This is a genomic window from Ruixingdingia sedimenti (genome assembly GCF_031432425.1).
Classification (GTDB): domain Bacteria; phylum Pseudomonadota; class Alphaproteobacteria; order Rhodobacterales; family Rhodobacteraceae; genus Ruixingdingia; species Ruixingdingia sedimenti.
In genome coordinates, this window is record NZ_JAVKPH010000018.1 from 1 (window position 1) to 55,309 (window position 55,309).

58 protein-coding genes and 2 pseudogenes (1 of these 60 cut by a window edge) are annotated in these 55,309 nt (G+C 64.7%); 41 read left to right on the forward strand and 19 right to left on the reverse strand.

Annotated features, from left to right (window positions below; all coding sequences use genetic code 11):
- Positions 1 to 68: 68 nt before the first annotated feature.
- Positions 69 to 589, reverse strand: a pseudogene (locus RGD00_RS14605) (transposase); the annotation flags it as partial.
- Positions 590 to 703: 114 nt separating this feature from the next.
- On the opposite strand from RGD00_RS14605, the gene RGD00_RS14610 reads away from it, so the two are divergent.
- Complete coding sequence (locus RGD00_RS14610; RefSeq protein ID WP_310458081.1) at positions 704 to 1,450, forward strand: SbcC/MukB-like Walker B domain-containing protein; 747 nt, start codon at positions 704 to 706, stop codon at positions 1,448 to 1,450.
- A gap of 599 nt (positions 1,451 to 2,049) precedes the next feature.
- On the opposite strand, the pseudogene RGD00_RS14615 reads toward RGD00_RS14610, so the two are convergent.
- From RGD00_RS14615 to RGD00_RS14640, 6 genes and pseudogenes are all read right to left on the reverse strand, one after another.
- Positions 2,050 to 2,190 (reverse strand): annotated as a pseudogene (locus RGD00_RS14615) (IS5/IS1182 family transposase); the annotation flags it as partial.
- Positions 2,191 to 2,343: 153 nt separating this feature from the next.
- A complete protein-coding gene (locus RGD00_RS14620; RefSeq protein WP_229825873.1) occupies positions 2,344 to 3,225 on the reverse strand; it encodes a helix-turn-helix domain-containing protein in 882 nt (293 codons plus the stop codon).
- A 53-nt stretch (positions 3,226 to 3,278) separates the two neighbouring features.
- Entirely contained in the window at positions 3,279 to 4,481 is a 1,203-nt protein-coding gene (locus RGD00_RS14625; RefSeq protein ID WP_161763809.1) for a CaiB/BaiF CoA transferase family protein, read from the reverse strand.
- Positions 4,481 to 5,635: an iron-containing alcohol dehydrogenase gene (locus RGD00_RS14630; RefSeq protein ID WP_161763808.1), complete on the reverse strand. Its 1,155-nt coding sequence runs from the start codon at positions 5,633 to 5,635 to the stop codon at positions 4,481 to 4,483. The genes RGD00_RS14625 and RGD00_RS14630 overlap by 1 nt, the downstream gene beginning before the upstream one ends.
- A gap of 17 nt (positions 5,636 to 5,652) precedes the next feature.
- Positions 5,653 to 6,816, reverse strand: coding sequence for an acyl-CoA dehydrogenase family protein (locus RGD00_RS14635; RefSeq protein WP_161763807.1), 1,164 nt, complete (start codon positions 6,814 to 6,816; stop codon positions 5,653 to 5,655).
- A gap of 14 nt (positions 6,817 to 6,830) precedes the next feature.
- Positions 6,831 to 7,622, reverse strand: coding sequence for an IclR family transcriptional regulator (locus tag RGD00_RS14640; protein WP_161763806.1), 792 nt, complete (start codon positions 7,620 to 7,622; stop codon positions 6,831 to 6,833).
- Positions 7,623 to 7,755: 133 nt separating this feature from the next.
- Here RGD00_RS14640 and RGD00_RS14645 point away from each other — a divergent pair, with 133 nt between their 5' ends.
- The 9 genes from RGD00_RS14645 to RGD00_RS14685 all read left to right on the forward strand — a co-directional run bounded on the left by RGD00_RS14645 (position 7,756) and on the right by RGD00_RS14685 (position 18,280).
- Positions 7,756 to 9,252, forward strand: coding sequence for an NAD-dependent succinate-semialdehyde dehydrogenase (locus tag RGD00_RS14645; RefSeq protein ID WP_232489265.1), 1,497 nt, complete (start codon positions 7,756 to 7,758; stop codon positions 9,250 to 9,252).
- A gap of 8 nt (positions 9,253 to 9,260) precedes the next feature.
- On the forward strand, positions 9,261 to 11,336 hold the full coding sequence (locus RGD00_RS14650) for a 3-hydroxyacyl-CoA dehydrogenase NAD-binding domain-containing protein (RefSeq protein WP_161763805.1): 2,076 nt from the start codon (positions 9,261 to 9,263) through the stop codon (positions 11,334 to 11,336).
- A gap of 207 nt (positions 11,337 to 11,543) precedes the next feature.
- Complete coding sequence (locus RGD00_RS14655; RefSeq protein ID WP_161763804.1) at positions 11,544 to 12,446, forward strand: alpha/beta hydrolase; 903 nt, start codon at positions 11,544 to 11,546, stop codon at positions 12,444 to 12,446.
- 114 nt (positions 12,447 to 12,560) lie between these two features.
- Positions 12,561 to 14,198 (forward strand): flavin-containing monooxygenase, encoded by a 1,638-nt coding sequence (locus RGD00_RS14660; protein ID WP_310458082.1) that lies wholly within the window; start codon positions 12,561 to 12,563, stop codon positions 14,196 to 14,198.
- Between the two features lie 87 nt (positions 14,199 to 14,285).
- A complete protein-coding gene (locus tag RGD00_RS14665; protein ID WP_161763802.1) occupies positions 14,286 to 15,041 on the forward strand; it encodes an SDR family NAD(P)-dependent oxidoreductase in 756 nt (251 codons plus the stop codon).
- 68 nt (positions 15,042 to 15,109) lie between these two features.
- The gene (locus tag RGD00_RS14670; protein WP_161763801.1) at positions 15,110 to 15,871 is read left to right on the forward strand and encodes an electron transfer flavoprotein subunit beta/FixA family protein; all 762 of its coding nucleotides are present in this window, start codon (positions 15,110 to 15,112) and stop codon (positions 15,869 to 15,871) included.
- 1 nt (position 15,872) lies between these two features.
- Positions 15,873 to 16,799 carry an electron transfer flavoprotein subunit alpha/FixB family protein gene (locus RGD00_RS14675; protein WP_161763800.1) on the forward strand — a complete coding sequence of 309 codons (927 nt, stop codon included), beginning with the start codon at positions 15,873 to 15,875 and terminating at the stop codon, positions 16,797 to 16,799.
- A 23-nt stretch (positions 16,800 to 16,822) separates the two neighbouring features.
- Positions 16,823 to 18,022, forward strand: coding sequence for a 3-oxoadipyl-CoA thiolase (gene pcaF / locus RGD00_RS14680; RefSeq protein WP_161763799.1), 1,200 nt, complete (start codon positions 16,823 to 16,825; stop codon positions 18,020 to 18,022).
- A 111-nt stretch (positions 18,023 to 18,133) separates the two neighbouring features.
- Positions 18,134 to 18,280 carry a hypothetical protein gene (locus RGD00_RS14685; protein WP_310458083.1) on the forward strand — a complete coding sequence of 49 codons (147 nt, stop codon included), beginning with the start codon at positions 18,134 to 18,136 and terminating at the stop codon, positions 18,278 to 18,280.
- Between the two features lie 304 nt (positions 18,281 to 18,584).
- Here RGD00_RS14685 and RGD00_RS14690 read toward each other — a convergent pair whose 3' ends face one another.
- Positions 18,585 to 19,577: a helix-turn-helix transcriptional regulator gene (locus tag RGD00_RS14690; protein ID WP_310458084.1), complete on the reverse strand. Its 993-nt coding sequence runs from the start codon at positions 19,575 to 19,577 to the stop codon at positions 18,585 to 18,587.
- Between the two features lie 237 nt (positions 19,578 to 19,814).
- Here RGD00_RS14690 and RGD00_RS14695 point away from each other — a divergent pair, with 237 nt between their 5' ends.
- Entirely contained in the window at positions 19,815 to 20,411 is a 597-nt protein-coding gene (locus RGD00_RS14695) for a hypothetical protein (protein ID WP_310458085.1), read from the forward strand.
- A gap of 15 nt (positions 20,412 to 20,426) precedes the next feature.
- Here RGD00_RS14695 and RGD00_RS14700 read toward each other — a convergent pair whose 3' ends face one another.
- Positions 20,427 to 21,692 (reverse strand): tyrosine-type recombinase/integrase, encoded by a 1,266-nt coding sequence (locus RGD00_RS14700; RefSeq protein ID WP_310458141.1) that lies wholly within the window; start codon positions 21,690 to 21,692, stop codon positions 20,427 to 20,429.
- Positions 21,693 to 22,340: 648 nt separating this feature from the next.
- Here RGD00_RS14700 and RGD00_RS14705 point away from each other — a divergent pair.
- The 9 genes from RGD00_RS14705 (at position 22,341) to RGD00_RS14745 (ending at position 30,507) form a co-directional block, all read left to right on the forward strand.
- Positions 22,341 to 22,541, forward strand: a complete 201-nt coding sequence (locus RGD00_RS14705; protein ID WP_310458086.1) for a helix-turn-helix domain-containing protein — start codon at positions 22,341 to 22,343, stop codon at positions 22,539 to 22,541.
- Positions 22,538 to 22,807, forward strand: coding sequence for a hypothetical protein (locus tag RGD00_RS14710; protein WP_310458087.1), 270 nt, complete (start codon positions 22,538 to 22,540; stop codon positions 22,805 to 22,807). Before RGD00_RS14705 ends, RGD00_RS14710 begins: the two co-directional genes overlap by 4 nt.
- Positions 22,804 to 23,199: a VRR-NUC domain-containing protein gene (locus RGD00_RS14715; protein ID WP_310458088.1), complete on the forward strand. Its 396-nt coding sequence runs from the start codon at positions 22,804 to 22,806 to the stop codon at positions 23,197 to 23,199. The genes RGD00_RS14710 and RGD00_RS14715 overlap by 4 nt, the downstream gene beginning before the upstream one ends.
- Positions 23,196 to 24,206: a helix-turn-helix domain-containing protein gene (locus RGD00_RS14720; RefSeq protein WP_310458089.1), complete on the forward strand. Its 1,011-nt coding sequence runs from the start codon at positions 23,196 to 23,198 to the stop codon at positions 24,204 to 24,206. Before RGD00_RS14715 ends, RGD00_RS14720 begins: the two co-directional genes overlap by 4 nt.
- 62 nt (positions 24,207 to 24,268) lie before the next feature.
- Positions 24,269 to 24,874, forward strand: a complete 606-nt coding sequence (locus RGD00_RS14725) for a hypothetical protein (RefSeq protein WP_310458090.1) — start codon at positions 24,269 to 24,271, stop codon at positions 24,872 to 24,874.
- 126 nt (positions 24,875 to 25,000) lie between these two features.
- Positions 25,001 to 27,088 carry an RNA-directed DNA polymerase gene (locus RGD00_RS14730; protein WP_310458091.1) on the forward strand — a complete coding sequence of 696 codons (2,088 nt, stop codon included), beginning with the start codon at positions 25,001 to 25,003 and terminating at the stop codon, positions 27,086 to 27,088.
- A 571-nt stretch (positions 27,089 to 27,659) separates the two neighbouring features.
- Positions 27,660 to 28,922: a site-specific DNA-methyltransferase gene (locus tag RGD00_RS14735; protein ID WP_310458092.1), complete on the forward strand. Its 1,263-nt coding sequence runs from the start codon at positions 27,660 to 27,662 to the stop codon at positions 28,920 to 28,922.
- Complete coding sequence (locus RGD00_RS14740) at positions 28,919 to 30,295, forward strand: site-specific DNA-methyltransferase (RefSeq protein WP_310458093.1); 1,377 nt, start codon at positions 28,919 to 28,921, stop codon at positions 30,293 to 30,295. Before RGD00_RS14735 ends, RGD00_RS14740 begins: the two co-directional genes overlap by 4 nt.
- Positions 30,292 to 30,507, forward strand: coding sequence for a DUF7220 family protein (locus RGD00_RS14745; protein ID WP_310458094.1), 216 nt, complete (start codon positions 30,292 to 30,294; stop codon positions 30,505 to 30,507). The genes RGD00_RS14740 and RGD00_RS14745 overlap by 4 nt, the downstream gene beginning before the upstream one ends.
- A gap of 50 nt (positions 30,508 to 30,557) precedes the next feature.
- Here RGD00_RS14745 and RGD00_RS14750 read toward each other — a convergent pair whose 3' ends face one another.
- The 9 genes from RGD00_RS14750 to RGD00_RS14790 form a co-directional block, all read right to left on the reverse strand.
- Complete coding sequence (locus RGD00_RS14750; RefSeq protein WP_036706857.1) at positions 30,558 to 31,079, reverse strand: TetR/AcrR family transcriptional regulator; 522 nt, start codon at positions 31,077 to 31,079, stop codon at positions 30,558 to 30,560.
- A gap of 10 nt (positions 31,080 to 31,089) precedes the next feature.
- Positions 31,090 to 32,595 carry an MFS transporter gene (locus tag RGD00_RS14755; protein ID WP_036706855.1) on the reverse strand — a complete coding sequence of 502 codons (1,506 nt, stop codon included), beginning with the start codon at positions 32,593 to 32,595 and terminating at the stop codon, positions 31,090 to 31,092.
- A gap of 139 nt (positions 32,596 to 32,734) precedes the next feature.
- Positions 32,735 to 33,301: a DUF3489 domain-containing protein gene (locus tag RGD00_RS14760; RefSeq protein ID WP_310458095.1), complete on the reverse strand. Its 567-nt coding sequence runs from the start codon at positions 33,299 to 33,301 to the stop codon at positions 32,735 to 32,737.
- A 90-nt stretch (positions 33,302 to 33,391) separates the two neighbouring features.
- Positions 33,392 to 33,643, reverse strand: a complete 252-nt coding sequence (locus RGD00_RS14765; RefSeq protein ID WP_310458096.1) for a hypothetical protein — start codon at positions 33,641 to 33,643, stop codon at positions 33,392 to 33,394.
- Positions 33,644 to 33,733: 90 nt separating this feature from the next.
- The gene (locus RGD00_RS14770) at positions 33,734 to 34,096 is read right to left on the reverse strand and encodes a hypothetical protein (protein ID WP_310458097.1); all 363 of its coding nucleotides are present in this window, start codon (positions 34,094 to 34,096) and stop codon (positions 33,734 to 33,736) included.
- The gene (locus RGD00_RS14775) at positions 34,093 to 34,398 is read right to left on the reverse strand and encodes a hypothetical protein (RefSeq protein WP_310458098.1); all 306 of its coding nucleotides are present in this window, start codon (positions 34,396 to 34,398) and stop codon (positions 34,093 to 34,095) included. Before RGD00_RS14775 ends, RGD00_RS14770 begins: the two co-directional genes overlap by 4 nt.
- 12 nt (positions 34,399 to 34,410) lie before the next feature.
- The gene (locus RGD00_RS14780) at positions 34,411 to 34,629 is read right to left on the reverse strand and encodes a hypothetical protein (protein WP_036708761.1); all 219 of its coding nucleotides are present in this window, start codon (positions 34,627 to 34,629) and stop codon (positions 34,411 to 34,413) included.
- A gap of 12 nt (positions 34,630 to 34,641) precedes the next feature.
- Positions 34,642 to 34,857, reverse strand: coding sequence for a DUF6900 domain-containing protein (locus RGD00_RS14785; RefSeq protein ID WP_310458099.1), 216 nt, complete (start codon positions 34,855 to 34,857; stop codon positions 34,642 to 34,644).
- A 2-nt stretch (positions 34,858 to 34,859) separates the two neighbouring features.
- Positions 34,860 to 35,045 (reverse strand): hypothetical protein, encoded by a 186-nt coding sequence (locus RGD00_RS14790; protein ID WP_310458100.1) that lies wholly within the window; start codon positions 35,043 to 35,045, stop codon positions 34,860 to 34,862.
- 172 nt (positions 35,046 to 35,217) lie between these two features.
- Here RGD00_RS14790 and RGD00_RS14795 point away from each other — a divergent pair, with 172 nt between their 5' ends.
- From RGD00_RS14795 to RGD00_RS14835, 9 genes are all read left to right on the forward strand, one after another.
- A complete protein-coding gene (locus RGD00_RS14795; RefSeq protein ID WP_310458101.1) occupies positions 35,218 to 35,760 on the forward strand; it encodes a hypothetical protein in 543 nt (180 codons plus the stop codon).
- Positions 35,708 to 37,762 (forward strand): phage terminase large subunit family protein, encoded by a 2,055-nt coding sequence (locus tag RGD00_RS14800; protein WP_310458102.1) that lies wholly within the window; start codon positions 35,708 to 35,710, stop codon positions 37,760 to 37,762. Before RGD00_RS14795 ends, RGD00_RS14800 begins: the two co-directional genes overlap by 53 nt.
- A 3-nt stretch (positions 37,763 to 37,765) precedes the next feature.
- On the forward strand, positions 37,766 to 37,975 hold the full coding sequence (locus RGD00_RS14805; RefSeq protein WP_310458103.1) for a phage head-tail joining protein: 210 nt from the start codon (positions 37,766 to 37,768) through the stop codon (positions 37,973 to 37,975).
- A gap of 11 nt (positions 37,976 to 37,986) precedes the next feature.
- Positions 37,987 to 39,483: a phage portal protein gene (locus RGD00_RS14810; RefSeq protein ID WP_310458142.1), complete on the forward strand. Its 1,497-nt coding sequence runs from the start codon at positions 37,987 to 37,989 to the stop codon at positions 39,481 to 39,483.
- On the forward strand, positions 39,483 to 40,916 hold the full coding sequence (locus RGD00_RS14815; protein ID WP_310458104.1) for a S49 family peptidase: 1,434 nt from the start codon (positions 39,483 to 39,485) through the stop codon (positions 40,914 to 40,916). The genes RGD00_RS14810 and RGD00_RS14815 overlap by 1 nt, the downstream gene beginning before the upstream one ends.
- 108 nt (positions 40,917 to 41,024) lie before the next feature.
- A complete protein-coding gene (locus RGD00_RS14820) occupies positions 41,025 to 41,405 on the forward strand; it encodes a head decoration protein (RefSeq protein ID WP_310458105.1) in 381 nt (126 codons plus the stop codon).
- 82 nt (positions 41,406 to 41,487) lie between these two features.
- Positions 41,488 to 42,510, forward strand: a complete 1,023-nt coding sequence (locus tag RGD00_RS14825) for a major capsid protein (RefSeq protein WP_310458106.1) — start codon at positions 41,488 to 41,490, stop codon at positions 42,508 to 42,510.
- 11 nt (positions 42,511 to 42,521) lie between these two features.
- Positions 42,522 to 42,833, forward strand: coding sequence for a head-tail joining protein (locus RGD00_RS14830; protein WP_310458107.1), 312 nt, complete (start codon positions 42,522 to 42,524; stop codon positions 42,831 to 42,833).
- Positions 42,830 to 43,462 (forward strand): DUF6441 family protein, encoded by a 633-nt coding sequence (locus tag RGD00_RS14835; RefSeq protein ID WP_310458108.1) that lies wholly within the window; start codon positions 42,830 to 42,832, stop codon positions 43,460 to 43,462. The genes RGD00_RS14830 and RGD00_RS14835 overlap by 4 nt, the downstream gene beginning before the upstream one ends.
- 71 nt (positions 43,463 to 43,533) lie before the next feature.
- Here the strand turns inward: RGD00_RS14835 and RGD00_RS14840 are convergent, their stop codons facing one another.
- Positions 43,534 to 43,920, reverse strand: coding sequence for a hypothetical protein (locus RGD00_RS14840; RefSeq protein WP_310458109.1), 387 nt, complete (start codon positions 43,918 to 43,920; stop codon positions 43,534 to 43,536).
- Between the two features lie 97 nt (positions 43,921 to 44,017).
- Here RGD00_RS14840 and RGD00_RS14845 point away from each other — a divergent pair, with 97 nt between their 5' ends.
- The 12 genes from RGD00_RS14845 to RGD00_RS14900 form a co-directional block, all read left to right on the forward strand.
- A complete protein-coding gene (locus RGD00_RS14845; protein ID WP_310458110.1) occupies positions 44,018 to 44,440 on the forward strand; it encodes an acyl-CoA transferase in 423 nt (140 codons plus the stop codon).
- A gap of 28 nt (positions 44,441 to 44,468) precedes the next feature.
- A complete protein-coding gene (locus RGD00_RS14850) occupies positions 44,469 to 45,410 on the forward strand; it encodes a phage tail tube protein (protein ID WP_310458111.1) in 942 nt (313 codons plus the stop codon).
- Positions 45,411 to 45,413: 3 nt separating this feature from the next.
- Positions 45,414 to 45,851 carry a hypothetical protein gene (locus RGD00_RS14855; protein WP_310458112.1) on the forward strand — a complete coding sequence of 146 codons (438 nt, stop codon included), beginning with the start codon at positions 45,414 to 45,416 and terminating at the stop codon, positions 45,849 to 45,851.
- An 83-nt stretch (positions 45,852 to 45,934) separates the two neighbouring features.
- Positions 45,935 to 46,087, forward strand: a complete 153-nt coding sequence (locus RGD00_RS14860) for a DUF7697 family protein (protein WP_310458113.1) — start codon at positions 45,935 to 45,937, stop codon at positions 46,085 to 46,087.
- Positions 46,084 to 48,534 carry a phage tail tape measure protein gene (locus RGD00_RS14865; RefSeq protein WP_310458114.1) on the forward strand — a complete coding sequence of 817 codons (2,451 nt, stop codon included), beginning with the start codon at positions 46,084 to 46,086 and terminating at the stop codon, positions 48,532 to 48,534. Before RGD00_RS14860 ends, RGD00_RS14865 begins: the two co-directional genes overlap by 4 nt.
- A complete protein-coding gene (locus tag RGD00_RS14870) occupies positions 48,527 to 49,699 on the forward strand; it encodes a hypothetical protein (RefSeq protein ID WP_310458115.1) in 1,173 nt (390 codons plus the stop codon). Before RGD00_RS14865 ends, RGD00_RS14870 begins: the two co-directional genes overlap by 8 nt.
- A complete protein-coding gene (locus RGD00_RS14875; RefSeq protein WP_310458116.1) occupies positions 49,696 to 50,562 on the forward strand; it encodes a phage BR0599 family protein in 867 nt (288 codons plus the stop codon). The genes RGD00_RS14870 and RGD00_RS14875 overlap by 4 nt, the downstream gene beginning before the upstream one ends.
- Before the next feature lie 39 nt (positions 50,563 to 50,601).
- Positions 50,602 to 50,850, forward strand: coding sequence for a hypothetical protein (locus tag RGD00_RS14880; protein ID WP_015923055.1), 249 nt, complete (start codon positions 50,602 to 50,604; stop codon positions 50,848 to 50,850).
- Positions 50,847 to 51,050 carry a hypothetical protein gene (locus RGD00_RS14885; RefSeq protein ID WP_310458117.1) on the forward strand — a complete coding sequence of 68 codons (204 nt, stop codon included), beginning with the start codon at positions 50,847 to 50,849 and terminating at the stop codon, positions 51,048 to 51,050. The genes RGD00_RS14880 and RGD00_RS14885 overlap by 4 nt, the downstream gene beginning before the upstream one ends.
- On the forward strand, positions 51,040 to 54,168 hold the full coding sequence (locus RGD00_RS14890; protein ID WP_310458118.1) for a phage tail protein: 3,129 nt from the start codon (positions 51,040 to 51,042) through the stop codon (positions 54,166 to 54,168). The genes RGD00_RS14885 and RGD00_RS14890 overlap by 11 nt, the downstream gene beginning before the upstream one ends.
- A gap of 45 nt (positions 54,169 to 54,213) precedes the next feature.
- Positions 54,214 to 54,888: a DUF2793 domain-containing protein gene (locus RGD00_RS14895; RefSeq protein WP_310458119.1), complete on the forward strand. Its 675-nt coding sequence runs from the start codon at positions 54,214 to 54,216 to the stop codon at positions 54,886 to 54,888.
- Positions 54,885 to 55,309, forward strand: partial view of an SPRY domain-containing protein gene (locus RGD00_RS14900; protein ID WP_310458120.1) — the start only. It continues 445 nt past the right edge of the window; the window shows 425 of its 870 coding nt (coding positions 1-425); the start codon lies at positions 54,885 to 54,887; its stop codon lies off the right edge, out of view. Before RGD00_RS14895 ends, RGD00_RS14900 begins: the two co-directional genes overlap by 4 nt.

The window sequence follows — 55,309 nt, forward strand, 5'->3', positions numbered from 1 at the left end:
GGTCTTTGTCGATGCTCATACGTGGGTCTCCTCTGAGAGCAGTTACCACGTCAGCGCACAAAATTTAGGATAGTCCCGACCTTGAAGCCTTCCTGAACCAGCAGTCCCTGCAGCATTCGGCTGCCCGCGAACGGGAACTCCATGTGCAGCTTGTCGATCCGGTGCATCAGCTTCAGATCGGCGTCCGACACCGGGCGTGGCTTGTAGTAAACGGCTCCCCGGCTGATCCCCAGCACGATGGCCTGGCGGCTGACGCTCAGCTTCGCGACAGGATCGATCATCTTCTTGCGCTCGCCAACAGACCCGCCTTGCCGAGCGCGCCGGACAAAAAATCGTTCTCCAGCGTCAGCTCTCCGATCTTCGCATGCAGGGTCTTCACATCGATGGTCGGCTCAGGCTCGGCTTTCGGGGCCTCGCCGAACACCCCCGTCGCCCCCTCAAGCAGCTGATCGCGCCACTGTTTGATCTGGTTCGGATGGACGTCGAACTCCTGCGCCAGCTCGATCATGGTCTTCTCGCCCTTGATCGCCGCCACCGCCACTTTCGCCTTGAATGCCGGGCTGTGGTTCCGGCGTGGTCGTCTTGCCATGGTCTTCTCCTCGCTTGCAGCATCATGCCGCCATTGCTCGGAAAATCCACTTATCCCGGCTGTTCAGATTGCCGGAACCACCTCTGAGATCACCTTCGCGGACTTGACGATGCCTTGATCGCCGCACGCGCCGCCTTGACCCAACGCCGGCAAGACCTCTTCGATCTTCAGCAGGATCTCCCCGAGATGCCAGTCGATGACCTGCGTAAAGGGATCGATGCACTGGATGCGGCGATTACACTGCGCCAGCAGCGTCAGGGCGCCATTGAAAACCAGATCACCGTGGATGCCGCAAACCGCCAGAAACTGGCCGGGTTGGAGGCCGAGATCGCGAAGGCGCGGGCTCAACTTGACGTTTGGCAAGCGGTCAACGCTGCGATCGGCTCTAGGAATGGCGATCGTTTCGCCCGCTTCGCGCAATCCATCACCTTGGATGTGCTAGCCGACAACGCAAACCGCCATCTTGCCGACCTGAACCCACGCTACCGCCTGCGTCGCGCGGCTGACCTTGCGCTGCAAGTTGAAGATATCGACATGGGCGGTGAGGCAAGGGCGACCCGCAGCTTGTCAGGCGGGGAGCGCTTCCTTGTGTCATTGGCCCTCGCACTGGCCCTGTCCCGGATGGGCGGCAAAGCCGGTTTGGCCGCAACTTTGTTCATCGACGAAGGCTTCGGCTCTCTTGACGCTGCGAGCCTCGATATGGCGATCGACGCGCTGGAAGGTCTTCAGTCCCAGGGCAGACAAGTGGGCGTAATCAGCCACGTGGAGGCCATGAAAGACCGGATCCCGGTCCGTATCATGGTGACCAAGCAAGGCGGAGGGAAAAGCACCGTCAGGATTTCTGCGGACGGATCCAAGTGATGATATTAGGATCCTTGTTGGAAGCGTCAGCATTTTCAGCCACGTCAAATCGCCGACGCATTTGCTGCGCGTCCTGCTTACAGAACAATCGAAAGCTGCAGGGCAATCCCAGAAAACACTCGCAACTGCTCGACGTTTCAAAGGCATGTCGGTTTTCGCTGTGTTTCTAAGGACTTCGGCCCCTCTTGCTTCCACAGTGCTTCCACGGGTGGTGCAAACGCAAACGCCGCCCCGGAGGGCGGCGCATAAGCGTTTGATAACGCGAAAGATCTTGGTTGCGGGGGCAGGATTTGAACCTGCGGCCTTCAGGTTATGAGCCCATTCACGAGCGATTCCAATAACTTAGTCTTTTCAAGCACATAGCCGACAAGCCTTTGATTTCACGAATTTTCCACCCTGAAGCTGGCTGACATTCGCATGCATCTGCCGAAATAGACCGTCGAAAACTGACGTACGCTCGTTGACATGGCGTTGACATGGAAAATCGGCAGCGCAGGGTAACATGATCGCTTTCGGCCCTTAGCAGCCCTTCGTGCGGATCACAGCCAACGGCGGCTATGTGGAAAACGTGATCCCCGGTGCCTCCAGATCGATCCAAATGCTGGGCCATACTCCCGACGCGTATCACACCAGAGCACACCATTGCGATTTATGAAGGCGCGGGGGTTGCCATAGCCTTTTGGAAAGAAAGGTTGAAACCGCGCCATCTGTGCGTCTGTCAGCCAGAAAAGGTTGCTTATCGGTCAGTCTCCTCACGGAGTCCGAGTGACGCAGCGAGCGAATGATCAATTGGTCCTGACTTGGTGGAGGGGGCAAGTCAGAGCCCAACAGAGGTCCGCCATCGTTTGTGCTCGCAGAAGGTCAAGACCTGCAAATGATACTCGCGGCGAAAGTCATGCTCTGTTCTGGTACTGGGCTGGCGTCACACCTACTATCTTGCGAAATGTACGGCAAAGGTGGCTTTGGTCGGAGAAACCGCAGTCCAGCGCGACCGACTTAAGTGGAAGGCGCCCGCGTCGGAGCATCTCCTGTGCCTTGCTGACACGTTTCTGGATTACAAAGGCGTATGGGGCGATCCCGAAGTCGGCCTTGAACTGGCGGGAAAAGTGAAACGGGCTGAGGCCGACGGCAGCGGCGAGATCGTCAAGGCTGATGTTTTCGCTGAGCTGGTCTTCGATGAGGTCTATGATGCGTTTGCGTTGAGTCGGGCTGAAGGCGGAGCCGCTTTCATCGGCAAGCCGGATCCGGGCATAGCGTCGCAGCATATGCACCGCGATCTGGTTGCGCAGCGCGTCAATCATCAGGCGCTGCCCCATGCCACCGTTGCGCAGTTCGTTTTCAAGCATGTGGAAGCAGTTTAGCAGAACCGGATCCTCGGCCGAAACCTGATCTTGTATCTCGACGGATTGCGGACTGCGGCCAAACACGGTCTGTGCCGTGTCCTCAAGGCAGTCATGACCGATGTAGATATGCCGAACCTTGATCGGTTCTGCCCAGCACCACGTGGATTGCTCGGCCCGCGTCAAAAGCGAGATCCTGCCCCTGCCAACGGGCGCGCTTTGCCTTGATCCGCCACTTGTTCGCAGCATGGTCGTCGGATTTCCGTCGTAGGCTACGATCATGTAATCGCGCATCGCGGGGATGGCCGCGTCCTGGCGATCGTAGTGGTAGCCTTTCATCGTGATGCCCTTCCAGTCCCGGCCGGAACTGTCCATCGTGATTGTGCCGGGAATCCACTCAGGAATCCGGTCTGGCGTCACGAGTGCTTTCTGCATCTGGCTCCCCCTTTATTGGCGGTCGGGCCGAGTTGGCGGCCCGGCTTTGCGCGTCATCTCTGAACCGTGTCCGTCCGTTCCTCAAGAACGACGCCCGACTGCGTCAGATCGTCGATCTGCTGTTCCGAAAAACCCGCCTCCTTGAGCAGGACACGGCTATGCTGTGCGAACCGGGGCGGGGCGGCGCGGACTTCGCCTGGTGTCCGCGACAGACGTGCCGGAACGCCAGTGCCCTTGTAGCTGCCGACCGACACCACCATGCCGCGATGGCGGGTATGCGGGTGGTCAAGCGCGTCGATCACGTTGCGCACCACGCCTGCCGGGACACCTGCGCGCAGCAGCGCGGGTTCAAGCGCCCGGGCGTCGCTCTCCGCAAGGCGCGCAGACAGGATTTCCGTGATTTCGGCGCGGTGGGCCAGCCGGGCAGCGTTGTCGGCAAAGCGGGGGTCTTGCGGGACGTCGGACAGGCCTAGCACCTCGCAGAGCTTGGCGAACTGGCCGTTGTTGCCAACGGCGAGGTATAACTTGCCGGTTCGGGTTTCGAACATGTCATAGGGCACGATGTTGGGGTGCCCGTTGCCGGTGGCAACCGGGACCTTTCCCGACATGAGGCTGTTTGCAGCTTGCGGGTGCATCATGCTGATGGCGCAGTCGTAAAGTGGCACTTCGATTGCTTGGCCCAGCCCAGAGCGGAACCGTTCGATGATAGCCGCCAGCACCGCATTGCAGGCGATGAGTCCTGTGCCGATATCCACGATGGGCGTGCCCATCCGCGTCGGGCCATTGGCCGGGTTTCCGTTGATGCTCATCAGGCCGGTCATCGCCTGCACCACGGCGTCATAGCCGGGGAAGCCGCCCAACGGGCCATCGGCACCAAAGCCGGTGACGTGACAAAGGATCAGGCGGGGAAAACGGTTCTTGAGCACCGCATCATAGCCGAGACCCCATTTTTCCAAAGCACCGGACTTGAAGTTGTGGACCAGGACGTCGGCGCCTTCGAGCAGGCGCAGGATCACGTCGCGCCCCTCGGGCTTGCCGATGTCGATGGCGATGGAGCGCTTGTTGCGGTTGGCGCCGGAAAAATAGGCGGAAAGCCCGTCGTTGAAGGGCGGGCCCCAGCCGCGCGTCTCGTCCCCTTGCGGAGGCTCGACCTTGATGATCTCGGCGCCATGGTCGGCCAGCGTCTGGGTGCAATAGGGGCCGCCCAGCACGCGGCTGAGGTCAAGGACGCGGATTCCGTCAAGCGCGCCGGGCATCACAACACCTCGCGGTAAAGGGAGGCCACGTCGTCGGCCGTCATGTCGCGCGGGTTGGTGGCCAGCAGCCGGCTGATACCGGTCACGACCTCGTTTGCCATGCCGGGAATGGCGGCCTCGGTCACACCAACCTCGGACAGGCGGGCCTTGAGGCCGCTGGCCTTCAGCATCCGCTCCATTTCCTCGATCAGGGCAAGGGCCGCCGCCGCGTCGGAGTTGAAATGGCGGGCAGGCAAAAGGAGACGCGACAGGCGGGCGTATTCCGCCTCGGCGACGGGCAGGTTGAAGCGCAGGACCGGGCCTGCCACCAGCGCGTTGGCATGGCCGTGCGGAACGTGGAAACCGGTGCCAAGGGGATAGGACAGCGCGTGGATCGCGCCGACGCTGGCGTTGATGAAGGCCATCCCGGCCAGAGTGGCGCCCAGCAACATCGCTTCGCGCGCCTCAAGGTCCGTCGGGGTATCCAGCACGCGGGGCAGGTTCTGGCCCAGAAGGACCAGCGCCTTGTCGGCCAGACCGTCGGAAATAGGGTTCTTGCGGGTGCGGCTGGTTGCGGCCTCGATCGCATGCACCATCGCATCCAGTGCGGTGGCCGCAGTGATCGAACGTGGCATCCCGAGCGTGAGCTTGGCATCCAGAAGGGCGATGTCGGGCAGAAGCTGCGGCGCATAGACCGCCTTCTTCTCGTGGCTCTCCGATGTCAGCACCGAAACCCAGGTCACCTCGGACCCGGTTCCGGCGGTGGTCGGCACCTGGATCAGTGGCAGGCGCTGGCCCCTCACGCGGTCCACGCCGATCATGTCGGCAATCGGCTGGCCGCTGGCCACGGCGACCGCCACGACCTTTGCGGTATCGAGCGAACTGCCGCCGCCCAGACCGATGACGCCGTCGGCGCCGAAGCTAGTCGCGGCCTCAACTGCGGCCTCGACAACCGCGATGGGTGGGTCGGCCTGCACTTTATCAAAGATCTCGGCAGCGATGCCTGCGCCGTTGAGTGCCGCGACCGCCTCACCGGCAAAACCGCAGGCGACGATGCCGGGGTCGGTGATCACGAAGGCGCGGGTGACTGACAGACCTTTGGTCAGGCTGCCAAGCTGGGCGAGGCCGCCGCTCTGGCAGACGATGCTGGGGGTGGCGAGAAAGTTGAAATCCATCATGGGCTCCGGTTCGGTCAGGCGGCAGCAGCATCGCGGATCATGTTCCGCGCGATCAGAACCTGCTGGATCTGGGTGGTGCCTTCGTAGATGCGGAAAAGGCGCACATCGCGGTAGAAGCGTTCGACGGCATATTCGGCCATGTAGCCTGCGCCGCCGTGGATCTGCACCGCCCGGTCGGCCACCCGGCCCACCATTTCCGAGGCATACATCTTGCAGCAGGCGGCATCGGTGGACACGTTCGCCCCGGCGTCCTTGCGCCGGGCTGTTTCCTCGATCATGCAGCGGGCGGCGAAGGCTTCGGTGCGGCTGTCTGCCAGCATGGCCTGAATCAGTTGCTTTTCGGCAATCGGTTCGCCGAACTGGCGGCGCTCCATCGCATAGGCCAGCGCATCGCGGATCAGCCGTTCGGCTGCCCCGACGCAGACTGCCGAGATATGCAGACGCCCCCGGTCCAGCACCTTCATCGCGGTCTTGAAGCCTTGGTTTTCCCGCGCCGGGCCACCAATGATGTTGGCGGCGGGGACGCGGACATCTTCAAGGATCACGTCGCAGGTGTGCGAGCCCTTCTGACCCATCTTCTTGTCGGGCTGGCCCAGCGACAGGCCTTGCGTTCCGGCCTCGACGATGAAGGCGCTGACGCCGGACGATCCCTTTGTCTCGGGATTGGTGCGGGCAAAAACGGTGAAGACATCGGCGCGCGACGCGTTGGTGATATAGCGCTTGGTCCCGTTCAGCACGAAATGGTCACCATCGCGGCGGGCGGTGGTGCGCAAGCTGCCTGCGTCCGACCCAGCATCCGGTTCGGTCAGCGCAAAGGAGGCGATCATTTCGCCGGAAGCCAGCGCGGGCAGGTATTTCGCCTTCTGTTCGGCGGTGCCGTCGATGATGATGCCCTGCGACCCGATGCCGTTGTTGGTGCCGACCAGTGAGCGGAACACCGGCGAGGTCTGACCCAGCACGAAGGCGGCCTGCACCTCTTCGGACATGGAAAGGCCAAGGCCGCCGTATTCCTCTGGGATCGACATGCCGAAAAGGCCCATTTCCCGGATCTCCTGCACCAGCGCGGGCGGGATCGCGTCTTCTTCGGCGACCAGCGCCTCGTTCGGGATCAGGCGTTCCTTGACGAAGCGGTCGAGCGCGTCGAGGAACTGGGCGAGTGTATCGGAGTCTAGGGCCATGGTATTCTCTGGGGTCAGGGGGCTACGGCCGCCACGTGGCGGACAACGTTGATAAGGCGGGGCGCGACATCACTTTCGATCCAGTCGCGCGTCAGGGTCTGCGAGGGGCCGCCACAGTTGAAGGCGACGATGGGCGAGCCGTCGCGTGGGATGAAGGGCACCGCCACCGCGTTCACGTCGCGCTTCCATTCGGTATAGGAGGTGCAGTAGCCACGGGTCTGGTAATCCTCGATCGCCTTTTCGATACCGGGCTGGACGTTTGGCCAGTTCTCGCCTTCGTGCTCGCGCACCTCGTCGATCATCCGGGCGCGCTCGTCCTCGGGGTGGGCGGCGATACAGGCCCGGCCGACTGCGGTGGTGGCCAGCTTGATATGCGCGCCGACTTCGATCGCGAGCGTCACCGCATTGGTGCCCTTGCAGCGTTCCAGATAGACCATCGACAGGCGGTCGCGGCTGGCCATTGCCACCGGCATCCCGGTGTAATCGGCGAGTTCCTGCATGTAAGGCTTGGCCAGTTGCCGCAGGGGCATCCCAGCAAGGCAGGAAAAGCCCAGTGACAGCACCGGGGGCGCCAACACGTAGCGCGCGGTGTCTGGGTTGTAGCTGAGATACCCCAGTTTGTGCAGCGTGTAGGTCAGCCGTGAGACGGTGGATTTGCTGAGCGCCGCGCGTTCGGCAAGATCGCGGTTGCCCAGCGCCTCGCCCTCACGCCGGAAGGCGCGCAGAAGTTCCAGGCCGCGCGCCAAGGCCACCACGAAGTCGCGGTCCTGTTCGTCATCCTCGGGTTTCTCCTTCCTTGGCCTCACGGTGTCCCTCCTCAAGGACAGATGCTGCGTATTGAATGATCTCTAAAGCAAAGATATGGTCCACGTCAATACTGAGGAATATTTTTCCGCATAGCGGAATAAAGAAGCTGCCCGCCTTATCCCGCTTGCATCAATGGAACAGCGGGTGGCGCTGCCAAGCGAGGACGTGAACATCATGAATAATCTGGATTACCCGCAAATCCGCCACCTCATCGGCAAGGATTGGCTGGCGAGTGCAACTACCGGCGATCGGGCGGTCATCAACCCGGCCAACGGGGTCGAGATTGGCCGAATTCCCCAGGCCACGGCCGAGGATCTGGAGCGTGCGGTGCGCCACGCCGAATCGGCCTTTGCCACTTGGAAGGACCGTTCGCCCACCGATCGTGGCGCGATCCTGCGCCGGTTCGCCGATCTTCTGCGGCAAAACGATGCGATGATCGCCCGCTGGATCACGCTGGATGAAGGCAAGCCGCTAGCCGAAGCGCTGGTCGAGGTGCGCGCGTCCGCCGACCACGTCGACTGGCACGCCGAGGAATGTCGCCGCATCTATGGCCGCATCGTGCCTTCGCGCAATCCGACGGTGCAGCAGTTGGTCGTGCGCGAGCCGGTGGGTGTCTGCCTTGCCATCACCCCTTGGAACTTTCCGCTGAGCCAGGCTGTGCGAAAGGTCGCCGCCGCGCTGGCGTCGGGCTGCACGATGATCCTGAAAGGCCCGGCCGAAGCCCCGGCAGGCTGCCTTGCCATCGCGCGCTTCCTGCAGGAGGCGGGTCTGCCCGAGGGTTGCCTGAACCTCGTCTGGGGCAACTCGGCCTTCATCTCGGAAACGCTTATCGCGCATCCGGTCTTGCGCAAGATCACCTTCACCGGGTCGGTCGAGGTGGGCAAGCATCTAGCCGCGCTGGCCGGGCGGCACATGAAGCGGGCCACGATGGAACTGGGCGGCCACGCGCCGGTGCTGGTCTTCGATGACGCGGATGCCGGAGCGGCAGCGCGGGCTCTGGCGGGCAACAAGCTGCGCAATGCCGGGCAGGTCTGCGTCTCGCCCACCCGATTCTTTGTGCAGGCGGGCATTCACGAGCGGTTCCTTGCGGAGCTGGTCTCGGCGTTTCAGGCCGTGAAGGTCGGTGACGGCCTGGCCGAGGGCACGCAGATGGGACCGCTTTGCCATGCGGGCCGGGTGACGGCGATGGAAAGGCTTGTGGCCGATGCGCGCGACAACGGCGCCGAGGTGCTGACCGGGGGCACCCGGATCGGCAACAGCGGCAGTTTCTACGCGCCCACGATCGTCAACACGCCCGACGACAGCATCGCCCTGATGCGCGACGAGCCCTTCGGTCCGGTCGCGGTCGTGTCGCCCTTCCGCGAGATCGAGGACGGGTTGGCACGCGCCAATGGCCTGCCCTTCGGCCTTGCTTCCTACATCTTCACCAATTCGTTGGAACGGGCCGACCGTGCAGCAGCAGGCTTGCAAGCGGGGATGGTCAGCATCAACCACTTCGGCCTCGCCCTGCCGGAAACGCCGTTCGGCGGCGTACGCGACAGTGGCTATGGCAGCGAAGGCGGGACCGAGACGTTTGACGGCTACCTGTCCACCAAGTTCATCTCGCGCAATTCCGCGCCGGTCCAGTGAGGTCTAACATGTCCGTTGATCTGAACCTGAGTGGTGGCGCGGCCATCCTGACCTTCGACAATGCGCCCTTGAACCTGCTCAGTGCCGAGGTTCGGGCGGGACTGATGCGTGGGATGGACGCGGCGATGGCACAGGGCGCGACCCGCCTGATCGTCACCGGCGCGGGCAACACCTTTGTCGCGGGTGCGGATGCGAGGGAGTTCGGCCTGCCGCCGATCGAACCGCACCTGAACGATGTGCTGCTGCATCTTGCGGGGCTGGCGATCCCGACGATCGCCGCGATCAACGGGGCGGCATTGGGCGGCGGGCTGGAGATCGCGCTAGCCTGCCGATACCGCATCGCCGCGCCCGGCGCGCAGCTTGGCCTGCCCGAGGTGGTTCTGGGCATTGTTCCGGGCGCAGGCGGGACGCAAAGGCTGCCGCGCCTGATCGGCGTCAAGGCGGCGCTGGACATGATCGTGACCGGCAAGGCCATCGCGGCAGGCAAGGCGCTGTCGCTGGGGCTGGTCGACAAGCTTGCGGACAACCCGCTGGCAGTCGCGCTGGCCATTGACGACGCTCTACTTGCCGCAGCGCGAGGGCCGGACGAGCAACCCGCGCCCCAAGTGGATGAGGACGCCGTGGCCGCTATGCTGGCTCATGCGAAGCGGCGCCTGACCGGCCAGATTGCGCCGCCAATCGCCGTGGGTCTGGTCGCGGCCAGTGCCACGCTGCCGCTGGCCGAAGGGCTGGCGCGAGAACGGGCGGCGTTTTTGGACCTGCGCGCCTCGGCTCAGGCGCGCGCGCTCAGGCATGTGTTCTTTACCGAACGGGCGGCTGGCAACCGTGGGCGCGACTATCCCAGACCGGCGCGCGATATAGCGACGGCCATTGTCGTCGGCGGCGGCAACATGGGGGCCTCCATCGCCTACGCCTTCGCAACCGGAGGCATCGCGGTGACGATTGTCGAGCGTGACGCGACGGCGGCGGGGCGGGCCGAGGACAATCTTCGCAAGCTGGTTGATCAGGGGGTCGCCCGTGGCACGCTGTCTGCAATCGACGGCGAAGCCGTTCACGGCCGCCTGACCACCGTAGCCGGATACGACAACCTGCCACCCGCCGATCTGGCCATCGAGGCGGCATTCGAGGATTTTGACGTCAAGCGCGCGATCTTTGCCGAGCTTGAGGCCGCCCTGCCGCCAGAAACCATCCTGGCCACCAACACCTCATACCTTGACGTGAACCGCCTCGCCGATGACCTAAAGAACCCGACGAGGTTCCTCGGGCTGCATTTCTTCAGCCCGGCCCATGTCATGAAGCTCTTGGAGATCGTGAAGGGCGAGCGCACCTCGCCCGAAACACTTGGCGCGGGTTTCGCGCTGGCACGGCGGTTAGGCAAGGTTCCGGTCCTGTCGGGTGTGTGCGACGGCTTCATCGGCAACCGCATCCTGACGCGCTACCGGCAGGAGGCGAACCTCTTGCTGGTCGAGGGCGCCTTGCCGGCCGAGATCGATGCCGCGATGCAGGGCTTCGGCATGGCGATGGGGCCTTATGAGGCGCAGGACATGTCCGGCCTGGACATCGCTTACGCCAACATCCGGCGGCAGAACGCTGGCGCCACCCCGCGTCACGTCCCGCTGGTGGAACGGCTGGTCGAGGATCACAAGCGCCTTGGCCGTAAGACCGGCGCGGGGTGGTATGATTACGGCGCAGAGGGCAAGCCCGTGGTGTCGGCACTGGTGACGGAGGAGATCCACCGGGTCTCGGCCGAAGCGGGCAAGACGCGGCGCAGCTTTACCGCAGAGGGGATCGTCGAGCGGATCACCCTGGCGATGATCGCCGAGGCCTGTGCCATCCTTGACGAAGGCATCGCCGAACGGCCGCAGGACATCGACCTGGCGCTGGTGCATGGCTACGGCTTTCCGCGCTGGCGCGGCGGGTTGATGCATCATGCCGACAGCCTTGGGGCGAAAGACCTGCTGGCGCGCTATGCGGCGCTGGCCACGGCCGATCCGCAGGGATGGGCGGTGCCGCCGCTGCTGGCGCGTCTGGCCGCAAAGGGGCTGACCCTGGACAGCCTGAACGCCGCCAAGGCCAACGCCTGATCCCCGCGCCCCAGCCCGGACCGCCCCCGCGCCGCACTGGGGGCGCGAAACAGCAAGAAGATGCTACGCGGCAAGCAAGCACGTTCAATACGCGGTACCGCCAATGGCTGTAGCGTCTCGTGATCAGGGATATTCCGTGCCCCCCTGTGCCGATGGAGGATCGGACGGAGGCGAGGAAAGGCAGGAACACCACCATTGGAGGATAAAATGGCAATCAGCAAGGAAGCCGATACACTGCGTGCGCTCTATCAGAGCTGGACCGACCAAATGGTCGCGAACCCCGGCCTGACCATCGCCAACCTGCGCAGCATGTTCGACGAATGGGGCCAGCCCGCGCTGGAACCGGAGAACGTCACCTACAAGAGCGACCATGTCGGCGGGGTCGAGGCGATCTGGGCCCTGCCCGTGGGCGCCGACGCCAAGCGCGTGATCGTTTATACTCATGGCGGCGGGTTTGCTGTTGGTTCGGCCGACAGCCACCGAAAGATGGCGGGCCATCTTGCTAAAGTGCTGGGCGTGACCGCCTGCATTCTGCACTATCGCCGTGCGCCGGAACACCCCTTCCCCGCCCAGATCGAGGATGCCGTGGCCGCTTACAAAGCGCTGCTGGCCCAAGGGTTCGAGGCGAGGAACATTCTGACTGCAGGCGACAGCGCGGGTGGCAACCTCGCCATCGCTTCGGTGCTGAAGTTCCGCGACCTTGGCCTGCCCCTTCCGGGTGCGGTCATCGCCTATTCGCCCTGGCTTGACATGGCGCTGCGCGGCAAGACGTTGGAAACCAACGCCGCCACCGATGCGCTGGTCGGCAAGCCGATCCTTGAAGCGATGGCCGGCATGTTCCTCGGCGGCGCGACCGATCCGCTGAACCCGCTGGCCAACCCGCTGGAAAACGATTTCACCGGCTTCCCGCCGCTCTACATCACTTGCGGCGGGGCCGAGACGCTGCAAAGCGATTCCGAGTCGCTGGCCGCCAAGGCCAAGTCGCAGGGCGTGAACGTCGCACTCTCGGTGGTGCCGGGGATGCAGCACGTCTTCCCGGCCCTGTCGGGCCGCGCCCCCGAGGCCGATCAGGAACTGGCACGCATCGCCGCTTGGTATCGCGCCCTCTGATCCGACTGCCCCGCGCCGCCAGCTGGCGCGGGGCAGCAACAAATATCATCACAGTCAACCGGCCTTTCACCCGCTTTTCGCGGGGCGGCAGTGCCATGCTCTGGGAGGAGTATCATGACCAAATCTGTTGAAACCACAAAGACCAAGGGCGCCGATTTCGATGCTGTCGTCATCGGTGCGGGCTTCGGCGGTCTCTATTCCGTCTACAAATTGCGCAATGAACAGGGCCTGAACGTCAAGGCCTTCGACAGTGCAGGCGATGTGGGTGGCACCTGGTACTGGAACCGCTATCCCGGCGCGCTGTCGGATACCGAAAGCTTCGTCTACCGCTATTCCTTCAGCGGCGAGCTTTTGCAAAAGGGTCGCTGGAAGACCCGCTATCTTACCCAGCCCGAAATCCTCGCCTACATGAACGAGGTTGCAGACACCTACGACCTGCGCCGCAGCTTCCAGTTCAACACTCGTGTCACCGCGACCCATTTCAATGACGAAACCGGGCTGTGGCATGTGACAACCGACAAGGGCGAGACGGTCACCGCGAAATACTTGATCACGGCGCTTGGCCTGCTGTCCGCGACGAACACGCCGAAATACAAGGGCATTGACAGCTTCAAGGGCCAGATGCTGCACACCGGCTACTGGCCCGAGGGTGTCGAACTCAAGGGCAAGCGCGTCGGCGTGATCGGCACCGGCTCGACCGGGGTTCAGGTCATCACCGCGACCGCTCCGATTGCCGGGCATCTTACGGTATTCCAGCGCTCGCCCCAATATGTCGTGCCGATCGGCAACACGCCCCAGGACGAGGCGACGATCGCCCAGCAAAAGGCCAACTACGACGACATCTGGAAACAAGTGAAATCCTCGGTCGTGGCCTTCGGCTTCGAGGAAAGCACCGTGCCTGCGGAAACCGCTTCGCCTGAAGAACGCGAACGCGTGTTCGAGGCCGCATGGCAGCGCGGCGGCGGCTTCTACTTCATGTTTGGAACGTTCTGCGACATTGCGACCAGCCAGATCGCAAATGACGCGGCTGCCGACTTCATCAAGAAGAAAATCAAGGAAATCGTGAAGGATCCCGCAACCGCAAAGGCGCTGACGCCGCGCGACATCTATGCCAAGCGCCCCTTGTGCGGGAACAACTACTATGAGGTCTACAATCGGCCCAACGTCACCCTCGCCGATGTAAAGGCCGACCCGATCGCCGAGTTCACCGCGACCGGTATCCGGCTGGAAAGTGGCGCGGAGCATGAGCTGGATGTGGTGATCTTCGCCACTGGCTTTGACGCGGTGGACGGCAACTACGTCAAGATGGACATGCGCGGCCGCGGCGGCGTCACCATGCGCGACAAGTGGAAGGACGGCCCCCTGGGCTATCTGGGCATGATGGAGACGGATTTCCCGAACCTCTTCATGATCCTTGGCCCGAATGGCCCCTTCACCAACCTGCCGCCGAGCATCGAAACGCAGGTCGAGTGGATCGCCGACACCATCGAGATGATGGAGGGCAAGGGCCTGAAGGCCATCGAGCCGACCGAGGCCGCCCGGGACGAATGGGTCACGCTCTGCCGGACAATTGCGGACATGACCCTATTCCCGAAAGCCGAAAGTTGGATCTTCGGTGCGAACATCCCCGGCAAGAAGAACGCGGTGATGTTCTACATGGCGGGCATCGGCAATTACCGCAACGCGATCAACGCGGTGAAGGATGGTGGTTACCAGACCATGATCTTCGACCGCGAGATGGCAAGCGCCTGAAGCTACGGAACGCGCGGCGGGCCGGGCAGGATTGTGCCCGGCCCGCCATGCGCCAAGAAAACCACACAGCAATAAGGGAGAGAGTCTGTGGGACGTGTATCGGGAAAAGTCGCCCTCGTGACGGGCGCAGCAATGGGGATGGGCAAATCCCACTCCGAACTTCTGGCGCGGGAAGGCGCGCATGTCTTCGTCACCGACCGCGACGTGGCGGCGGGTGAGGCGGTTGCCAAGGGCATTGTGGCAGCAGGTGGCAAGGCCGACTTCATCAAGCATGACGTGGCAAGCGAAGCCGACTGGGCCAACGCCATTGCCACTGTGCGTGCCAAGGCCGGGCGGCTGGACATCCTTGTCAACAACGCGGGCGTGCTGATCTTGAAGCCCCTGCACGAAACAACGCCCGAGGAATTCGACCTGACGATGAACGTCAACGTGAAGGGCGTCTATCTGGGCATCCGCGCGGCCGTGCCGCTGATGAAGGAAGCGGACAAGGCCTCGATCGTGAACATTTCGTCGATCTACGGCATCGTCGGTGCGGCAATGGCCGGGGCCTATATCGGTTCCAAGGGTGCTGTGAGGATGCTGACCAAATCCTGTGCCGTCGATCTGGCAGATACCGGGATCCGGGTGAACTCGATCCACCCCGGCGTCATTGACACGCCGATGACCAAGGATCTGCTGCACGCCGATCCGGCCACGCGGCAGGCGATCCTGGGCTGCACGCTCCTCAAGCGTCCGAGCAAGCCCGAGGAAGTGTCGAACGCGGTGCTGTTCCTTGCTTCGGACGAAGCCTCGTTCGTCCATGGCGCCGAGATCGTCGTGGACGGTGGCTACACCGCAAACTGACGCACATGACTGCCCTGTCCGCCCAGCACGACCGGGCGGACAGGGGATGTGAGAAAGGAAGCTCTCCCATGAAGGTTCTGGTGCCTGTCAAACGGGTGATCGACTACAACGTGAAGGTCCGCGTGAAGGCGGATGGCACGGGTGTCGATCTGGCCAATGTGAAGATGTCGATGAACCCCTTTGACGAGATTGCCGTGGAAGAGGCGATCCGTCTGAAGGAGAAGGGCATCGCGACCGAGGTCGTGGTCGTCTCCATCGGCGTCAAGCAGGCCCAGGAAACGCTGCGGACCGCGCTTGCGATGGGGGCCGACCGCGCCATCCTGATCGAGGCGACGGACAACCTGCATGTGGACATCGAGCCCTTGGCCGTGGCCAAGCTGCTGGCGGCCGTGGTGAAGGAAGAAAAGCCGGGCCTCGTCCTTTGCGGCAAGCAGGCGATCGACAACGACATGAACGCCACCGGCCAGATGCTATCGGCGCTTCTCGGCTGGAGCCAGGCGACCTTCGCCTCGGAAGTGTCGATCAACGGCGACCAAGCCAAGGTCACCCGCGAGGTGGACGGCGGTCTGCAGACGATCACAGTCAAGATGCCGACGATCATCACCGTCGACCTGCGCCTGAACGAGCCGCGCTATGCCTCGCTGCCGAACATAATGAAGGCCAAGGCCAAGCCGCTGGCGACCAAGACGCCTGCCGACTACGGCGTGGACGTGAGCCCGCGGCTGTCGGTCGTCAAGACCGTGGAACCGGCGGGCCGCAAGGCGGGCGTTAAGGTCGGCTCGGTGGCCGAGCTGATCGCAAAACTCAAAGACGAAGCAGGGGTGATCTGAGATGGCCGTTCTTCTTCTTGCCGACGTTGCTGACGGGAAACTCGCGACCGACCAGGTGGCGAAGGCGTTGACCGCGGTGAAATCGCTGGGTCCAGTGACCGTGCTGGTCGCGGATCCCGATGCAGCGGCCGCTGCGGCCGAGACCGCGACGCTGGAAGGCGTGGCGAAGGTACTACTGGCCGAGGACGGGGCCTACGCGCATGGCCTGGCCGAGCCCACCGCCGCGCTGGTCGTGTCGCTGGCCGGTGACTACGAGCACATCGTCGCCGCCTCGGGCGCATTGTCCAAGTCGGTCCTGCCCCGCGTGGCAGCCCTGCTGGACGTCATGGTGATCTCGGAAGTGCTGGCGGTGCATGACGCTGCGACCTTCGACCGGCCAATCTATGCCGGGAACGCGATCCACACGGTCAAGACCTCGGATACGAAGAAGGTGCTGACCATCCGCACCGCGACTTTCGATGCGGCGGGCAAGGGCGGTAACGCCCCGGTCGAGAAGGTCTCGGCCTCGGTCGACAGCGGGCTGTCCGCCTGGGTCGAGGATAAGGTCGCGTCCCCCGACCGTCCCGAGCTGACGTCGGCCGGGATCGTGGTCTCGGGCGGACGTGGCGTGGGCTCGCAGACCGAGTTCGCGCTGATTGAGAAGCTCGCGGACAAGCTGAACGCCGCTGTCGGTGCCTCGCGCGCCGCGGTGGACTCGGGCTTTGCGCCGAACGACTGGCAAGTCGGGCAGACCGGCAAGGTCGTGGCTCCGGACCTTTACGTCGCCGTCGGCATCTCGGGTGCGATCCAGCACCTCGCCGGGATGAAGGATTCGAAGGTCATCGTCGCGATCAACAAGGACGAAGAGGCCCCAATCTTCCAGGTCGCCGACTATGGATTGGTCGCAGACCTGTTTACCGCCGTGCCGGAAATGATCGAGAAGCTGTAAGTTGCCACACTCGGAGCACCAACATGACCGACGTCTTCATCTGCGACTACATCCGCACGCCGATCGGGCGCTATGGCGGGGCGCTCTCATCGGTGCGCCCCGACGATCTGGCGGCCATTCCCCTGCGAGCGCTGATGGACCGCAACGCGGGTGTGGACTGGGCGGCGGTCGATGACGTGATCTTCGGCTGCGCCAACCAGGCGGGCGAGGATAACCGCAACGTGGCGCGGATGTCGCTGTTGCTGGCGGGGCTGCCGGTCGGCGTCACCGGGACCACGATCAACCGGCTTTGTGGCTCGGGAATGGACGCGGTGCTGACCGCGGCGCGCCAGATCGCCGCCGGCGAGGCGCAGCTAGTCATCGCGGGCGGTGTCGAAAGCATGAGCCGCGCCCCCTTCGTAATGCCCAAGGCCGACAACGCCTTTTCTCGCAACGCCGAGATCTGCGACACCACCATCGGCTGGCGGCTGATCAATCCGGCGATGCACGCGGCCTACGGCACGGATTCGATGCCGCAGACCGGGCAGAACGTGGCGGATGACTACGGCATCAGCCGCGAGGCGCAGGACGCGATGGCACTGTCCAGCCAGGCCAAGGCGTCGGCTGCGCAAGTCAACGGGCGCCTCGCGGCTGAGATCACCCCTGTCACGATCCCGCAGCGCAAGGGCGAGGCGCTGGTGGTAGACCGCGATGAGCATCCCCGCGCGACAACGGCCGAGGCGCTGGCAAAGCTGCGGTCACTGTTCCCGAACGGCTCGGTCACGGCGGGGAACGCGTCGGGCGTCAACGATGGCGCCGCGGCGCTGATACTGGCCAGCGCCGACGCCGCCCGCGCGCATGGCCTGACGCCGATCGCCCGCGTCCTCGGCGGGGCGACCGCGGGCGTGCCGCCGCGCATCATGGGCATCGGCCCGGCACCCGCGAGCCAGAAACTGATGGCGCGGCTGGGGCTCTCCCAGGCAGATTTCGACGTGATCGAACTGAACGAGGCCTTCGCCGCGCAAGGCGTGGCCACGCTGCGCCAGCTCGGGATCGCCGACGATGACCCTCGGGTGAACCGCAACGGCGGGGCCATCGCGCTGGGTCACCCCTTGGGCATGTCGGGTGCGAGGATCACCGGCACGGCCGCGCTGGAATTGCGCCACATCAACGGCAGACGCTCACTCTCTACCATGTGCATCGGCGTGGGGCAGGGCATCGCCATCGCGCTGGAACGCGTGTGAGTTGCCCGCTCTCCTGTCCAGTCAGATCGAATCCTTGAGGAGGCGAAGTGCATAGGGGGCAGCCTTCCCGGGTGGCGGTCACGCGATTGTCGCCGCTAAGGGAGATTGCACATGGTCGAGATTGTCAGGGGCAAGGACGTCACCATCCCGTTCCATGCGTCGTTGTGCGTCCACCCTGCCTATCATCCATCCCCAAGTTCTGTTGATCTACGTGCAATTCAGAAAATCGCGAAAGACCAATCCTACCGCTGCCAGTGACCTATTTTGGCGATCATAAACGGCTCGTTTGAAGATAACCCGCTCATTGCTGTAACGCTCGGCAACCGATCAGGAAGGCGCGAAAGGCTTACAGATATCCGCAACGGCCCTTGAACCATGCCACTTAGGTTCTCGGTCTCACCCAGATTGTCGCGCAATAATTTAGGCAAGGTCGCACGGCCAACCCTGCCATCGGCTCGCTTCCTGCGCTTACATGCCATTCGTCTTAACCGCGGCGAACAGCCGCTTTCCGCCCCAAACGACACACGCGGGGTGCTCGCATCCGTCGGGATGTATCTCCAGCTCAAGGCAGGACCCGGATCTGCGCATTCCGGTATCCCGCAGCCATCTCGCGCAGCGCTGTAGGCTCAAGCACCTCGACCGCATCCCCCCACTTGGCAAGATGCCAAGCCATCTCGACGAGACCGCTGGCCTCGAAGCTGACCAGTAGGCTGCCGTCTTCTTCCTCGACCATGTCCTGCGTGGGGTGGAATTCAAACTCCCGGGCCGTGGCCGCAGCGGCAGGCGCAAAGCGCCAGACGACCCGAGTGAACTCTGCGTCCAGATGAAACGATCCGAACGATTTCGCAGCGTAGGCCTCGAGATCGAAGCCCGGATCCCTCTTGAACCACTCGTTGGTGATCTCTGCTTTTTCGATACGATCCATACGGAAGCGGCGCAGGTTGGCGTCAGCAGCCACGTCACGCGCAACCAGATAGTGCCTCGTGCCAAGCAGAACGCCGTAGGGTTCGATCAGGCGCCTGCGCGGCTTGGGGTCCTTCGCTCCCTGGTACTGGATAAATATCCGAAATGGCCCTCGCAACGCGGCAGAGACATAGTTCAGCACTTGCGGGCAGGTTTTAACCTTCGGGCCTGGACGGCAAGCATAGCCTTTGGCTTCGAGGATCACCTCGACATCCACCTCCATCCGCCGCGCCTGACTGGACGGCAAGGTTGCGACCAATCGATCCCGTAAAGAGCGCAGCGCATCCACTTCCATGCTCGCCCCCTCGCGTTCAGCCCGCCTAATGCTCGCCTCGAGCGCGACCAGTTCGTGGTTGTAGAGACCCTGCATGCCCAACATGCTGGTGTCGTGAAGTTTCCAGTGCCGGCGCCTCTCGCTGTCTGTCTGATGTTCGAGGCTCGGGAAGACGTCCCTTAGCGCATAGATCATGCGCTGGGCTGTTCGCTCGTTGACCCCGAACTCCTCCGCCACCTGCTTCACGGTGATGCCGCCATACCGGCTGGCCGAAAGCCCCGCCAGCTTCAACAGGTCCTGTGCCTTCGTGAACGACATGGCGCTCTGTCCCCGACAGTTCTTGACGTAGTGGCTAAGTTATAATGCAGGCGAGGTCGATTCGTCCCAACGATGCTGTTCAATTGAACAATTTGGCAGTGGTCCCTGCGCCAGAAACGTGGCGGCCCGACTTCAGCCGTCGCGCACCTCGGAGCCGCTGCCTCGCTCCGAGCCCTACGGCCTTGGCAACCCCATGGTGATGGAGCGCATCACCTCGACAGCAGAACTGGAGCCTGCATGGCACTACCGCAAAGAGCATTTTTCACCTTGCACGAAACCGCCTCTCGGTGGGGCTGCACCATCGCCGACATTGGCGGCTGGGCCACCGAGGGAAAGTTGGACATCGTCACTGGCATCCCCCTCGCCATCTGCGGCGAGGAAAAGATCTCCGGCAAGATCACGATCTCACCCATGGACATGCTGCCGCTCTTTCGTCGCACCGGAACGGGACCAACAACGATCAAACTGCGCCGGATCAAGCCGGAACGCTCCGAGGGCTGGTGCTATGTCACCGAACCCGCCGACGGCGTCGAGGTTTCGATCGCGGATCTGCTGATCAGCGGCCAGGACGTCTTGCGGTTTGAAGATGAACACGACCTGCTGCGCCGGATCGGTGGCGGGACGGGCGCGCTATCGCCCTACGACTGGGAGGGGATGTATGTGGCCCTGTTGCAGCGTATCCATGAACGCGGCATCCCCGAGACACAGGCAGAACTCATCGGTGAACTGCAGGACTGGTTCGCTGACGTTGCCGAGAACGGTGAGGTCCCGGACGAAAGCACCATCCGCCGCCGCCTGCGCCCTTTCTGGCGCGTCCTTCGCGGCGAGAAGTAAGCAAGCCCGCGCGTCTCAGGCCCGCCGTGCTTCTTTCTCGGCATCTGCGTCATGCACGATCTTGGGCCGTGGCCGGAACATACCGGCCACAGCATTCACCCCCGCGCGTAGGGGAGAGTCCATCAAATGCGCGTAGCGCAGCGTCGTCTGCATCTGACTGTGGCCCAGCAACTTGCCGATCATCTCCAGTGATGCGCCACCGCTGACCAGAAGCGAGGCGAAGGTGTGGCGCAAATCATGGATACGCACATCCAGCAGATCAGCCTCGCGCTGCACCTTGTTCCAGAACCGGCGGATTTCCTTGACGGGCTGTCCCGGCACATCGCCGGGGAAGAGCCATGGGTTGCCCTTGGGCACGACCAGCGCGCGCTGCCGGACAATCGCCGCCACATCGGCAGAGATCGGTACCCGGTGGATCTTGCGCTGTTTTGTGGTGGCGGCTGGCTTTGACCAGATGCCGAGCTCGAGGTTGAACTGCTCGAATTGCGCCTGACGCACCTCGCCCACCCGGGCACCGGTCAGCATGCAGATACGGATGATCCCAGCCGCCCGCTGATCCTCGGCCGCATCCAGCACTTCAGCCAGCCGGCCGATTTCTTCGTAGGATAAAAAGCGCTCGCGCGCGGTCTCGACGCGCTTCTTGAATCCGGCGGCAGGATTATCCGTGCGCCAGCCCCACTGGACCGCGAGATTGAACATCTTGCGCAGCACCTCGCCGATCCGGTTTGCTCGCACCGGCGTCGGCTTGCGCCCCTGCAGTTTGCGTGCGCGATTATTTGGCTTGGCCTTCGAGGGCCGCGCCCTGCCTTCGGCAATGAGGCTCAAGAGCTTCGTCACATCATGCGGGGTGATTTCCGTCACCAGCTTGTTGCCCCAATGTGGCGCGACAAGCTTGGTGAGGAAGGATTTGTGATCAGATGCGCTCAATGGCGCGAGAGCAGAGGCATGCTCGGCCAGATAGCGATCAATCATGTCCTTGAAGCGGGGGGCCTCACGCAGCGTATCGCGTTCTCCCAGCGGGTCCGTCCCTTCATCGACAAGGCGGCGCAACTCGCGCGCCCGCTCTCGTGCGGCGGTCACGCTCCATTCAGGCCAACGCCCGATCGCCATACGGCGCTGACGCCCCGCGAAGCGATAATCCATCACGAAGGACCGCTCGCCCGACGGCATGACGCGGATGGAAAGTCCTCGGATTTCCGTGTCGAAGACCTGGTAGGCCCGATCCTTCTCCGGGATCTGCTCGCGCACGGTTTTATCGTTCAATCGCAATCTGTTGACCATGTTCATGCCTCCTTCTGCGCATGACACAGGCGTGAATACGCAGGCTTATCAAGCGAAGCATGCGCCTCCGACCGGCACATAGGCGGTGACCGGCATTGATGCGCCGAACCCTTGCCGGTCATTGAAAACACGAGAGAAAATCAGAGGCTGCTGCGATTCCTGTCAGCGAATCAGCGGCCCACACAGTCGGGCGACACTCCGAATAGCCCGGCTTGAAGGCCATCCTCGGGCATGATGCGCCCCAAACGAAGGTCGATTTTGTAAATTCCGTTTGAAATCAATGACCGGCAAGGGACTGAACCCCTTGCCGGTTGGCCGGATACGCCTGAAAGGCCGTCAAACACGCTGAAACACGGCGAAATCTTGTAAATTGACCGGCTGAGGGCACCTCCGACGCCCTGTGAGACACTTCGCGGGGCGTTGGCAAGCTCGGCGGCACTGCAGCCGATCACCGCCGATTCCACAAAAATACAATGATATCAATGACCGGCAGCGTTTTGGCGCATCACCGCCGGTCTCTGCCTTCCCGCCACCCTTCATGCTCTGCGCTTCTGAAGCCCTGAACTGTGCCCTTGCCGGGTGAAACCCAGGAGAACCCAGATGCCAGACCTTGGAACTGTGCCACGATCGAGCGGCACCCATCGCCTCATGAGCGGCTGGATCAGCCGCCTCGACCTTGCTCTTGAGCTTGGGGTCACCGTCGAAACCCTGCACCGCTGGGAGAAAATCCGCTTCGGCCCGCCCTGCGTGCGCGCCGGTCGGAAGATCTACTATCGCCGGGATGCGGTGCAGGACTGGCTGATGCAGCAGGAAACCCCTGCCCCTCGCCGCGCGGGGTCGCGCAGATGAGCATTCCCCTGCCCTTCCGCAAGCCCAGCGCCCGCGATCGCGCGCGCCAGGCCTGGATCGACGAGCGCCGGCGCGAAGCGCGCATTGTTGTGTCCGATGTCGTGAACCATTCCGACCATCTGCTGCGTCTGGCCTGCAATGTGCTGGTCCGGCATGGCGAGACAGCGGAGGAGCGCGAGGACGCACGGATCCTGCTCGTCGTCCTCGATGCCAAGTCGCCCGGGCGCGCGGAGCGTCATCGAACAGACCGGGAGGGCGGCCGATGAAGCGGCGCGGCACACCCGAGGCAGATCTGCAGCGCGCTGTGGTCACGGCGCTGCGATTTGCGCTGCCCAAGGGCGCAATCATTCACCATTGCCCCAACGAGATCACCGAGGCTGGGCCGCGCGGTGCAAAGCGGCAGGCGATCCTCGTAGGCATGGGCGTCCATCCCGGCTTTGCCGATCTGATGGTGCTCTGCGCTGGGCGCGTCCTTTTCCTCGAGCTGAAATCCCTCAAGGGGCGGCTAAGCCCAGCGCAGGAGGCGTTTCGAGACGCCGTTACCGCGCAGGGCTTTGGCTGGACGCTGGTGCGATCACTCGACGATGCGTTGGGCGCCATCGCGGATCACGGCTTCACCACGCGTATCGCGGCCCCAAACCGGAGGCCTGCGCCATGAGCCATGCCGCCACCAACTGGGCCATCCAGCAGCGGGGGCTGAAGCCCACGACCAAGATCGTGCTCTGGCACCTCTGCGATCGGTTCAATCCGGATTTCGGCTGCTTTCCCTCCCAAGAGCAGCTGGCCGAGGATTGCGAAATCAGCCGATCGACCCTGAACGAGCATTTGGCCCTGCTCGAGACCGCCGGCCTGATCCGCCGCGTGCAGCGGCTTAATCCTAGCAACAAGCGGCAGATGCCCACCCGCTACATCTTGGCCTTCGAGCCGGGCTTTACCCAAGATAAGCCAGCTCCGTGTCCGGAAACCGGACATGGCAGCGCCGCACAAGACGACCTGCCTTTCGCGCGCCCCGAAAACGCTGACGAAATTGCCACATCGCCGGTGGATAGCCAGTCCCCGTGTCCGGAAACCGGACGCGGAGCCGTGTCCGATTTTGACCCCAAGCCGTGTCCGGAAAATGCCCCGAGCCGTGTCCGAAATCCGGACAGTAACCTTGTAAGAGAACCAGTAAGTAAACCAGTAAAGGAGGAGGAGGGCGCGGGCGCGCGCGACGGCGTCGATGAGGCGTTGTTCGGATCGCTGCTCGCGGCACTGGGGTTCGACCCTGACGGCCCCCTGCCCGGCTGGTGGCAGGGCTGGCCACCCCGTGAGCATGTTCGGCGCTGGCAAACTGACCTTGGGCTAAGCGAGGCCGACATCCTCGAGGTGGCAGAGGCGTCGCGGCAGGAACACCCCGAGCCACCCGATGGCCCCAAGGCGCTGGACCGTGTGATGCAGAGGGCCGCCCAGCGCAAGGCGGATGATGCGTCGCGAAAACGGCGCAAGCCGAAGACGGCAGCAGCGCAGGAACCCCGACCAATCACGGAGCTGCCGGTCTTCTATGCCGAGATGGTCAACTCCGATCGCTACGTGCCCGTCAGCGCGATCTCCAATTCTATGCGGGACGCCATGCTTGCCCGTGGGCTGGTGACGGCCGAGCGCCTCCGTAAGCGGGGGATCCGATGAAACACGATCGCAGTTTGCATGCTCGCGCTGGGCGGGTCGGGCCGGGCCACCCGAAGCGGTCCATGTCGGTTCAGCAGGCGTTAGAATGGGCCTTCCGTGTAGAGCATGCCCAGCTTGATCTACCTGAGCCGCCCGATCCAGAACGCGAGCAGGGGTTTGGCTTTGGCCTCGAATACGTACTACTGCAGCGCGCTATCCTCGGCTGCAAGGTCGATGGCGGGCAGTACAAGATCGGCAGCTACACCCATGAGGATGCCGAGGTGATTGCGGCTACCATCGCTGGAATCCCGGACAGCCTCGGCGGAAAGCGCATGGCTATACGCGTGGCCGAGCTCGCACGCGCTGGGCTGACGCCGGACTGGATGCCAGGGGCCGTCCCGCGTTGTGTGCCGGTCGAAATGAAGCGCAACCAGCATGGAGAACGGGCCACTACCGTGGTGGTCGGGACCGAGCGCGTGCTGTCACGTGGAAAAGTGCGAACGGTGGAGGTGCTCGCCTGCCCAGTGACGTTTTCGCCACATCCGCAGAACATCGAAGCAGCGCGACGAGCTTACTCAGATTGGCGCGGAGCGGTTGGGTGGGTACGCGAGGGCTTGCTGGCCGGGGGCCTATTGCGGGAAATTTCGATCACCGATGCGATGCCGAGGAGAACACCGTGGGAAACATGATGGACCGAGAGCAATCGCGCGCAACGCTATTTACAAGACCCCCTTTGGCAGACCAAAATACGCAAATAACTGGGTAGCATCGCAGAGCTCTAGTGAATCAGAAACTAATCGCATTGGAAAAGATGCTTGACTGATCTTGCGCGTGTCTTTGACTTGGCAAACCTTCGACGAGCTTATCGCTGGACGATGTCAAACCCTGACGCAGCATACAAGTCTTATTTCCGTGACTCTTATGAAGCCTTCGCTATTGCCCCCGACAGCCATCTCAAATGGATCAGGGCTGAAGGCCTGAAAGACCGCTACGAGGTTTCCCATGCTTCCAAAGTTTTAGTGCCCAAGCCTTCTGGCGCCCTCAGGGCAATAACTTTGCTAAAAGTCGAGGACCAGATTGTCTATCAAGCTATAGTAAATATAATTTCTGAAGAACTCAAAAAGGAAACAAAACATCGCTATGAGAAGCGCGTATTTGCGCATCTTTATGCGGGCAAATCGTCCAAGTTCTTCAATATCAAGTGGCAGCGGAGCTATAGAAAATTTTCGAATTGCCTGCGTGACCATCACTCGCACGGATATAATCATATTGCCAATTTTGACTTGGCGTCGTTCTATGACTCTATTGATCACCATGTTCTAGTTCACTTCTTGAAGGAGCTAAGTATCGACGAGGACACCATCGAGTACTTGATGCTCTGCCTTCGAAAATGGACTTCCACGACATGGAGCAATGGGCCGACAAACATCTACCACGAGCACGGTATACCACAGGGACCACTCGCCTCTGGCATGCTCTCGGAGGCAGTTCTCCAACATTTGGACAAGGCCGGAGAACAGGGCGCGCGGCGTATTTTCTATCTTCGGTATGTTGACGATATAAAGATTTTGGCGAAGGCTGAAAAAGATCTTCGCGCAAAGCTTATCAAGTTAGACATTGCATCCAAAGAGATTGGGCTTTTCCCCCAGACGGCTAAAATAAATATTCGTAAGGTCGGCGATCCTGAAGCCGAGATCAAATCCGTCAGTCGACCGCCTGAGCCCTCAGTTATTCCTGCCGTCGACCAGAAGAAGCTAACAGTGCGTGTTCTTGAGCTATGTCGTCGTGGTCGCGTCGTTTCATCAGACTCGACGCGCTTTAAATATCTTCTGGCCAAAGTAAATCCGAACCATCGGTTAAATTCGCGGCTCATTAAGGTTCTTCAGTCTCATCCAGAATATGCGCCCAATATTGCCTCCTACATTGCGAAGTACACAAAGGTACCTGCGGGCATGGCAGCCGATATCAAGGCCTATCTCGATGATCAGGAGCTCTATCATTCTGTTCTGGCTGTCATCCTTGACGCTTGTCTGGGGCGCCTCCCGACGCCATTCGACGATGAGGTTGGAAAGGCCGCTGCAAATCGGCTTCTGCGTCCGAAGAGAGGAGCATTGCCGCTTCAGCCAACCTACAAATCATCCTTGATTTCGTGGGCGCTTGCTACGCGCAGACTCAAGTTCACGGAATACGAGATGATTATCGCAGCAGAATCTGACTGGTGGATCAAAAAACGCTCGGTAAGCGCCTTAACTTCGGATACTTTCGATGCGGAAAGTTATAACTCATTTCTTAATTCTCGACTGCGCGAAAATGAATCGGAAGTGGCCAGAATTTGTGCGGCGAAGATTCTTGAAGGTGGCGACAAACTTCTTAAACCTCACGGATCTATTGAAACAACGGCAAAGCACGTTCTTAGAGCAGCAAAGCTCATACGAGTTGTCGGTGCGCCGGACAGCCGATTACCAGAAATTATCGCTTTTATTCTAGATCGAAAACCCACGGCTTTTGACTGGAAGACTCTTTTTGGGTCAGGGCATAGACATGCTGAACGAATGATGATTTTGCTTAAACGGGATCGTGAGGCTAACATTGAGAAGTTCCTTGTACATTTGGATAGCTGGTGCGACCTCCTTTGCGCTGAAATTTACCATCGACTTAAGCCGGGAAAGAACTACCCTAATTACGGATCGGCATTAAAAGATCCTTTTCTCTCTGGGGCTTTGCCGATGGCGATACCAGCATTCAATGCACTGCATAACCTACGACTTGAATCCAGCGTGGCTCACCCCCGTAGCCACAAGACCGGTGAGCCCACAAGACGGTTGAAACACAGAGATTTTTACAAAATACGAAAGCAGCTCATTTTAGCCTTTGACGAAATAGAGCGCATAATTGTTCCATGAGGCTCCCGCATTCAAGAAAATTAACGCTTGATCAATGTGACAGAAGCAAATGGCAAATGCTTTACGCAGTTAGTCAGACTTCTGGTTAGCTGCGAGCAGAGGGTCGATAAACTGGAGCCCTGTATGATCTTGGCCAGGTGATCGGTCGTTATGGGCAAGTCACGCCCCCCTCCCATGGTTCCTCCCGGGCGCGATCCGTATACGGGGGGGCTGAGCGCGCAAGTTTTCCAGCGTCTGGCCTTTTCACCGGGGAATCCAGCTGGAATCCACCTCAGCGGCCATGCCGAAAATTCTGACTCAATATCAGACTCTTACGGGATCGCCCCGCTGGCGGAGGTGGATTCCACCGGGAAGCCGGGGAATCCACCCAGCTGAATCCACTGGCCACCGAAGCCACCTGTGGAAGCCACTCGTGACGCAGCTTGCCAGAACGCATTGAATCCACGCGTAAAAATGGTTTGACAAAGCTGCCCCCCTTGACGTAGCAAAGAACCATCGAAGAATTGCGCCCGGAGGAACCCCCTCGCGGGCGTTTTACATTTCCCCTCCCCCACATCTCGAGCCCCATCCCATGGACCTCGTCTTCGCGCCGAGCCAGATCGAAACCTGGCCGATCAACCGGCTGCGCCCCTATGCGCGCAATGCCAAGATGCATGGCGACGATCAGGTGGCGAAGATTGCCGCCAGCATGGCGAAGTTCGGCTGGACCGTGCCCTGCATGGTGGCCGACGACGGCGAGCTGATCGCAGGCCATGGGCGGGTGCTGGCGGCGACGATGCTCGGGCTGACCGAGGTGCCGGTGATCCGGCTCAGCCATCTCGACGAGGCCGAACGCCGGGCCTACCGGATCGCCGACAACAAGCTGACGGAACTGGGCGAATGGGACGAGGCCATGCTGCGCGACGAGATCGCGGGGCTCCTGGCCGAAGATTTCGACCTTTCGCTGCTCGGCATCAGCGACGATGACCTCGACGCCTTGCTACAGGACCCAGAGACGCTGGGCGGCGATGGCCCTGTTGAGGGCGAGGACGATGTGCCCGAGGTGCCCGTCACGCCGGTCTCGGTGCCGGGCGACCTCTGGCAACTGGGCGCGCATCGAATGATCTGCGGCGACAGCACCGCGGCCGATGTGGTGGGGCGGCTGCTCGGCGACGTGCGCCCCCTGCTGATGGTGACCGATCCACCCTATGGCGTGGAGTATGACCCCTCCTGGCGCAACCAAGCCGGCGCAGCGAAGACCAGGCGCACCGGCAAGGTTCTGAACGATGACCGGGCCGACTGGCGCGAGGCATGGGCGCTGTTCCCGGGCGATGTCGCCTACGTCTGGCACGGCGCACTGCATGCGGCGACAGTGGCCGACAGCCTAGTGGCGGCGGGCTTCGCCATCCGGTCGCAGATCATCTGGGCGAAGGACCGGCTGGTTCTCAGCCGTGGCGATTATCACTGGCAGCACGAACCCTGCTGGTACGCGGTGCGCGCCAAGGGCAAGGGCCACTGGGCCGGGGACCGCAAGCAGACCACGCTGTGGCAGATTGCCAACCGGGATCAGGATGCTGACACTGTGCATGGCACGCAGAAACCAGTCGAATGCATGCGGCGGCCCATCCTGAACAACTCGAGCCCCGGTCAGGCGGTGTATGAACCCTTCATGGGGTCGGGCACCACGCTGATCGCGGCTGAAACCACGGGCCGGGTCTGCTTCGGCGTGGAACTGAACCCGGCCTATGTCGATGTCGCCATCGAACGCTGGCAGGCCTTCACGGGTCAGGAGGCCATGCTGGCGGAAACCGGCGAGAGTTTCGCCGCCCTCAAGGCCAAACGGCTCGCGGCATGACGATGCATCTGCGCCCGAGCCAGATCGCGTTCTGGCCGCTGGATCGCCTCAAACCCTATGCGCGCAATGCCAAGACCCATGACGCCGACCAGGTGGCAAGGATCGCCGCCAGCATGGCCGAGTTCGGCTGGACCGTCCCTTGCCTCGTAGCAGGCGACGGTGAGCTGATCGCAGGCCATGGCCGCGTCCTAGCCGCCGCACAGCTTGGGCTGGCCGAGGCGCCGGTCATCGTGCTGGACCATCTGACCGAGGCGCAGCGCCGGGCATATCGGATCGCAGACAACAAACTAACCGAGATGGGCGGCTGGGATGAGGCGCTGCTGCTCGAGGAACTGCGGGGACTGGAGGCCGAGGATTTCGACCTTGGTCTGATCGGGATCCTCGAGGATGAGCTGGACGCGCTGCTCCACGATGCCGATGACAATCGCACGCCGATTGACAATGACACTGCCGACACCATCCCCGAGCCCCCGGCCGAGCCGATCACGCGGCCCGGCGACATCTGGGCGCTCGGGCATCACCGGCTGATCTGCGGCGATGCAACCAACCCGGGTGTGGTGGCGCGGCTGATGGACGGCGCGCAAGCCTCGCTGATGTTCACCTCGCCGCCCTATGCCCAGCAGCGCGACTATGGTGCGGCGAAGGCAAAACTCGGTGATTGGGACGCACTGATGCAGGGCGTCTTTGCCGCGGCGCCCGTCACAGCTGATACCCAGCTGCTGGTCAACCTCGGCCTTGTCCATCGCGATGGCGAGTGGATCCCATATTGGGAAGGCTGGCTCGACTGGATGCGCGCGCAGGGCTGGCGGCGCTTCGGCTGGTATGTCTGGGACCAGGGGCCGGGTCTGCCCGGCGACTGGAACGGACGGCTGGCGCCGTCGCACGAGTTCATCTTCCACTTCAACCGCCAGCCCCGGAAGCCGAACAAGACGGTCGAGAGCAAGCACGCGGGCGAAACGCTCGGCGGTGGCGGGCTGCGCGGGGCCGACGGCACTGTCCACCGCAAGACCGGGTTCGGCAAGGCGATCCAGAGCCACCGCATCCCCGACAGCGTCTTTCGGATCATGCGGCACAAGGGCGGGTTGGGCGCGGCCGGATCGCACCCGGCCGTCTTCCCCGTAGCGCTGGTCGAGGCGGTGCTGGAGGCCTTCACCGATCCGGGCGACCTGGTGTACGAGCCCTTCTGCGGCTCCGGCACCCAGCTGATCGCAGCCGAGCGCACCGGGCGGCGCTGCTGCGCAGTGGAGCTGGATCCCGTCTATTGCGACGTCGCGGTGCGGCGATGGGAAATGGCGACGGGGCGGACGGCCAGTCGCATCGTTAGGGAGGAGGAAGCACAGAAGCCTGTGCGCCGGTCGAGGAAGCGAGCATGACGCAGTCGCGCCGCATGTCGCTGCTCGAGGCCATCACCAATGTCGCTGTGGGCTACGCGCTGGCGGTCACGGCGCAGATCATAGTGTTTCCGTGGTTCGGGCTGCATCCCAGCCTTGGTGAGAACATGGCGCTGGGTGCAGTATTCGTGGGGATATCGTTGGTGCGCAGCTATGCGCTGCGTAGGCTGTTCGAGGCGGTCGGCAAGCGGTAGACTGGGGCAGCTATGCGGGACAAAGCGGACGGTCGCGTTGGCGTCGACCACTATTCCATCATTCTCAGCAGCGAGTCGGTCACCATCGCCTTGACCTCCGGCGACAGCGGTCGTCCGCCCATGGCCCGGTGAGCCCAAAGCCCGTCAGCTGCAATCCGCGCCAAGAAGTTTGCTCGGCCCACAGGATCATCCACCTGCGGAGCCGGTGGTGCCCAATGATCCATCACTTCTGACCACACCTGAGCCAACCGTTCATCCCCGGCGCTTTCCAGCATCATCAGCAGCTCGGCCCGGGTGGCATCCCGGCTGCAGCTTTGCACATAGGCTTTGTAGCGGTCGGCGGGCAGGTCCGGGTCCGGTGTAAGACTGAGCAGTTGCGCCTCCCATTGCCGGGCAAGGTGCTGGTGCGTGGCTAGGATTAGCTCATCACGGGAGGAGAAGTGATAGATGATCCCTCCCCGGGTTATGCCGGTTTCTGCAGCCACAGCGTCGAAGGTGACCGCTGTGACCCCATCCCGCTCGATCAGCCGCACCACCCCATCGAGGATCTTGTCACGGTTGCTCTCTCTCATCGTGATCTCCTCAATGCGGATAGTGCGAAGACTGCGAACCCGGTCCATAGGACCGCAGTAATACGCCGGTGAACAGCGCACCAAGCGCAATGACACCCGCGACGACATACATCACCATCAGGAAAGCGCGGTCAAACGCCGTTGACGCGGCCTGTTTTAGCGCAATGCCATCGGCGCCCATCTCATCGGCAATCGACAAAGCATTGGGCAGGCTGTCGCGCGCCGCCGCAGCGATGCCCCCAGGCAAAACAACGCCCAGAGAATAGACCGCCGCCATCAGGCTGCCCAAAAGGGCAACGGCAATCAGACTGCCGAACTCAAAGGAAACCTCCTCGACCGAGGCTGCCATCCCGGCGTTTTTCACCGGCGCATTGCCGACGATGGCAGTGGAGGCCACCGACATGGCCGCCCCGACCCCAGCACCCGCAAGCACCGATCCGGCGATCAGCCAACCGATGCCGTGGCTGATCCCCAAGGTTGCGATCAGGACACCGACCGTCGCTACCGCCAGCCCGCCCGCGATTAGGATGCGCAGCCCGATCCGGTGCAGGAAGGCACCACCAAGCATTGCGGTCGGCAGCGACCCGATGGCTGCCAACGAAACAAGGATGCCCGCCTGCATGGGCGTGAAGCCGGCGACCAGCTGGAAGCGCTGCGTGGTTGCCAGTTGCAGCCCGGCGAAGGCGAACATGGCAAGGGCCGCAGCCAGAGTGCCCGCAAGGAAGGCCGGGTTGCGAAACAAGGCAAAGTTCAGGAGCGGGTCCGCCAGCCGGGATTGCCGACGCGTGAACAGGAGCGTTGCGATCAGGCCGATGGCTGCTGCGGCGGCGGGGACTGCCCAGGATTGCCCGGCATGAGCGGTTTCCTTGATGGCGATCACCAGCGCCGCTAGGGAAACCAACGCCAGCACGGATGAGACGAAATCCCAGTGCCGCGACCTGTCGGGAGCAACCCTCGGTGCCACAATCAGCGTCGAGATGAACGCGAGGGCCACCACCGGCACGTTCACCAGGAACACCGATCCCCACCAGAAATGGGACAGCAGGAAGCCCGAGATGATTGGCCCGAGTGCGACGCCGATCACCGAGATCGAGCCCCAGATCGCGATGGCGAAATTGCGCTCTTTCTCATCGGTGAAGCTGACCCGCAGTAGGGCAAGCGTGGCGGGCATCATTGCGGCGGCACCGACCGCAAGGAAGGCCCGGGCCGCGATGAGGACATTGGCCGTTGGCGCGAATGCCGCGACCAGCGAGGCGATGCCGAACAGGACCAGCCCGATCAGAAACATTAGACGATGCCCGACGCGGTCACCGAGCGTGCCCGCCCCAAGAAGCAACCCCGCCATGACAAGAGGATAGGCGTTGATGATCCACAGACCCTGGGTCTGGCTCGCGCCCAGTTCCCGGGTCAGGGTCGGCAGGGCGGTATAGAGGATGGAGTTGTCCAGCGTGATCAGCAGCAGACCAGCCGCCACAGTCACCAGAACCGCCCAACGGTTGCGGGGGGATACAGTCATTTTCAATGCACCTTGGCTAACACTTAACTATACTATCATGTTTGTATAGTTTTGCTAGACTGATTTTGTTTGTGTCAACCGGCGGGCTGTGCTGCAGCATCACACCAATCTAGGCGTCTGCTTTGGGCTCTTTTCGACGTCACCCGATCCGATACACCGACCCGCGTCCTTGCTCTTTGACGGATGTGATCTGGAGCCCCAGCTTCTTCTTCAGCCCGCCCGAGATCAGGCCTCGCGCAGAATGTGCCAACCAGCCCGTCGCCTCGACGATCTCGGCAATGGATGCACCCTCGGGCCGCTGAAGGAGCGCGATGATCTGCGCCTGCTTGGTGCCGGCGCGGATGGCGACGGGCTTTGGCGTGTCGTTGGCTTCGGTCGTCGGTGCGGGTTCCGCATCCGGCTGTGGCTTCGCCCCTCGCGCGGTGGCGACGGCGCTGGCCGCCACCGGCTCGATCCCGATGGCTTCCAGCCCGGCTTCGGTGGCGACCAGCGTGGTGCCATGGCCATCGCCGGTCTCGCGCCAGAGCGGCTCGCCGCGGCGCAGGTCGGCATCGACCTCTTCGAGCCATCCGCGCGTGATCATCGCGGTGACGGCCTTTTGCGCGGCGGCGCCATGCAGGCCTTCGGGCAGCGGCATGGCCAGATTGCCGGGGCGGGTCGCCGCGCGGCTGAGGATGATTGTCTGGGTGTCGGTGAGCTTGGGCATGGGGCATCTCCGTGTTCGGGCCGCGATCATCGCCGGCCTTCTACGACCTCAAGCCCGCCATACGGCGGGCCGAGGCGGAGCTGGGGCCGATCATTCGGCGTGTTCGCCCTCCTTGAAGGCGGCGTCCGAGATTTCCCGCAGGCGGTCGCGGTAGTGGTTGAGTGTCCCGACATGGCCCCAATGGATCGCGTCGGGATGGGTCTCGAAGTGATCGTCGCTGAGCGCGGTGAGACGCGTGAGCATGCTGTCGATCTCGGCCTTGGCGGCGAGAAAGGCGTCGATGGCTTTGGAGTTGTCACTGGCGCGGCGGGTCATGGCGGGGTTCCTTCGGGTGAGTTGCATCGTTTTCCTGGAACGACAATCGCTCTGAACGTGCGATTATCGTAGGCAAATCTGAGCAATATCCGTGCTTTATAATCGCGCGAGACAGCATCATTCGATCCGATCCGGATCGATCATAGCCGCCTGTTCCGCCTCAAAGCGCTGGGCAGCATCGGGGGGATCACGGCGGGCGTTGACCATGGCCACGAACATTGCGCGGGCAACAGCGGCGACTTCATCCGCTCCGGCGCTGGTCAGGCCGGCACCGTGGATGGCAATGGCCTCGCCCAGATCGGTCAGGGCATAGAGGGTCGCGAACTCGGCCTCGGGCGGGTCGCAGGTGATCGTGTCGCGGTCGTTCTCGGAAACGGCCACACTGCGGCAGAAGCGCAGATCGAAGCCGATGGCGCATTCGCGGCGGATCAGGTCGTCGAGGGTCTCGCCTTCGGGCAGGCAGTTGAAGGACTGCGTCATGATGGGAGCTCCTCGGGCTGCGCGGCCTCGGGATCCAGTTCAACCCACGTCCCGTCCTGCCAGACATAGAGATGGCACAGCTCGCGGGTCGGGCGCGGCAGGATCGGAGGTTCGCGGGGAGGGTCGAAGCAGTCGAGTTCGTCGGCCCGCACCTGCCGGATTTCCTTTGCCGCAAGGATATCCTTCGGCGTCCACGGGACCAGCGCGGGGAGCATGTGCGAGGGATAGCCGTCGTAGTGGCAGTAGATGTGGGCCCATTCCTCAGGCCCTAGCTGAATGGCGATCTGTGCGCGGGTGCTCATGGTCGTTCCCCCTCAGATCAGCTGCAAGCTGGCCAGCATGGTGCTGGCAGCGGCGAGCTGGCCGGTCGGCAGCTCGATCTTGATGTGCGAGATGACGTCCGAGGCCTCGGCCATGATACCCTCGTCGCGCAGCGCGGCCTCGATCATGCGGGCGGCGGCGTCGGGGCCCTTGAGGTTCAGCGGGTCCGGCAGCGCGGCGTGATCGATGCGGATGGTGGTGATGGTGGTCATGGTTGGATCCTTTCAGGGTTGGGGTTGGGTGTTCGCAGGGCCCGCGCGGCGTCCGGCCTCGAAGGCTTCCTCGAGCGCGGCGCGGATGGCCCAGACGGCGACATCGTGGAAATCCAGCCGGTCCCAGTTGCGGGTCTCGAGCGTCTCGAGGTGGAACTGGCGCTGGGCGATCTCGAGAAGCTTTGCGTCGCGCTGGGCGGTTGGGTCGGTGTTCTTGCGGCGCGCCATGGTCAGTCCTCCCAGCGGTGTTCGGGGTGGGTGGTCCGCGCGCGGGCTTCCTCGCGCATCATTTCCTGGGCCTTGGCCATCTCGACCATCCCGTCGGCCTGGCTCATCCGCCCGGACATCACCTCGTCCATCACCCAGTTCACCCGCTCCTGCGCAGGGCTGGTGTGGTTGCGCCACCCCTCGCTCATCGAGCTGTGCCCCATTCTCTCCTGTGCGCGCATGGCTCTCTCCGATCCATGTCCAAGGGGTGCGATGCACCCGTTTCGTTGGGATCAGAATCGCTCTATCCGGGAGTGTAATCAACTGAATAAGCAGCGCATTTCCGTTTAAATCCAATATCTTGAGGATCATCACAGCGCCATGGAAGGTATGTCCGAGCGCGCCTATGCCGCCCATTCCGGTCTCTCGCGTGGGGCGGTGCAGAAGGCGCGCAAGAACGGGCGGCTGGTGCTATTTGCCGATGGGTCGATCAACGCCGCCGCCTCGGATGCTCGGCGCGGCGCGATGACCGATCCCGACCAGCAGATGCGGTCGCGCGGCGGTGCTGGCGATGGCGCGGTATCCGGTCCAGGCGACAGCACCTCCTATCTGAAGGCGCGCACCGCGCTCACGGTCTATCAGGCGCAGGAGCGCCAGCTGTCGATCCAGCGCAAGAAAGGCGTGCTGGTCGACCGCGCGCGCGCCGAGACGCTGGTGTTCCGCCTCGCGCGCCAGGAGCGCGATACATGGGTCACCTGGCCCACCCGCGTGGCCGCCCTGATGGCCGCGCAGTTGTCCGCAGAGATGGAGAAGGCCTCGGGGGTGCCCGTATTGATCGAGACTGCGATCCTGCAAAGGGTACTGGAAACCCATGTCCGAGAGCAGCTCGACGCCCTCGCAGACCTCCGGGTCTCGCTTGCATGAAGGAGACAATGATCACAGCCTGACCGACAACGACCTGACCGAGGGGCTCGACCTCGACTTCGACGGGGCCGAGGACGTCCTGCGCGCCTGGCGGCGGGGCATGCGGCCGGACGCCGATCTCACCGTGTCGGAATGGGCCGATGCGCATCGCTGGCTCTCCTCGCGGGCCTCGGCCGAGCCCGGTCGGTACCGTACTGCGCGCACGCCCTATCTGCGCGCCATCATGGATGCGCTGTCGCCAAACCACCCGGCGCAGCGGATCAGCTTCATGAAGGCCGCGCAGGTCGGGGCGACCGAGGCGGGGAACAACTGGATCGGCTTCGTGATCCACCACGCGCCCGGGCCCATGCTTGCGGTGCTGCCGACCGTCGAGATGGCCAAGCGAACCTCGCGGGGCCGGATCGATCCGCTGATCGAGGACAGCCCGGCGCTGAAGGAACGGGTCAGCCCCGCCCGCTCGCGCGATGCTGGGAACTCGATGCTCTCGAAGGAATTCCCGGGCGGCATCCTGGTGCTGACCGGTGCGAACAGCGCAACCGGCCTGCGCTCGATGCCCGCGCGCTATGTGTTTTTGGATGAGGTCGACGCCTACCCGGCCTCGGCCGACGAGGAAGGCGATCCGGTAACGCTGACCGAGGCGCGGACCACCACCTTCGCGCATCGGCGCAAGGTGTTCATGGTCTCGACGCCGACGATCCGGGGGCTGAGCCGGATCGAGCGGGAGTTCGAGGCCAGCGACCAGCGGCGGTTCTTCGTGCCCTGCCCGCATTGCGGCCATCAGCAATGGCTGCAGTTCGAGCGGCTGCGCTGGGACAAGGGACGGCCCGAGACTGCCGCCTACCACTGCGCGGGCTGCGAACGCCCCATCGCCGAGCACCACAAGACGGAAATGCTCGCGCGCGGGGAATGGCGGGCAACGGCGATCAGCGCCGACCCCACCGCCATCGGGTTCCACCTTTCGGCGCTCTATTCGCCGATCGGCTGGAAAAGCTGGGAGCAGATCGCACGAGACTGGCTGGCCGCGCAGGGCTCGGACGAGATGCTGCGCGCGGCGCGCAACACGCTCCTGGGCGAGACATGGGTCGAGAGCGGCGAGGCGCCGGAATGGCAGCGGCTGGCCGACCGGCGCATCGCCTTCCCGGCGCAGATCCCCATGGGCGGGCTGTTCCTGACAGCGGGTGCCGACGTGCAGAAGGACCGCATCGAGGTCGATGTCTGGGCCTGGGGCCGCGGCATGACCAGCTGGCTGGTCGATCACATCGTCATTCCGGGCGGGCCGGATGATCCGGCCTGCTGGGACAAGCTGACGGCCCTGCTCAGCCAGACTTGGGTCCACGAGCGTGGTTCGGTCATGACGCTGGCGAAGCTCGCGATCGACACCGGCTACGAGTCGGCGGCCGTCTATGCCTGGTCCCGCAAGCAGGGCGTCGCACAGGTGGCGCCGGTGAAGGGCCTCGAAGGCTTCAACCGGGCCACACCCGTGTCGGGGCCGACCTTCGTCGATGCCACGGTGAATGGGCGCAAGCTCAAGCGCGGCGCGCGGCTCTGGACCGTGGCCACGGCCACCTTCAAGGCCGAGACCTATCGCTATCTGCGGATCGAGCGACCCAGCGAGGAGGAGGTCGCACAAGGTGTGGCAAATCCCGCAGGCACGATCCACCTGCCCGACTGGGCGGACAGCGAGTGGCTGAAACAACTTGTCGCCGAGCAGCTGGTCACGATCCGCGACAAGCGCGGCTATGCCCGCCAGGAATGGCAGAAGCTGCGTGAGCGGAACGAGGCGCTCGACGCCCGGGTCTATGCACGCGCCGCCGCGTGGATCCTCGGTGCCGACCGTTTCGACGAGCGGATGTGGCGGCAGCTAGAGAAGCAGGCGGGGGTGGAGACTGCCGCTGCCGCGATGGATGCCGCGCCGGAGAAACCGACAGCCCCGCAAGCCGGGAAAGTGACGACGCCAAGGCGGCGTGGCTGGAAGATCAGCACGCCCCGATACATGGAATGATTGATGACCCTCGATGATCTGATGGCCCGCCACTCTGCGCTGCTGGCCGCGCGCTACAGCGGCACGCGCTCGGTCAGCTATGACGGCAAGAGCATCAACTATGGCTCGGACGCGGAATTGGCCGCCGCCATTGCCGATATCGAGCGCCGGATCGCGGCGCTGGAACGGACCAGCCGGCGCGTGTTGCGCCCCTTCGCCGTGAAGGACCTGTGATGAGCGGCGCGATGAACTGGCGTCAGCGCCTCGGGGCCTTCATCGGCGGGTTCGATGCCGGCCAGCACCATCGCCGGTTGCGCGGGTTTCGCGCAACGCGCGCGCATGTCAACGCTCTGATCGCGGCTGCCGGGCCAGACATCACCGCCCGCGCCCGCTGGCTCGTGCGCAACAACGGCTATGCCGTGAATGCGGTGGAAAGCTGGGCCGCCAACACTGTGGGCGACGGGATCAAACCGATCTCGAAGATCGGCGATGCCGCACGCAAGGAGGAGCTGCAGCGCCTCTGGCTCGCCTGGACCGACGAGGCGGATGCCGAGGGCCTGACAGATTTCTATGGGCTGCAGCGCCGTGCCGCCCGCGAGGTCTTCATGGCGGGCGAGGTCTTCTTCCGGATCCGCATGCGCCGCGCGGGCGATGGGCTGACGGTGCCGCTTCAGCTGCAAATGCTGCCCGCCGAGATGCTGCCTCTGGAGCAGACAGGGGCGGCGGCCAATGGCAACACGATCCGCCAGGGGATCGAGTTCGACCGCATCGGGCGGCGGGTGGCCTATCACTTCCTGCGCCGCCATCCCGGTGATAGCACCGATCCGGGGCTGGCGGGCGAGATCGTGCGCGTTCCCGCCGCCGAGGTCATCCATGTGATCGACCCGGTCGAAGGCGGTCAGCTGCGCGGGGTGTCGAAACTGACCCCGGCGATCGTGAAACTGTTTCTGCTTGATCAGTACGACGATGCCGAGCTCGACCGCAAAAAGGTCGCGGCGATGTATGCGATGTTCGTGACCTCGCCTGCACCGGAGAACCCGCTCGCGCCTGCCGAGGATGACGAAGTTCCAGACGGGGTTGAGATCAGCCCCGGCCAGATCGTCCGTCTCGATCCCGGCGAGGATGTCACGGTAGGTCAACCTGCCGACAGCGGCGCGACCTATGAGCCGTTCCAGTACCGCACACTCCTGCAGATCTCGGCCGCGCTGGGCATCCCCTATCCCTATCTCGCCAATGACATGGTGAAGGGGAACTTCTCGAACTCGCGCCTCGCCCTGATCGAATTCCGCCGCCGGGTCTCAGCCTGGCAGCATTCGGTCATGGTGTTTCAGCTTTGCCGCCCGGTCTACGCGCGCTGGATGGATGCGGCCGTGCTGTCGGGCGCCCTCACCCTGCCCGGCTACGAGGCCAACCGCGCGCGGCTCCTGACCGCCGACTGGTTGCCCACCAAGTGGGACTGGGTCGATCCGCTCAAGGACGCCAATGCCGAGATCGCCCAGATCGAAGCCGGCCTGAAATCGCGCACGCAGGCGATCGCCGAGCGCGGCTACGACGCCGAGCAGGTCGACCGCGAGATCGCCGCCGAACGGTCGCGCGAGCGGTTGCTCGGCCTCGACTTCCGTCGCCCCGGCTCGCCCGCGCAGGGCGTGCAGGCAGTGCCCGTCGAGGGTGATGCGGAAGAGCAAGTTGACGACACCAATGACGCGGAGGACCGCCCGCGCCCAGACGAGGACCAGCCCTGATGCTCCATGCCCGCATTGCCGCGCGCGCCTTCAACACGCCGCTGCTGGTGGAACACTCCAAGGCCATGGCGTTCCTGTCCGGCCTCGGACCTCGCATTCTTGGGCGGCGGGTCGAACTGGCAGACGGCGTCGAGGCGCCGGATGGAGCGGCCACTCTGCCCGCTCGCGCCAGCTTGCTGGCGGGTGGGCTGGCAGACGACTACCGCCAGCATGGCGATGCGCCCTATCCGGTCGTGGACGGGATTGCCGTGATCGAAATATCCGGCGTGCTGATCCATCGTGGCGGCTGGATCGGCCAATCCTCGGGCCAGACCAGCTATGAGGGGATCGCTGCCCAGATCGACGCGGCGGCCAGCGATCCGGCGGTGCGCGGCCTCGCATTGGAAATTGACAGTTTCGGGGGCGAGGTGGCAGGCGTCTTTGACCTCGCGGATCGCATTCGTGCCATTCGGGGTAACAAGCCAGTCTGGGCTTTCATCGCCGAACACGCCTTCTCGGCGGGCTATGCGCTGGCGAGCCAGGCCGACCGCATCCTCCTGCCACGCACCGGCGCGCTGGGCAGCATCGGCGTCGTGGTGCTTCATGCCGACCTCAGCGGGCAGCTCGATCAGGACGGGGTGCGCGTCACGCTGATCCATTCAGGCCAGCACAAGGTTGATGGCAATCCGTATCAGCCGCTGCCCGAGGCCGTGCAGGGCGACATCCAGCGCGAGATAGATGTGCTGCGGTTTCTCTTCGCGGAAACCGTGGCCGCGGGGCGCGCTGGGCGGCTTAGCCATGAGGCAGCTCTCGCGACCGAAGCCGCGACCTTCCGCGGGGCGGATGCTCTCGCCGCTGGCCTTGCGGACGAGGTTACCGATCTGGCGCGCGGCTTCGCGGCGTTCCGGCAGATGCTGTCCCGCACACCGATCCTTTCACCCGCGCGCACGCGGCGCGCGTCTCTTCCCCAGCCCAGACAGGAGGCACTGATGGCCACCCGGAACGACCCCGACGACAGCCCGCAGGACACCGGGATCGGTGTGACGGACATCGACGATGCTGAATCTGATACCACCGATGATCAGCCCACCTTTGCCGAACCGTCCCCCGCAGAAACTCAACCGTCTGCTGCCGCGGCACCTTCCGCCGCGCCGACCGCCCCGCAGGCTGGCAATCTGGCCGAGCTCTCGGCGCAGCTACGCGAGGCGGCGGCGGAGATCGCCGAGATCGCGGCGCAGGCGGGCCGCCTCGGCATCGCCATCGACGCGGCGAAGGCGCTGCGCGAGGGCACCACCCCCGAGGCCCTGCGCCGCCTGGTGCTCGAGCGCGCCAGCGCCGCCGCGGATGCCCGCGACATTGTGGCGGCCCCACGTTCGCCAGTCCTGCCGCTCGCGAAGGAAAGCCCCATCGTCGCCGCCGCGAAGCGCGCCGCGGCATCGGGCCACCGGACCTGAAGTCCGACAGCCCTACCGCCACCCCCCTGAAACCGCCCGTCCTTCGCCCCCGCCGCATCCCGGCAGCGGGGGTTTGGTCCCTTGCATCCCTGAGAAAGGCACCCCGCCATGACCGTCCTTCATCAGCCCGCGACGACGGGCGATATCCTCAAGTACGAGGTCAATCCGAACTACACCCGCGAGACCGTCACGCTCCTCGAGGGCACGAACTATCCCGTCGGCGCCGTGCTGGGGCGGATTACCGCAAGCGGCAAGTACAAGCTCGCCACCTCGGGCGGCTCGGACGGCGCGCAGACCGCCGCCGCCGTGCTGCTCTACGCCGTGGATGCCAGCGCCACGGACGCCATCGGCGTGGTGGTCGCGCGGGGCCCTGCCATCGTCTCGAAGGCGGCACTCGTTTTTGATGCCACCGTCGATGACGCGCCCAAGACCGCCACCAAGCATGGCCAGCTGGCCGCGCTGGGCATCGTGCCCCGCGACACCGCCTGATCGGACCTACAGCACCTGATCCCCTGCCGGGCTCACGTGCCGCAAGCCCAACCTCCCTGCCCCTCTTTCCCCGGAGTTCCTCATGACCATCACCCGCAACCCGTTCGACGCGGGCGGCTATTCGCTCGCCGAGATGACGCAGGCCATCAACATCCTGCCCAACCTCTACACCCGCCTCGGCCAGATCGGCCTGTTTCGCTTCGAGGGCGTCACGCAGCGCTCCATCGTCATCGAGCAGCGCGAGGGGGTGCTGAGCCTCCTGCCTTCGGTCCCGCTGGGGGCCCCCGCCACAGTCGGCAATCGCGAGGCGCGCTCGATGCGCAGCTTCGCTCTGCCCTGGATCCCGCATGACGACGTGATCCTGCCCGCCGACATCCAGGGGATGCCCGCGCTGGGCGTCTCCGACGCGGCCGATCCGCTGGTCGAGGTGATGAACCGCAAGCTGACCCTGATGCGCCGCAAGCATGCCCAGACCCGGGAGTACATGGAGATGAACGCGCTGCGCGGCATCGTGAAGGATGGTGCGGGCACCACGCTCTACAATTACTTCACCGAGTTCGGGCTGACCCAGATCTCGGTCGATTTCGTGTTTGGCACCGCCGGCACCAATATCCAGGGCAAGGTCCGCAATGTCCTGCGCGCGATCGAGGACAACCTGCTGGGCGAAACAATGACCACTGCCCATGCGCTGGTCAGCTCCGAATTCTTCGACAAGCTGATCAGCCATCCCAAGACCGAGGACGCCTACAAGTTCTTCTCGGCCACCGGCGGCCAGCCGCTGCGCGAGGACATGCGCCGCGCCTTCCCCTTCGCCGGGATCCTGTTCGAGGAATACAACGGCTCGGTCACGCTCTCGAACGGCACCTCGGAACGGCTGATCCCCACTGGCGAGGGCATCGCATTTCCGATGGGCACGTTCGACACCTTCACCACCTATGGCGGGCCTGCGAACCTGCTGGAAACTGCCAACACCGTCGGCCTGCCGCTCTATGCGCGCCAGATGATGGACGCCAAGGGCCGCTGGATCGACCTGATGACCGAGGCCTCGATCCTGCCGGTGAACAAGCGCCCGCGCCTCGCGATCCGCCTGCACAGCTCGAACTGACGGGCGCACACATGTCGGTCTTTGCCGCCGCCATCGACAACCTGTTTGCCGATCCCAACATCGCCCGCGATGCAGCCTGGATCGCGGACGGTGGCGCTCCGAAACTCATCCGCGTGGTCACCCGCCGCGCGGATGAGGTCACGGGGTTTGGCGAGGCGCGCCTCTGGTCCGAGACCACGCGCATCGACCTGCGCGTGGCCGAAGTGCCGAACCCGCGGCCCGGCGACCGGATCGAGCTCGAAGGCGAGGCTTTCCTCATTCAGGGCGAGCCGATGCGGGACAGGGAACGGCTGATCTGGACCGTCGATCTGAGGCCAGCATGAGATTACAACTCGACATCACGCCGGACCTCGTCGCCATGATGGCCGCCGAGATCAGGGCTGGCGAGCAGGCCGTGAGCCAAGCCGTCGGCGAGGCTGGCAACAGCGTGAAATCCTCCTGGCGCGCGCAGGTCACCGGCGCTGGCCTCGGTCAGCGCCTCGCCAACACCATCCGCTCCGAGCAGTTCCCCAAGGGCCGACCCAGCCTCAGCGCAGCCGCAGTCGTCTGGTCGAAGGCCCCGGTCATCATCGGTGCCCATGAGACCGGCCCGCTGATCCGCTCTCGGAATGGGTTCTGGTTGGCGATCCCCACGCCCGCCGCCGGCAAATCCTCGCGCGGTGGGCGCATCACACCCGGCGAGTGGGAGCGCCGCTCGGGCCTGCGCCTGCGCTTCGTCTATCGCCGCACCGGCCCCAGCCTGTTGGTCGCCGAGGGGCGGCTCAATGCCCGTGGACGCGCCGTGGCGAGCAGGTCGAGGACGGGCCGCGGCGTGACCACGGTCCCGATCTTTCTGCTCGTGCCGCAGGTGCAGCTGCGCAAACGGCTGGACCTCGCCCGCGATGCAGCGAGGGCGCAGGAGGCGATCCCAGGCGCGATCGTTGCGCATTGGGTGGAGACAAAACTGGGGTGACCGCCGAAAATGGACTGATCAGAATGCCATTGCCTTTCTTCGCATTGGACCTGCAGCCTGGCGTGCAGCCATCAGTCCGCCCGCCACGCACCTATGAGGCGAAGGACGTCGTTGGCATCCTCAGGGGTGCGAAGCCGGAGTTTGAATTCGCCAAGAGCAGTTCGCTGTGCGTCAGGGAATTGCGCGAGGATGCTGGGCTCATCAACGAGGCCGGATGCCAGCGCTGGTTTGCGGAAATACCACAGGATCCACTTCTGGTTCAGAACAGCTGCGTACTGCCAGCCACTATCTGTTTCGAAGCGAAGTTCCCGTTCAATGAAACCATGCCCAGATGGGCGGACCGTCATGCCATCGGGCAGTCTGGCATGCGCGAGAAGCACGTAAGCCCGGCGCACAGCTTCCTCGACTGACTTCGCGTCCTGCAGCTGCTTTTCGAGCTTATCGCTATCGACCAGCATTCGTTACCCCATCCTAGGCTAGTACAGATCCTGGGAACCCTATCCGAAAAGCCCGGAAAAGACAGCATTCAGGATCACTTGAGGCCTTGGACGACACATGCCCACCCCCCGCGAAACCATCCTCTCGGCGCTGGCGGATCTGTTGCGCACGGTGCCGCATGTTCCGGTGCTGCGCGGCGAAGTCCTGCCCGAGCGCGTGCCCGCCGTCGGCCTGATGATCCTGCGCGACGGCGAGCCGGGCGAGCCGGGTGTCACGCTGTCACCGCTGCGCTACCACTACCAGCACCGGGCCGAGATCGAGGCGGTCGTGCAGGGCGAGGACCGTAACGCCAGTTTCAGTGCTCTCTGCGCGAGTATAGGCGCGGTGATTTCCGCGGATCGCACGCTGGGCGGCCGGTGCGACTGGATCGAAGCGGAGGCACCGCGCCCGGTCGATCTGCCAGTCGAGGGCGCGGCCAGCCTGAAGGCGGCCGTGATACCGGTCATCCTGCACTACACCACCGCCGATCCGTTGGCCTGACCTACCCGACAATCCAAGGAGACACGACATGGCACGAGCCCAGGGGGCGCGGGCGCAGATGGCGCTGGCGTTCGAGACGACTTATGGCACCCCACCCGCTTCTGGCTTCACGCGCATTCCCTTCGCCAGCGCGACGCTAGGCGCGGAACAGCCGCTGCTGAACAGCGAGTTGCTGGGCTACGGTCGCGATCCGCTGCCGCCCATCAAGGATGCGGTGACGGCGGACGGCAATGTCGTCGTGCCCATCGATGCGCAGGGTTTCGGCTTCTGGCTGAAGGCGGCCTTCGGACAGCCGACCACGACCGGGGTCGACGCTCCATACACCCACGAGTTCCAATCCGGGAACTGGACCCTACCCTCGATGGCGATCGAGACCGGCATGCCCGAGGTGCCGCGCTTTGCCATGTATTCCGGCTGCGTGCTCGACACGCTGTCATGGCAGATGCAGCGCTCGGGCCTGCTGACGGCGACCGCGAGCCTCGTGGCGCAGGGCGAATCCACCGCCGCGGCTTCGGCTGCCGGCACGCTGGCGGACCTCGCCCTGCAGCGCTTCGGCCATTTCAACGGCGCGATCACGCGCGATGGCCAGCCCCTTGGCAACATCGTCTCGGCCGAGATCACTTATGCCAACAACCTCGACCGGGTGGAGACCATCCGCTCGGACGGGCGCATCGATGGTGCTGATCCAAGCATTGCCGCCCTCACGGGGCGCATCGAGGTGCGTTTCGCTGACCAACTGCTGGTAACGCAGGCGATCAATGGCGATCCCTGCGAGATGAGTTTTGGCTACACGCTGCCCTCGGGCGAAAGCCTCACGCTGGTGGCGCATGCCGTCTATCTGCCCCGCCCGCGCATCGAGATCGCGGGGCCGCAAGGGGTGCAGGCGACCTTCGACTGGCAGGCGGCGCGTGACGCCACGTTGGGCCGCATGTGCACCGTCACCCTGATCAACGCTATCGAGGAATACTGATCCATGCTGCGTCTGAACCTCGCCCGTGAGCCGCACTGGCTTGATCTCGGCCTCGGCGTGCGCGTGCGGGTCGAGCCGCTGACCACTGCACTGATGGTGGCCGCCCGCAGCGATCCGACCGTGCGCGGGTTGCCGGAAGGCACCAGCGACGACGAGATCGCCGTGGTCTTCGGCAAGGCGCTGGCCGAACGCGCCATCCTCGACTGGGAGGGCGTGGGCGACGCGGACGGAAGTCCCACGCCCGTGACACCCGAAGGCATCGCGGCCCTGCTCGACATCTGGCCGATCTTCGAGAAGTTCCAGATGGGCTATGTCGCGAAGGGTCTGGAGCTCGAGCAGGAAAAAAACGCCTCCGCGCCCTCGCCGACTGGGTCTGGAGCGGGGGCGACGGCTATTGCGCGGCCTGCGAAGGGGCGTGCCCGGACTGCCCGCAAATCCTGAACGCACCGCGCACGCTCGAGGGCTGGCAGGTCTGGGATCTGGCCGGACGGCTTGGCGGTCAGATCCGCGCTGTCCCCGGCGTCGTGCTGGGCTGGGACATGAGCGCAGCCTTGTCGATGGCGGCGGCAATGGGCGTGGACGCTCGCGCCACAGCCGAGTTCCTGCCTGTGATCGAGGCGGTGATGGCGCGGCATCTCAATGATCAGATGGATGGCAGCAGGGAGGCTGACCCATGAGCGAGAAACGCGTCAGTGTCCGCCTCTCGGCCACCGGCGGGCGGCAGGTGAAGGCCGAGCTCGAGGGCGTAGGCGAGGCCGGTGCCCGGGGCTTCGGTCGTCTGTCGCGCGAGATGGAAGGGGCGAATGCCCGGCTGGCGGCGTTCGCCCGGCGCGCGCGGGTGGCGATGGCGGCAGCCGCAGCGGCGATCGCGGCGGCGGCCACCGCTATGATCCGCTCCGGTCTGCAGGTGATCGACAGCCAGGCCAAGCTGGCGGCCTCATTGAACACCACGGTCGAGAGCATCCAGGTCCTCGAGCGCGCGGGCGATCTCGCGGGCGTGTCGATGGGACAGGTCGAGCAGGCTGCCATGCAGCTGACCCGGCGGCTGAGCCAGGCCGCTGCTGGCACGGGCCCCGCCGTCGATGCGCTGACCCGGCTGCGCCTCTCGGCCGCCGAGCTGCAGGCGCTGCCGCTCGACCAGCGCATCGCGCTGATCCAGGACCGGCTGGCCGAATTCGTGCCCGAAGCCGAGCGCGCGGCTGTCGCATCGCAGCTCTTCGGCGATCGGGCCGCATTGGTGTTCACGCGGATCGACACGGCGACGCTGCGGCAGGCGACACAGGACGTCCGGGACTTCGGCGTCGTGGTCTCCGACCAGGACGCCGCCCAGATCGAGCGGACGAACGACGCGATCTCGCGGCTGGGGCTGATCTGGCGCGGGCTGTCGAACCAGCTCGCCGTGGCCGCAGCGCCTGCGCTGGAGGCGGTGGCGGATGCCATGGCCACTGTCGCACGCACCACCGGACCGCTCGGCATCGCCATTCGTGCGCTCTTCGAGAACCTCGGGCGTCTCACCTCCTATGCCGCTGGCATCGCCACTCTGATGGCCGGGCGCTTTGTGGCGGCCAAGATCGCGGCCGCTGCCTCGGTGCGGGGCCTTGCCATGGCGCTGGTCATCCTGCGCGGCGCGCTTCTGCGTCTGCCGCTGATCGGTCTCGTGGTCGCGGCGGGCGAGTTGATCCACTGGTTCGGCCGGTTGGTGCGCGGGGCGGACGGGTTTGGCAATGCGCTCTCGCTTCTCGGCGATCTTGCGCGCGAGGTCTGGGAGCGCATGCAACTCGGCGCAGTCGCCATGGGCCTCGCGATCATGGCGAGCTGGGCCGACATCAAGGCCGCGATCGCCGAGGCGCTGCAGGCCTCGCTGGAAGCCGTGGTCGGTTTTGGCAATGCCGCCCTGAACACCTTCCAGGGGGCGCTGGATGCGATCAAGGTGCTCTGGGGCGCGCTGCCCACGGCCATCGGGGATTTCGCGTTTCAGGCCGCAAATGCGCTGATCGCAGGCGTCGAGGCCATGCTGAATGGCGTCGGGCGGCGCATCAACGGGTTTCTGGACGGGATCAATGCCGGTCTCGAGGCGCTGGGCATCGAACGGCGCGTCTCGCTGATCGGCAATCTGGAGCTTGGCCGCATCGACAACCCCTTTGCGGGATCGGCAGCTGAGGCCGGGACTGAGGCACGCGCGGCGTTTCAGGCGGCGTTCACGGCAGAGCCAATCACCATGCCTGATCTGGGGCTTGGGACCTATGCCGAGGAGGCACGCGGTCAGGCCGAGGCACTGCGCGAGGTGATGTCAGGCGTGGTCGAGGCGGCGACGGCGCCGCTGGAGTCGGTGGCTGCGCTCAGAGAGGCTGTGGCCGCGTCGGGTGTCGATGCTGAAACCGCCCTCACGGGCGCGCGCGCCGCGGCCGAGGGGCTGGAGGACGCGCTCGATGCCACGGGCGAGGCCGCGGGCCGCGCGGGTGGCGCCGGTCGTGGGGCGGGCCAGGCGCTGCGCGCGGCGGCGGACACCGCGCGAGATGCCTGGGAGGCCACCGCCGATGCGGTGCGCGCGGCACAGGAGCGCTCCCGCGAGATCGCCCAAGGCCTCGCGCAGGACATCGTTGGGCCGATCAAGGAAGCGCTGAAATCAGGCGAGTTCACCTGGGAGACATTCGCCAGCGCCATCTCGCGCATTGCCCAGAACCTGGCGAACCGGCTGATCGAACTGGCCTTCAAACCGATCGAGAACGCAATCATGCGCGCTTTCTCGGGCATGGGCGGCGGTGGCGGGTTCTTCGCGAGCCTCTTCGGCTTCGCCAAAGGCGGGGTCTTTGCGGATGGCCAGGAACTGACGGCCTTCGCGCGCGGGGGCGTGGTGAACCGCCCCACGGTCTTCCCCTTCTCCCGCGGCATCGGGCTGATGGGCGAGGCCGGGCCCGAAGCGATCCTGCCGCTGCGGCGCGGGCGCGACGGGCGGCTGGGGGTCGAGATGAACAGCGGGCCCGCCCAACCCGCGCAAGACATGTCGACGCGCATCATCAACGTGCTCGATCCGTCCGTCGTCGGCGACTACCTCGCCACGCCCTCAGGCGAGCGCGCCATCCTGAATGTCATCCGCCGCAACCGGAGTGCGCTGAATGCCTGAGGTGGGAGGCCTGCCCCCGCCACCCCTCTGGCCCTTCCCGGTCGCGCAGGAGATCGCTGAGGTGCTGGAACGGCGCACCGATGTGCTGACATCGCGCGCGGGCGAACAGCGCATCGCGCTGCGTCCTCGTCCGCGCGAGATCGTCAGCTTCCGGCACAGGCTCGACGCGCTGGGCATGGCGCGCGCGGGGGAACTGGCACGCGCGGGGTTCGCTGGAGACTGGCATGTGCCGCTCTGGCACATGGCGCTGCAGCCGGGGGGCGACCTGGAACAAGGCGCCACCGAGATCCCGCTCGATACGGGGCTCTCGGATTTCCGGGCGGGCGACGCGGCGGCGATCGCGGTCGATGGCCGTGAGGCGGCGGCGGTTACCATCGCCAGCGTACAGCCCGACCGGCTGATCCTTGCGGAGCCTCTGGTGCTGCAACTGCCGAGTCCGACGGTGGCGGCGCGGCGCATTACCATCGCGCCGATCCGCGCCGGCGTGCTGACTGCAGGCGTCGAGATCACCCGCCGCAGGCAGGGAGATGGCACGGTGACGGCCAGCTTTCTCTTGCGCGAGGCGCCCGACCTCACCGCACCGGTGCTGCCGACCTATCTCGGCCGCCCGGTCCAGACCGACCCCAGCATCCCGCGTCGCCCGCTCAGCGCCAGCCTGCGCCGCACGGTCGAATATGTCGACAATGGCTTCGGCCCGGTGGTTGTCGAGCCGATGCGCGACGTCTTCGAGCGCAGCGAAACGATCACGCTGAAGGCGCAAGGCCCCATTGCGCGTCACGCCCTGCGCCGCTGGCTCTGGTCACTCCGAGGGCGGCAGGCCAGCTTCTGGCTGCCGACCTGGGGGCGCGAACTGCAACTGCGCGCAGCCATGACCCAAGGCTCGGTGCTGATGCGCGTGGCCCCCGTCGCGGCGCTAGATGCCTATCTCGGCCGCCCGATCATGCTGGAGACGCCCACCGCGCTGCGCTTCCGGACGATCACCGCAGCCATCGCCGAGGGCGCGGATCACAGGCTCACGCTGTCCTCGAACCTCGGCGAGCCGGTCCCTATCGCGACGAGGGTGCATTTCCTGACCGCGATGCGCGCAGATGCCGACCGCGTCGAGATCCAGCATGGCTCAGTGGCGAGCGAGGTCACGTTGCCTGTCATCGAGGTGCCTGCATGACCTATGCCAGTATCGAGTCCTCGGTTGCCGAGGGCCGCCCCTATTTCCTCTACCAGTTCGTCGAGAGGGATAATGTCTGGCGTTTCACCAGCCGGGCCACGGCCTGGACCAGCACGGGGAGCGGCGGGAGCGAAATCACCTGGGAGCCTGCTGCCGTCGCCCATGGCGATGTGGTGCAGACGAGCGAGATCGAGCGCGGGCGGCTGGAACTGACCTGGCCACTCTCGCATCCCTTCGCGCGGAGGTTCCTGGCACCCTTGGGCAATACGCCCGTGACGCTGACGATCTTCCGCGGTCACGAACAGGTGCTGGGCGAAACGGTCGCGCATTGGAAGGGCCGCGTCGTGGGCGCGGAGGTGGAAGGGCAGCGCATCCTCCTGCAGGCCGAGTCGATCTTCAGCACGCTGCGCCGAGCCGGGGTGCGGGCGAAGTACCAGAAGCTGTGCCGCCATGCCCTCTACGGGCGCGGCTGCGAGCTCGACATCGCGCTTTATTGGCTGACTGGCACGGTGACAGCCATATCCGGTACCGGTCTGTCCGTGACGATCCCAGAAGCGGCAGCCGAGCCCGATGGCTGGTATCGCGGTGGCGTGCTGCGCCTTGGCGTGCAGCTTGGCTTCATCACCGGCCATGCCGGAGCGGTGCTGACCCTCTCACGCCCGATGCCGGAGCTGGCGGCGGCGCTTGCTGCGCCAGAGATCGACCCGGACACGGGCGAGCCACTGCCTGTCCTGCTCGACATCGCCCCGGGTTGCGATCTGCGCGCAGCCACCTGCGCGGCCAAGTTCGGCAATCTTCTCAATTTCGGGGGCTTTCCCGAGATCCCGGGCCGCAACCCGCTCGGCGGCGGCTCCATCGTCTGACACGCCCCACAGGCACCAATCCACAATCGGCATTCTCTTATGGTCTGGACATTCATTGCCCGGCTCGTCCTGGGGCTGGTGCTCTCGGCGATCTCCTATGCGCTGAGCCCGCGCCCCAAGGTCGAGAAGCCGCAGGCCGCGGGTCTCGACGACTTCTCGCTGCCCACTGCCGAAGAAGGCCGGCCGATCCCGGTGGTCTTCGGGACGGTGCTGATCACCGGGCCGAATGTCGTCTGGGCAGGCGACCTGAAGGTCGATCCGATCAGGAAGAAAGGCGGCAAGAAATGACGCGCGTGACGATCCAGGACCTGCGCGATGCGCGCTATTGCCTCGCGGGCGTGCGGCCATGGTTCCGTCGCCATGGGCTCGACTGGCAGGACTTCCTCGCGCGCGGCATCGAGGCCGATCGGCTGCGTGCCACCGGGGATGCGCTGGTGGAACCCGTGATCCGGATCGCGGAGACGCGGGAGCGCACACATGGGCGGTAGCAAGAAGCAGACCGTCGGATTCCGCTATTCGCTGGGCATGCATCTGGCACTCTGCCATGGACCCGTCGATGCCATCCGCGAGATCCTCGTCGACCGCCGCACGGCCTGGTCCGTGACGACCGGCGGCGGCGTCTCGGGCGGGGGCGCGGCCGTGGAGGCGCGGATCGGAACGGTCGGCGACATGGCGGCAACCGCGGCGCTGGCAGGCGACACGGGCGCTTTGATCACCTTTCCGGGCACGCTCGCGGGGGTGCGCATCGGCCAAGACTACCGGCTGCAGCTGGCGAACGGCGCGAGCCAGACGATTACGCTGAGTGGCGTTGGCTATGACGCCGCCACCAATGTGACCTCCTGGTCCGCTCTGCCCGAGGCGCTGAGCTTCCCGGCGCAATCGGTCGAAGTGTTCGAGGCGACCAGCGCCGCCAGCAATGTCGGCGCCGGTGGCGGGCGCATCCGGATCGACAAGCCCGACCTCTTCGGCGGCGAGAAGCGCGAGGGCGGCATCACCGGCGATGTCGATGTGCTGATGGGCGGGCCCGGCCAGGGGCAGAATGATTACCTTTCGGCGCGCATGAATGGCGACGTGCCCGGCTATCGCGGCATCTGCAGCCTCGTGCTGCGGCAGGTGTATCTCGGCATCAACCCCTATCTGAAGCCCTGGGCGGTGCGCGTGACCCGCGTGCTGACCGGCGAGGCGGGTGCGGCGCAATGGTATCCCGAGAAGGCCCCCATCGTGCCCGAGGCCAATATCTCGGATGCGGCGATCTACATCACGCTCGATGTCTCGGGCTCGATGTCGGGCACGCGGATGGCCGCGCAAAAGGCAGGCGTCGCGGCGCTGATCCGTGAGATCGGGGCCAGTGTCGATCCCGACCGGCCCAATGACATCCGCATCGTGCTCTGGAACGCGGGCGTCGCGGGAGCCATCGAGCGGCGCAACATGGAGCCGGAGGATTACACCGCGCTGGAAGACTGGATGCTGGCACTCTCGAACAGCACCTCGGGCGGCACCAATTTCAACGCGGCCTTTGCCGAGGCCAGCGCCTTCTTCACGGGCGGCGGTTCGAAGCGGCGGATCGTGATCTTCGTGACCGATGGCGAACCCTCGCCCGTTTCCTCGGTCGATGCGGCCGAGGCCACCATCGCCAGCCTGCCGCCTGTCGACATCTTCGGCTTCAACATCGCGCTCGCAAACACGACCTTCACCGCGCGCATCGACAACACGCCTGTGGACGGCGTGCCGGTGATCCCGCCTGGCAACCCGCAGGCGCTGGTGGCTTCCCTGCGCGGGGCTTTCGGCAACGGGCCGGACATGAACCCGGCCCATATCATCCGGGAATGCCTGACGAACCGCGACTGGGGTCTGGGCTATTCGACGGTCGAGATCGGGGCCAGCTTCACCGCCGCCGCGGACACGCTCTACACCGAGGGCTTCGGTCTGTCGCTTATCTGGCAGCAGGACAGCTCGATCGAGGAGTTCATCAGCAGCGTTCTCGACCATATCGACGCAACGCTGTTCATTGACCGGCGCACCGGGCTCTGGGAGTTGCGGCTGATCCGGGCGGATTACACGGCTGCAACACTACCACTCTTCGACGAGACCAACGTCGTGGATTGGGGCCGCCTGGGGCGCCGCGCGCCCTCGGACCTCGTCAACAGCGTGACCGTGCGCTTCACCGATGCCTGGACCGACGACACCGGCGCCGTCAGCGTGACCGATACCGCCCGGGTGCAGTCCATGGGCGAGGTGATCGCCACAACGCTCGATTATCCGGGCATCCGCTATCAGGGGTTGGCGATCCGTGTGGCCGAGCGCGACCTGCGGGCGCTTTCCGTGCCGCTGCTCACGGGTGAGATCGTGGTGAACCGCGAGGGCGCGGACCTCGGGCCGGGCGATGTGATCCGGCTGCGGTCGCCCCGACTCGGGCTTGATGATGTGGTGATGCGCATCTCCGAGATCGGTCAGGGCGACGGGCGCGACAATGGCATCAGGCTGAAGCTCGCCGAGGACGTCTTCGCGCTGGGCGCGACCGCCATCGCGGGCGGGCGCATGCCCACTGGCACCGGCGTCGCCGCACCGCCGCGGGCACTCGTCCGGCGCATGGTCGAGGAAGCCCCGTACTGGCTGCTGGTCCGCGAACTGGGCCATAGCGAGGCCGACCGCATCCTTGACGAGGATCCCGATGCGGGCGCGCTGGTCGCCACCGGTGAACGCCCCAGCGCGGATGCCCTGGCGGCGGAACTATGGATAGATGCTGGTACGGGGCCCGCGCAGGAGGGAACGGTCGGTTTCGCGCCGACGGCGCTTCTGACGGCAGACGTTTCGGACCACCCCGAGGATCGCGTCCTCCCTGTCACCGGCTGGCGCGAGATCGGTGAGGTGGGGATCGGCACGCTGGCCAGTGTCGGCGGCGAGCTGGTCCGTGTCGACGGGATCACATCCACAGCCATCACGGTTGGTCGCGGTTGCCTCGACACCGTGCCGCGCGCGCACGCGGCGGGCATGCCGGTCATCTTCTTCGACGAGGCCGCACGGATCACGGAAGAAGCGTGGGCGGCGGGCGAAACGCTGGCGGTCCGGCTGCTGCCCGAGACCGGGCGCGGCACGCTCGCCTTCGCGCTGGCGCCCGAGGACAGCGTGACGCTCGACCGCCGCGCCATTCGGCCCCTGCCGCCTGGCCGAGTGCAGGTCAACGGCAGCTATGCTCCGGATGTCGATGCGCTGGTGGCGGGCGAGGTTGAACTGACCTGGTCCCATCGCGACCGTCTGACCCAGACCAGCCCCGTCATCGTTGATCACACCGGCGCCTCCATCGGGCCCGAGCCAGGGGTCGGCTATGCTGTCGAGGTTCGCTGGATCGACCCCGACACGGGCGCGCCTCTCCTGCCGCCGAGCATCACCATCGACGCTGGCAGCGGCACAAGCTGGATGCTGTCGCCCGAGGATGTGCCGGAGAGTGGCGCCCCCGAGCGCACGGCTGAGATCGACCTCGCCGTCCGGGCGCGTCGGATGGTCGAGGGTGCCTGGATCACGGACCTTGATGCGCGCCGCTTCCGCCTGACCGCCCCCTTCGCCGCCGGTTGGGATCGCGGCTGGGGCTTTCTCTGGGGCAGCTGACAGGCCTCTCCGCAATCATCGCGACCAACATGAAAGAAGACGAGCATGTCGGAACGGATCATGCCGGGGCTGGGGCTGCGCGCCTTCTACGCCCCCGGCCAGCGCAACTGGGGCACCAGCGTCAGCGAGGACCTGCGCGCGCTGTCGGTGCTCGTGCAAGCGCGCGCGCTGTCGCGCAGCGCTACCCTGCCACCCGTGGGCAATCCCGGCGATATCCGCATCGTCCCGGCTGGCGCGCTCTCCCATGCGAATGCGCTGGCCCTCTGGGACGGCGAAGCGGGGGCGGAAGACTGGGTCTATCTCACCCCGCAGGAGGGCTGGCAGGTCTGGATCGCGGACGAAGCCCGGCATGTGCGGTTCACAGACGGCGCATGGATCGAGGTGCCGCGGCCCGGTGTCGTGCGTATCCGGACGCTAACCGCGACCAGCCATACGCTGGACGCCTTCGATCTGGGCAGCATCCTCGAGACGACTGGTTCATCTGCCGTCACCGTGACCATCCCGCCCGAGGCCTCGGTGCCCTTCGAGATCGGCGCGCTGGTCAATGTCACGCAAGTCGGTGCGGGGATCGCCACGGTCACGGCGGCAGCGGGGGTATCGCTGAATGGCGTCACCGGCGGCTCGGTCGCACTGGATGGCCAATGGTCCGGAGCATCGCTCGTCAAACGCGGGGCGGATGCCTGGGTCATTCAGGGCGCACTGACCGGGGCTGTCACATGAGTCTGCTGATGATGCGCGGCGCGATCCTGGCGCAGGGTGGCGATACGGCACCTCCCGTCGATATCGGGTCTGCATGGGAGCTGGATGTCACCCGCCGCCCCGCAGGCTACACGCTGTCGGATGGCAACCAGACTGCCATCAACACTGCGGGCGCCAGTGATTACCGGGCTTGGGTGCCCACCGCCAAGGCTATCCTGCCCACCGACGGACGGCGCTATTGGGAGATTCTGTGCGCCTCGGGCGGTGCTGTCGAGTTCGACGGCTATCTGGGCATCGTCTCTGATGATCAGCGCGAGGAGTATGACACGGGCAACAACCCAATCACGCTCGGCTCAATCGGGTATCGCGGGAACGGAACGCTCTGGTCCTCGAACACCGGCACAGCCAGCCAGCGCCTGACCGGGCTGCCCCCCTATGGGGC

Bases quoted from the DNA above. Each gene is read 5' to 3' on its own strand.
- RGD00_RS14720 (WP_310458089.1), top strand. From the start codon at position 23,196: ATGAGCCATGCCGCCACCAACTGGGCCATCCAGCAGCGGGGGCTGAAG.
- RGD00_RS14790 (WP_310458100.1), bottom strand. From the start codon at position 35,045: ATGAGCGAGGGGTGGCGCAACCACACCAGCCCTGCGCAGGAGCGGGTG.
- RGD00_RS14750 (WP_036706857.1), bottom strand. From the start codon at position 31,079: ATGAGAGAGAGCAACCGTGACAAGATCCTCGATGGGGTGGTGCGGCTG.
- RGD00_RS14710 (WP_310458087.1), top strand. From the start codon at position 22,538: ATGAGCATTCCCCTGCCCTTCCGCAAGCCCAGCGCCCGCGATCGCGCG.
- RGD00_RS14875 (WP_310458116.1), top strand. From the start codon at position 49,696: ATGACCTATGCCAGTATCGAGTCCTCGGTTGCCGAGGGCCGCCCCTAT.
- RGD00_RS14765 (WP_310458096.1), bottom strand. From the start codon at position 33,643: ATGCAACTCACCCGAAGGAACCCCGCCATGACCCGCCGCGCCAGTGAC.
- RGD00_RS14635 (WP_161763807.1), bottom strand. From the start codon at position 6,816: ATGGCCCTAGACTCCGATACACTCGCCCAGTTCCTCGACGCGCTCGAC.
- RGD00_RS14735 (WP_310458092.1), top strand. From the start codon at position 27,660: ATGGACCTCGTCTTCGCGCCGAGCCAGATCGAAACCTGGCCGATCAAC.
- RGD00_RS14865 (WP_310458114.1), top strand. From the start codon at position 46,084: ATGAGCGAGAAACGCGTCAGTGTCCGCCTCTCGGCCACCGGCGGGCGG.
- RGD00_RS14845 (WP_310458110.1), top strand. From the start codon at position 44,018: ATGCCCACCCCCCGCGAAACCATCCTCTCGGCGCTGGCGGATCTGTTG.
- RGD00_RS14745 (WP_310458094.1), top strand. From the start codon at position 30,292: ATGACGCAGTCGCGCCGCATGTCGCTGCTCGAGGCCATCACCAATGTC.
- RGD00_RS14655 (WP_161763804.1), top strand. From the start codon at position 11,544: ATGGCAATCAGCAAGGAAGCCGATACACTGCGTGCGCTCTATCAGAGC.
- RGD00_RS14645 (WP_232489265.1), top strand. From the start codon at position 7,756: ATGGAACAGCGGGTGGCGCTGCCAAGCGAGGACGTGAACATCATGAAT.
- RGD00_RS14870 (WP_310458115.1), top strand. From the start codon at position 48,527: ATGCCTGAGGTGGGAGGCCTGCCCCCGCCACCCCTCTGGCCCTTCCCG.
- RGD00_RS14780 (WP_036708761.1), bottom strand. From the start codon at position 34,629: ATGACCACCATCACCACCATCCGCATCGATCACGCCGCGCTGCCGGAC.
- RGD00_RS14685 (WP_310458083.1), top strand. From the start codon at position 18,134: ATGGTCGAGATTGTCAGGGGCAAGGACGTCACCATCCCGTTCCATGCG.
- RGD00_RS14785 (WP_310458099.1), bottom strand. From the start codon at position 34,857: ATGGCGCGCCGCAAGAACACCGACCCAACCGCCCAGCGCGACGCAAAG.
- RGD00_RS14625 (WP_161763809.1), bottom strand. From the start codon at position 4,481: ATGCCCGGCGCGCTTGACGGAATCCGCGTCCTTGACCTCAGCCGCGTG.
- RGD00_RS14795 (WP_310458101.1), top strand. From the start codon at position 35,218: ATGGAAGGTATGTCCGAGCGCGCCTATGCCGCCCATTCCGGTCTCTCG.
- RGD00_RS14775 (WP_310458098.1), bottom strand. From the start codon at position 34,398: ATGAGCACCCGCGCACAGATCGCCATTCAGCTAGGGCCTGAGGAATGG.
- RGD00_RS14810 (WP_310458142.1), top strand. From the start codon at position 37,987: ATGAACTGGCGTCAGCGCCTCGGGGCCTTCATCGGCGGGTTCGATGCC.
- RGD00_RS14815 (WP_310458104.1), top strand. From the start codon at position 39,483: ATGCTCCATGCCCGCATTGCCGCGCGCGCCTTCAACACGCCGCTGCTG.
- RGD00_RS14825 (WP_310458106.1), top strand. From the start codon at position 41,488: ATGACCATCACCCGCAACCCGTTCGACGCGGGCGGCTATTCGCTCGCC.
- RGD00_RS14705 (WP_310458086.1), top strand. From the start codon at position 22,341: ATGAGCGGCTGGATCAGCCGCCTCGACCTTGCTCTTGAGCTTGGGGTC.
- RGD00_RS14740 (WP_310458093.1), top strand. From the start codon at position 28,919: ATGACGATGCATCTGCGCCCGAGCCAGATCGCGTTCTGGCCGCTGGAT.
- RGD00_RS14855 (WP_310458112.1), top strand. From the start codon at position 45,414: ATGCTGCGTCTGAACCTCGCCCGTGAGCCGCACTGGCTTGATCTCGGC.
- pcaF (WP_161763799.1), top strand. From the start codon at position 16,823: ATGACCGACGTCTTCATCTGCGACTACATCCGCACGCCGATCGGGCGC.
- RGD00_RS14890 (WP_310458118.1), top strand. From the start codon at position 51,040: ATGGGCGGTAGCAAGAAGCAGACCGTCGGATTCCGCTATTCGCTGGGC.
- RGD00_RS14835 (WP_310458108.1), top strand. From the start codon at position 42,830: ATGAGATTACAACTCGACATCACGCCGGACCTCGTCGCCATGATGGCC.
- RGD00_RS14695 (WP_310458085.1), top strand. From the start codon at position 19,815: ATGGCACTACCGCAAAGAGCATTTTTCACCTTGCACGAAACCGCCTCT.
- RGD00_RS14820 (WP_310458105.1), top strand. From the start codon at position 41,025: ATGACCGTCCTTCATCAGCCCGCGACGACGGGCGATATCCTCAAGTAC.
- RGD00_RS14700 (WP_310458141.1), bottom strand. From the start codon at position 21,692: ATGGTCAACAGATTGCGATTGAACGATAAAACCGTGCGCGAGCAGATC.
- RGD00_RS14805 (WP_310458103.1), top strand. From the start codon at position 37,766: ATGACCCTCGATGATCTGATGGCCCGCCACTCTGCGCTGCTGGCCGCG.
- RGD00_RS14670 (WP_161763801.1), top strand. From the start codon at position 15,110: ATGAAGGTTCTGGTGCCTGTCAAACGGGTGATCGACTACAACGTGAAG.
- RGD00_RS14715 (WP_310458088.1), top strand. From the start codon at position 22,804: ATGAAGCGGCGCGGCACACCCGAGGCAGATCTGCAGCGCGCTGTGGTC.
- RGD00_RS14770 (WP_310458097.1), bottom strand. From the start codon at position 34,096: ATGACGCAGTCCTTCAACTGCCTGCCCGAAGGCGAGACCCTCGACGAC.
- RGD00_RS14690 (WP_310458084.1), bottom strand. From the start codon at position 19,577: ATGTCGTTCACGAAGGCACAGGACCTGTTGAAGCTGGCGGGGCTTTCG.
- RGD00_RS14895 (WP_310458119.1), top strand. From the start codon at position 54,214: ATGTCGGAACGGATCATGCCGGGGCTGGGGCTGCGCGCCTTCTACGCC.
- RGD00_RS14850 (WP_310458111.1), top strand. From the start codon at position 44,469: ATGGCACGAGCCCAGGGGGCGCGGGCGCAGATGGCGCTGGCGTTCGAG.
- RGD00_RS14650 (WP_161763805.1), top strand. From the start codon at position 9,261: ATGTCCGTTGATCTGAACCTGAGTGGTGGCGCGGCCATCCTGACCTTC.
- RGD00_RS14800 (WP_310458102.1), top strand. From the start codon at position 35,708: ATGTCCGAGAGCAGCTCGACGCCCTCGCAGACCTCCGGGTCTCGCTTG.
- RGD00_RS14885 (WP_310458117.1), top strand. From the start codon at position 50,847: ATGACGCGCGTGACGATCCAGGACCTGCGCGATGCGCGCTATTGCCTC.
- RGD00_RS14725 (WP_310458090.1), top strand. From the start codon at position 24,269: ATGTCGGTTCAGCAGGCGTTAGAATGGGCCTTCCGTGTAGAGCATGCC.
- RGD00_RS14880 (WP_015923055.1), top strand. From the start codon at position 50,602: ATGGTCTGGACATTCATTGCCCGGCTCGTCCTGGGGCTGGTGCTCTCG.
- RGD00_RS14675 (WP_161763800.1), top strand. From the start codon at position 15,873: ATGGCCGTTCTTCTTCTTGCCGACGTTGCTGACGGGAAACTCGCGACC.
- RGD00_RS14755 (WP_036706855.1), bottom strand. From the start codon at position 32,595: ATGACTGTATCCCCCCGCAACCGTTGGGCGGTTCTGGTGACTGTGGCG.
- RGD00_RS14630 (WP_161763808.1), bottom strand. From the start codon at position 5,635: ATGGATTTCAACTTTCTCGCCACCCCCAGCATCGTCTGCCAGAGCGGC.
- RGD00_RS14620 (WP_229825873.1), bottom strand. From the start codon at position 3,225: ATGCAGAAAGCACTCGTGACGCCAGACCGGATTCCTGAGTGGATTCCC.
- RGD00_RS14830 (WP_310458107.1), top strand. From the start codon at position 42,522: ATGTCGGTCTTTGCCGCCGCCATCGACAACCTGTTTGCCGATCCCAAC.
- RGD00_RS14760 (WP_310458095.1), bottom strand. From the start codon at position 33,301: ATGCCCAAGCTCACCGACACCCAGACAATCATCCTCAGCCGCGCGGCG.
- RGD00_RS14660 (WP_310458082.1), top strand. From the start codon at position 12,561: ATGACCAAATCTGTTGAAACCACAAAGACCAAGGGCGCCGATTTCGAT.
- RGD00_RS14840 (WP_310458109.1), bottom strand. From the start codon at position 43,920: ATGCTGGTCGATAGCGATAAGCTCGAAAAGCAGCTGCAGGACGCGAAG.